Here is a 51,529-nt window from a genome sequence, read left to right as displayed (position 1 = left end):
CGCAGCAGCGCCGCCAGCGCCAGCGCCACCACGAGCGCCGCGCCGGTGCTGAAGCGGCCCTCAGGCCAGAGCACCGGCCCGGCGAAGAACACCGCCAGGCTGGCGATCACGCCCACCACCGCTGCCGTGATCGCGGTGAGCGGGGCGCCGAGACGCAGGTCGCCGCGGCTGGCCTCCACCAGCGGAGCGCCGGCGAGGATGAACCCGAACGACGGCAGGAAGGTGAACCACACCGTGACCAGGGTGGCGGCCACGGCCAGACCCCAGCTGCCGCTGCTGCCGGTCCAGCCGCCCATGAAGCCCACGAAGGCCACCACCATGATCAGCGGCCCGGGCGTGGTCTCCCCCAGGGCCAGGCCATCCACCATCTGGGCGGCCGAGAGCCAGCCGAACTGCTCCACCGCCCCCTGGGCCACATAAGGCAGCACGGCGTAGGCCCCGCCGAAGCTGAGCAGTGCCACGCGGCTGAAGAAGCGGGCCATCAGCGGCAGGATGCCGTTCCAGCCGCCGGCGGCGGTGAGCAGCGCCAGGGGGATCAGCAGGCCCAGTCCCCAGGCGAGCAGGGTGAGCGCCAGGCGGCGCCGCGAGAAGCGGGCGTGCGCCGGGGTGGGGGTCTGATCGCCGTGAATCGGCTCCGCCGCGGCGAGGGGGTCGCTGCCGGCGGCTGCGCCGCTGCCCCGATGACCGGAAGGGGGTGCATGGGCGGGAGCGACCAGCAGCCCGGCGCGCCAGCGGCCCACCACCAGACCGCACAGGGCAGCCCCTGCCACCACGAGCGGATAGGGCAGCCGCAGCACGGCCAGGGCCAGAAACGCCGCGGCGGCGAAGCCGACCAGCAGAGGCGTGTGCAGGGCGCGCCGGCCCAGCCGCCAGGCCGCCACCAGCACGATCGCCAGCACCGCCGGCTTGAGCACCGCAAACACCGACGCCAGCAGCGGCAGCTGCCCCNAGAGGGCATAGCCNGTNGGCCAGGGCGGTGAGCAGGAACACCGAGGGCAGCAGGAACAGCACGCCCGCGATCAGTCCGCCGGGCACGCCATGCATCAGCCAGCCCAGGTAGGTGGCCAGCTGAATCGCTTCCGGCCCCGGCAGCAGCATGCAGTAGTTGAGGGCATGCAGAAAGCGCCGTTCGCTGAGCCAGCGGCGGCGGTCCACCAGCTCGCGGTGCAGCAGGGCGATCTGGCCGGCCGGCCCGCCGAAGCTCACCAGCCCCAGCTGCAGCCAGAAGCGCGAGGCCTCCCGCAGGCTCACCACCCAGGGGGTGGGATCGGGGCCCAGGCCTTCAAGGTCAACGGAAGAGTGGTGATCCATGGAGTCGCGCGTGGCTGACTGCCGGGAAGCCCATCCTTGTCGTCAAAACTGCTGGAGGGTGTGAGTCCACGCACACTGCGCCTCGACAACAGAGGGGAGGATGCAATCCAAACAAGCTCCATGCGTGATGTCGCAACCAGATCTGCCTAACAATCTGGGNCCAACACTACTCATGGCGCTGGGCATCGTGAGTGCACCCGTGGGCCTTGGGGTCGGCATCTTTCTGACCGGCATGGCCATGCTGAGAAAGGCCAATGGCAAGCGCAGCTATCCACGCCTGCACGAACTGATCTCGAGCCTTCAGCGTGGCCAGTTGTTGTGCAGACTCAGACCCGTGGCTCCTGACTAGATCCTGAAGCGCGGAACCAGTCCAACAGCCGCCCCGGCGACAAGCTGCAAAACGTTGCAGCCCTGGATGTGTTTGCGCTTCCGAGAAGCATGGGCCGCCATTCCGCATCTACAACACCGAATGCATGCCAGCAGCAACACAGCTGGCGGATCTGTTAAGCCGCGAGCTGGCACTTGAGCTGGGCCACCGAGAGCCTGATGGGTGCATCGGATAGCCCACGATGCTCGGTTCTCGGCAGGAACTCGGATGGTCGGGGATATGACTCTCGTGGAGAGAAGACGGATGGAGGGCTTGCAGCATTGAGGCCCATGAAGCGCTTCGAAGCCTGGACGAGTGTGGTGGCTGGCAGAGGTTGCTCCCGCCACAACGACAGGGTCAGGTTCAGAAACTGGCTTGCATGGCTACATAGACTTGANCGACCGGAAGAGCACGCCGACCGATCAACTGGTTGACGCTCCCGCAACCATGATGGGTGCCTGACTATACGCCGGCATCACGAACTCTGTGCCAAACTAAGCATAGCTCGAACATTGAGCTACGTGGACTAACGAGGGGATGGTCACGCGGCCATCCCCTTTNCATTGACACAGCATCGCTCAGCGCTCTCAAACATTGACGCCAGAAAAAGGGAGGGGTCCAGCCCCTCCCTTACGTTGCGCCAATGATCAAGAAGCCCTCCCAGGAAAGGGGAGAGAGTTGGCTCAGACCAGTGCGTTGATCGCGTAGTCGATGTAGTTGTTAGCGATCACACCAGGATCACCCTGGATACCATGATTCGCCTTGATGTAGTTCAGGGCCTCGACGTACCAGGAAGGAGACAGTTCGAAGGCACGGTTGATCTCATCCAGACCGGCGATCAGATATTCATCCAGAGGGCCCGTGCCACCAGCCACCAACGAGTAGGTGATATGACGCAGGTAGTAGCCGATGTCGCGGGAGCACTTGGCCTTGCCACGGGCATCCGATGCGTAGTTCGCCCCCTGCAGCTGAGTGGTGTAGGGATACTTCGCATAGACGGCCTGGGCGGCGCCATTGACCAATTCATCCGCCTTGGCTGTGAGGGCTTTGGCGGCAGCCAGAGCGTTGGCAGCCCGCTCGAAACGACCAAAGGCGGCGTTGAGCTCAGTGTTGCTGAGGTAACGACCCTGAGAGTCGGCGGCGGCAACGGCTTCCGTGAGAGGGGTTTTGGACATGGCTCAGATAGGTGAAGGGAAGTGTGAAGTGAAGCGAACGCAGTCGACTCAGCTGACGGCTGCAGCGGCGCGATCGAAATACGTGCCGATCTCGGAAGCGAGCGCAGAGCAGTCGCCAGGGGTGATGCCACTGCGGTCGAGCACCAGCTCGATGGCCGCATCCTTGATCTTCCGGACACCCTCACCCACCGACGCACCAGGCACGCCCAGGGCCAGATACGTTTCCCGCAGGCCGTTGAGGCAGCGATCCTCAAGCACTGAGGCATCGCCCAGATAGACGGCGTAGGTGACGTAGCGAAGGATAATGTCGAGGTCGCGGAGGCAGGCAGCGATGCGGCGATGGGTGTAGGCATTGCCGCCGGGCGCGATCAAAGCCGGCTGCTGATCGAACAGCTCGCGAGCCGCATTGGTGACAAGCTTCGATGCATTGGAGGTGATGCGATTCACTGCATCAAGGCGCTTGAAGCTGTCGCCGACAACGGACGACAGTGCGTCCAGTTGACCGGCATTGAGGAATTCACCGCGGGAGTCAGCTTGTGCAACAACCCTGGTAAAGGCGTCGTAGGTCATGGCAGATACGGACAAGTCTCGGCAGCAGCCGAGTGTGAGGTGGAAGTGGACAAGACCACAAGAGTATTGGTGGCTATTCAGCCGCCAGGCAGCGCGGACATGTGGCCCGGTCACGAATGAATTGTCAGTCAAGCCCTGTTCTCCTACCGGCTTAGGTTACAAAGGGTCATCGTCACGCGGCTCGGGTGTATCCCCAGGCACATCTGTGACGAGGGAGATGAGTCGAGGCCGCCTGAATGACATCGCCAATGGCTGCCCGGAATGGTGAAGTCGGCCTGGCCATAGGCGCACTCAGCACATGGGTGTAGCTCTAACAACAGGGGCCTGTATCGAGACACACCTCAAGCCTGCTTGCCTTGCAGGTGAACAAGCTCAACAGTCTGGAGTCAGCTCACAGATGCGCGTTCCCAGGCTCCACAGGCCATGTCAATACCACCATTCCCGGTCGTTGATAGACGGAATATCCTGGCTCCTCTCGATAGTGTCATAGCCATGGCATCCGACCAGTTCTGTCTGTTCGCCGCACTGGCATAAGTCAGCACCGAGATCCCGGAGGTCAGCTTGTGGGTTCTACATCGAACGGGGGGGGGGGGGGGGNNNGGTCCATGCCGTAGACGAAAACGCTGTATCGAGAGCAGGGCTCGCTCCCGCTGCGCTGCATGTGCATTATCAAGTCGAGTTTTATTTGCTTTTGTTGATCGTCGTCAGCACGCAGGCCTGGGCGGTGTGAGCCGCTTGAACGCGAAGCTCTGGCACGGCGGTCGATTCCCATAGCAGTGGCTTGCGCAGCGTGCCCACGATGAAGAGATCGGGCAAAGGCTGGCCCGCTGCGCTGATCGANCGCCCGGCGGCATCGGTTTGGAGGCCAAGGGAAAGTTCATCCCGTGTTACCCAGCCGTGGATCAGTAGGCTGCCGATCACAGGATTGGCATCAGAACGGTTGGACGGCGCTGGGCCGGTGCAGTTGATGATCCAGTCGAATGTCATGGGTCTGGGCGTGGAATTGCCCCGCTCCAGAATGTCCATGGTTACGTCGTTGGCAGTACCGACGACCCGCTGGACCCTGGCCGTGATCCTCTGGAGCACCCCCCGGCGNATCAACTCGTCGATCCGATCCGCGATATGCGGAGCCATGCGGTGGCGGTGAATTTCCCAGAACGGGCGGAGCCGCGCGATGAACCGCTGCCGGTCACGCAGGGACAGGTGCTGCCACAGAGCCACCGTATGCGGTCTCAGCCCGTCGATGATGGAACGCCAGTCGCCTCCGCGTTGCAGCAAGCGCTTTGCTTCGATGTGGATGGCATGCGACAACTTCGTCAGGGAGACGGGTTGTTGGACGAGCGACGCGACGAACGTAGCGGCATCCCAGCGCACGACGGCACTGCGTTTGTGCGCGTGCGGCATCAGACCGCTTCGGGAGAGAAACGTGATTGGCCCCGTCCGCGCCGTTTCGGTCAGGCTGAGGACCGTGTCGATCGCGGTGAGGCCACTGCCAAGGATACCGACGCGTTCGTGCGGTTCGATAACGTTCAAACCATACGGACGCCACGGATCGGGGATGAACCGCTCGCGTGTACCCTCCCAGATGCTGCTGAGCGGGTCGTTCGGCAGGCGGTGGCCAATCGCCAGCACAACGGCGCGGGCACGCAGCGATGCTCCCCGCCTCAGGTGGACCATCCAGCCCCCAGCCGGATGACGCATGACCCGGCGGACTTCGTCGAGCCGGATGTCGAGCCGGCCGGATGTGTCAGTGGCTTCCCGCTGCACGATCTCACGTAGATATTCTCCGTACTGCATCCGCGGCAGAAAATCGTCGGGGCGGCCCCCNGGATTCCGCGCTCGTGCCCATTCGAGGAAATGGTTCGGTTGGTCCGGCCACGCGCTCATCAGAGCGGCGGGCACATTCAGCAAATGGGCCTCTTCTCGAGTGCCGTAGGCCAGTCCTTCGCCAATGGTGCCGCTCCGTTCGATCAGCACAATGCGGTCCGCCGCCCGCTGCCGCAACAGGTTCGCGGCCGTCATCGTGCCGCAGAATCCGCCTCCGATGACCGCAATCGTATCCGGCGGGGATTCCGCCTGAGGCCGTGGTTCGCTCCGAGTGACGAACTGCCGGACGTCCGCCAGCGGCGGGGAATACACATGAACCGTAACCAGTATCTCCGCATCGGATGGGTTGCTGATCGTGTGAATCCCGGCATCCTGCCCAGCAGACACCTGCCCTGAGTAGATCTTTGTTTCGTATTCCCAGTGGACGCAGCCATCTGCGCCGATGCTATAATCTGTTTCAATTGCCTCGCCTTGAACCACCTGCAGGGCGCACACCGACCNAGTGTGATCGTGCGGCGGGCTGGTCTGACCAGGCAGCCAAGTCATCGCCAGCAATTCGTAGTTTGCCCGGCGCACCAAGTGAGCTCGATGATAGTGCCGTGGGTTCGGATGGACGAATTCGCGGACGTCCTGAATCGTTAGTCTGCATGAACTCAGGATCTCGGCAATGGGTGTCAGCGGCGGGNTCGATCCCAATGAATCGAGTTCACGAATCAGCCGGGCCAACTGCGCGGAGTGCTGCATTCGGGAGGGGATGTGCGTCGTATAAGGGTCGAGATCGGAGCCTATTGCGGCTTCTTGATAACAGACAAATCCACTCAGCTGCAACAGGTTACGGTCCCTAAAGGCAACCAGACTTNCCGAGTGAAGACATGTCGTCGCTCACTAGAGCGGTGGCCGACAGCGCAGGTATCGGAAGCAGCATGATCCGCAACTCTCAATCGAGGAGTTCCTTCCCTCATTTGTCAGAACATTGGACCCAGAGCTGAACGATTCTCTCTCGGCTGATGCTCCGGAAGGTGCCTGAAAACACCTGCGTGTGTAGTCCCATGACGTTGTTCAGCTGACCCGGGGGTGTGAAGCCGCCAGAGACGGGGTGTCACCGCCCATCCCGGCGTTCCTACCGCAAGGCTTGCCTCTGCCGCCGGGATCAGCCTGCGCCCTGCCTACATGTGGCTTTCCCTTTGCACTCATGCCCGGTAACGGCAGTGGCGGATCATGGGCAACCACCGTCAAGGCAGTTCCCGTGGCGCCTGCCACGAGAAGGTGCATGTGGCGATCGACGACGCAATACGCCTGNCCTCCTCCGCCAGCTTGCCACCCTACTGCTGCCGCCAGAGGTGGCAGGTCGGCTGCGTCACCTCGATGACGCGGCGGACGTCGGCGACCGTCCTGCCTTGGGTGATCAGCCGCTCGGAAACAACAGGAGCCTGTATCGAGACACACCTCAGGCCTTCTTACCTTGCAGGAGAACAACCTCAGAAGTCTGGATTCAGATCACAGATGCGTGTTCCCAGGCTCCAAAGGCCAAGTCAATACAACCACTCCAGGTGGTCGATAGACGGAATAATCTTGGCTGCTCACGATAGTTTCACAGCCATGGCATCCGACCAGTTCTATCTGTTCGCCGCACTGGCATCATTCAGCACCGAAATCCAGGAGAAGCTTCGCAGGGTTCAGACACCCGAGGCGATTCTGGAGATTGCGGCGCAGCACGGTTATGAGATCACTTTGGAACAGCTGAGCTACTACGCCGACCGTCTCAATGGCGAGCATTGGATCTGGGTGAATAAGGGTGAGGCCTGGCGGAAGCGGTTCTTCGCAAAGGAGCGCCAGCTCGATCTTCAGTCAGCTTGAGCTGCCTGCCGGTTCAGCATCCGACCCAACTCGCAAGACCCCCACTCACCCTTCACCCCGGTCCCCTCCTGTGAGGGAAGCCGGGGCTGCTCGCTGGATCCGGCAGAGCTGAACACTTGCGTGATCCTGGACGGTGCATCGATGGCTCAGGGCGCCAGGGTCGGACCATGGCCGACGATCGCCCGCAGACCTGCCACCAGCGCATCCACATCACCACGGGTGTTGTAGAGGGCGAGGGTGGCCCGCACCGTGCTCTCCACCCCGAAACGCCGCAGAATCGGCTGGGCGCAATGATGGCCAGCCCGCACGGCGATGCCCAGCCGGTTGAGAGCGGAGCCCACCGCCTCCGGGGGGTGTCCGTCGATGGTGAAGGAGAGCACGCCGGCCTTATGCGCGGCGCAGCCGAACAGCCGAAGTCCAGGAATCTCCAGGAGTCGGGGCGTGGCGTACGCCAGCAGCTCCTGCTCCGCCCTTTCGATCGCAGGCATGCCAATACGGCTGACATACTCGAGCGCAGATGCCAGGCCGACCGCATCGGCGATATTGCCAGTACCAGCCTCAAAACGGTGGGGCGGATCCTGGAACTGCGTGCGCTCGAAGCTCACATCACGGATCATGTTGCCGCCGCCCTGCCAGGGCGGCATGGCTTCCAACAGATCACGCTTGCCGAAGAGCACGCCGATACCCGTGGGCGCATAGATCTTGTGGCCCGAGAACACATAGAAGTCGACATCCAATGCCTGCACATCGAGTGGCATATGGGCGATGCCCTGGGCCCCATCAACGAGCACCCTGGCGCCATGGCGGTGCGCAATCGCGATCATCGGCTCAATCGGTGTGATCGTGCCCAAGGCATTGGAGACCTGGGTGAAAGCGGCCAGCCGAGTGCGGGAGGAAAACAGCCGCTCATACTCCTCGAGGATCACCTGGCCCGAGGCATCCACTGGGGCCACACGCAGTCTGGCGCCCTTCTCCTGGACCAGCTGCTGCCAGGGCACGATGTTGGCGTGGTGCTCCAGCTCGGTGATCACGATCTCATCGCCGGCCTCGATCTGACGCCGCCCCCAGGACTGGGCCACCAGATTGATGGCCTCGGTGGCACCGCGAACAAAAACGATCTCCTCGCTCCGGGAGGCATGCAGAAACCGTGCGACCACGGAGCGGGCCTGTTCGTAGGCATCCGTGGCACGCGCTGCAAGTGTGTGGGCGCCGCGGTGGATGTTGGAGTTTTCGTGCCGGTAGAACTGCTGAAGGCGATCGATCACCACCTGAGGCTTCTGGGTCGTGGCGCCGTTATCCAGCCAGACCAGGGGATGGCCGCTGATGGTCTCCTGCAGGATCGGAAAATGCCGCCGCAGGTAGTCAGGGTCCAGGGGTTGTGGCGCGGCTGGTGGGTCATGCCAAGGCACCCCAGCGCGTGCCTTCTCAGGGCGACCGGGGTCGAGCTGGGCTGCATCGAGCCGCAGCGAAGAGGCGGGATCGAACAGGTGGGGCGCGATGTCCAGGGGGGGGACCACTGGGATGAACCCTTCGGCAGCGGGGAAGGCAGCAGCGGCTGCATCGCCGCTTGCCGGCAGGTGATCAGCACCGAAGTCACCGAACAGTCGCTGCGCCATACCCGTCAGCTCCGCCAGATCGGGGAAACCCAAGGGCAGACCATGGGGAGCGCCCAGGGATGGATCGAGCTGTTCCGGCTCGAGCTCAAGCGCAAACGGATCGCGGGGGTCAACGGTACTCATGGGCATAGTGGTGATACTTCTCAATCTCAACGTCCTCAAGCATGCCGATGGCGTCTTCCGTCAGGACTGCGACTGAGCAGTACAGCGAAATCAGATAAGACGCGATCGCCTTGCGGCTGATTCCCATGAATTTGACAGAGAGCCCCATGCTCTTCTCTCCGGGAAGATTCGGCTGGTAGAGCCCTACAACACCCTGCCTTGCTTCGCCGGTGCGCAGCAGCAGGATGGAAGAGCGGCCGTTAGCAATCTTCAGCTTGTCGCTTGGGATCAGCGGCAACCCTCGCCAGGTCACGAACTGAGAGCCATAGAGGTTGACGGTCGGCGGCGGAACGCCACGGCGTGTGCATTCGCGACCAAAGGCAGCGATCGTGCGGGGATGGGCCAGGAAGAATGAGGGTTGCTTCCAGACCCTGCTGATCAGCTCATCGAGGTCATCCGGGGTTGGTGGACCGCTGATCGACTTGAGACGCTGTCCGCTGGCAACATTATGGACGAGACCGTACTCAGCATTGTTAATCAATTCATTTTCCTGGCGCTCCTTGATTGTCTCAATCGTCAGTCGAAGCTGCTGCTCGATCTGGTCATGAGGGCTGCTGTAGAGATCGGATACTCGGGTGTGAATATCCACAGTCGTGGTGACCGCGCTGAGAAAGTACTCACGTGGTTGTTGCTCGTAGTCGACGAAGGTCTCGGGCAGATCGCGCTCATCACGCTGCGAGCAGGCCGTGAGAACGCGGGATTCATCACGAACCTTGTTGACGCGGTAGATGCCGGCCTCGACCCCCACCCACGACAGCATGGGCACCAGCCAACGCGGTGAGATCGAGGCAAGCTGCGGGACCGTTTTGGTGGCATTCGCCAACTGGCGAGCCGCCCCATCACTGAGGGCCAGATGGGTGGCAGTGGATTCGGTCATGGGTGCAGAAGAGGGAAAACAGGTCGATCGATCAGCTCAAACCATGGGAGGTCACAAGCCATGCGTTCCAACGACTTGGACGGCGAGCCTCGACAACCAGTAACGGGCGGGCAGCATGGAATGGGAGCCGATCAATGGGCAGACACCGAATGGCGCAACTGGGCGATCAGGGTGATCATCACCACGGCAGATGGCGTCATTACGCCCATGCCTTGAGCATCCAGCTGGCGAGAGACTCCGTGCAACTAAATGCATTCTATGCATGACGACTCCGTGCCAATAATCAGATGCCTCCGCCTTCACCAAACGTCTCAGAGATGAGCGCGGCTTGCGTGACCGTGGTTTCCGGAGGGACACTGGTGGTCAGCCAGACATTGCCTCCGATCTGAGCACCCCTGCCGATCGTGACGCGGCCGAGAATCGTGGCACCGGCATAGATCACCACATCATCCTCCACGATCGGATGGCGTGGAACTCCCTTCACCAGGTAGCCCTTCTCATCCTTCGGAAACGATTTCGCACCCAGCGTGACAGCCTGATAAAGGCGAACACGCTTGCCAATCACAGCTGTCCCACCAATGACCACACCGGTGCCATGGTCACAAAAGAAACTCTCACCGATCACCGCACCGGGATGGATATCCACGCCAGTAGCGGAATGGGCACTCTCCGCAATGATCCGTGCCACCAATGGTGCGCCCAATCCATGCAGCGCATGGGCAAAGCGGTGGGAAGTGATCGCTTTCACGCCCGGGTAGCACACCAAGACCTCATCCAGGCTCAGTGCAGCCGGATCTCCCCGGTAAGCCGCATCGATATCTGAATCCAACAATCGACGAATGGCAGGTAGCTGCATGGCGAAAGCTCGCGTGATTCCATAGGCATCACGCTCAATCTCCTGGGGAAGCTGACGCGGGGAAGAGCCTGTGACGGCCGGAATGTCGTTGCTGTGAGCGATCCCTGCCTCCCCACCTGGACTCGCAAGCCGGGTGGCGAGCTCGATCCGGATCTGGTCGCGCAGTCTGCGCAGGCACGTATCGAGGGTGTGTCCCACGAAATAGTCCGTGCTGTCCTGGGGAAGGGCCTGGCCGGGCTGACGGACAGCCTGCAGGGCGAGGCGCTGTGGAAACAGGGCGGCCGCCAGGTCGTCGACGACAGCTGTAAGCACCTGCCGCGATGGCAGCGGCATCGGATGGGGGGAGGTACGGCCATCTCCCCGACAACGATCTCTGAACTCCCGCAACTGGCTGACCACCGCCGCCAGATCCCATCCCTCCTGATTCAAGGGACCAGTCCCTGGTCATTGAACACCCCCTCAAAGAGAGCTGTGCTGAGATACCGCTCACCGGAATCGGGCAAGACCACCACGATCGTCTGACCGGCGAAGGCCTCTTCGCAGGCCAGGCGTGAGGCCACCGCCACCGCAGCGCCGCTGGAAATGCCAGCCAGGATGCCCTCCTGCCGCATCAGGCGGCGGGCAACATCCATGGCTTCGGCGCTATTCACCTGCTCGACCCGATCCACAAGGGAGAGATCGAGGTTGGACGGCACGAAGCCGGCGCCGATGCCCTGAATCCTGTGGGGGGCAGGCTGAACGGGCTGCCCCGCCAGCGTCTGGCTGATCACCGGACTCTCCAGGGGCTCCACCGCCACCGAGACGAGCGGCCGGCCGAGGGTCTGCTTGATGTAGCGGCTCACGCCGGTGATCGTGCCGCCGGTGCCCACACCCGCCACCAGCACATCGAAACGTCCCGCGGTGGAAGCCCAGATTTCAGGACCTGTGGTGTCGTGATGGATGCGGGGATTGGCGGGATTGGCGAACTGCTGCAGCAGCACGTAGCGGTCGGGATCGGAGCCGGCGATTTCCTGAGCCTTGGCGATCGCACCTGGCATCCCCTTGGCACCCTCCGTGAGCACCAGGTGCGCGCCGAAGGCGGCCAGCAGCTTGCGCCGCTCCAGGCTCATCGTCTCAGGCATGGTGAGGGTGAGCGGGATGCCGCGCGACGCCGCCACGAAGGCCAGGGCGATGCCGGTGTTGCCGCTGGTGGGCTCGACAATCTCCTTGCCCGGACCGAGCAGACCGTCCTGCTCGGCCTGCCAGATCATCGCCGCACCGATGCGGCACTTCACCGAATAGGCGGGGTTGCGGCCCTCGACCTTGGCGTAGACCGTGGCGCGTGCCAGGGGGCCCAGCACACGGTTCAGCCGCACCAAGGGGGTATGGCCGATCGCCAGGCTGTTGTCGTCGAAGGGGGGAGCGCCTGATCCAGAGCCGCAGGCCAATGATCCTGAGCAACGACCATGAAGGTGCATGGGGATATTGACCTTGCTAGCTCCAGCTCCAGTGACGGTGGTGTGGTTCAAACCACACAGCCTTCGAGGCCCCCCAGTAGCGGGCGCCACACGGCGGCTGTTCCGTGTGATCGGTGGAATCGCCCCGCTTCCCCATTCCGCGCGGGAGCTCCATGCCAGCCATGCCCAGCGGCGGACAGCGTCGACGCCAAGAGTGCCAGGGTGAGTACTTCTACACGGCTGCCAAACGCGGATCCTTCATTGCATTCAACCACTCACGAGCAGCTGGTTGCAGATCTGCGAACTGCCCAGTCGTTGCAAGACAATCACGCGTGAAGCCTGCACAGGATCAGGCCTTGTGGCCGGAATCAGGATGGCCGTATTGAACAACCTCCTTGATCATCCTTCAGCCAAGCGACTGTCGCAGTATGGGATCCAGCGGACCCTGCTCGAACAGAAAACCATCATGTCCAAGATGCGACTCTATTGATGTAAACGTGACGCCGGCATGGAGGCACTGAGCCAATAGAAGCTGTTGATGGGGAGGGAACAGGCGATCAGAGCTGATCGACACAACCCTTGTTCGGGCTTGGACCCCAGCGAGAGCTTTTGCGATGCCACCCCTGCCGCGGCCAACATCATGATTGCTCATGGCATTGGTGAGGAGAACATAGCTATTAGCATCGAAGCGACAGGTCAAGTGCTCTGCATCCTGCTGAAGAAAAGGCAGATATCGTGAGCGTGTTGTTGTCGGGAGAGACGTTCGAGTTCCCGTTCACAGCCATACGTCAACCTGGCAATCGTTCGTGCAAGCGACAACCCTCGCACTGGCCCACCGCCAGGATCGCCGTAGTAATCACCACCGCAGAAGGCTGGATCGAGCTCAATCGCCTGAATCTGGGTGCTGTGAAAGGCACGGTTCTCCGGCGTGCAGGCGGCGGTGGTGGCAAGGAGCACCAGGCGATCCAAGCGTGTTGGTGCAGCGATGGCCCACTCCATGGCCCGCATCCCGCCCAGCGATCCCCCGATCACCGCATGCCAGTGCTCGATGCCGAGAGCATCGGCCCAGCGTTGTTCGGCCGCCACCAAGTCGCGGATCGACAGGGAGGGGAAGCGGGACCCATAGGGCCTGCCGTCAGGCGCGAGGCTGGAGGGGCCGGTGGATCCCTGGCAACCACCCAGCACATTCGGGCAGAGGACATACAGTCGGTCGGTGTCAATCGCTCGACCTGGACCGATCAGGCCGTTCCACCAGCCCTCCGAGCGATGGCCGGGGCCGGCAGGGCCACTGGCATGGCTATCCCCGGAAAAGCCGTGGAGCAGCAGCACAGCGTTGGATCGCTCGGCGTTGAGAGTGCCCCAGGCTTCGTAGGCCAGGCTCACATCTGGCAGACTCTCGCCGCTCTCAAGCAGCAATGGATCCAGTCCCGCCAGAGCCTGAAAGCGGCGCTGGCCAGCGGGATCGCCCACACGCCAGCCGCCCGGAATCCTTGTGGGCTCAGGCACGGCTCCTGGCCAGGGCCCACGGGCCCAGCAACACCACCAGGCCCAGCCCCAGCAGCCCGAGAGACTGGGTGAGGCCAGCAGCGATCAACAGGGCCGGCCCTCCGAGCAACTGGCGGGGATCAGCAAGGCCCAGGCTCCAGGGCCGGGTCTCTCCAGCGGGGTGGAGGGCTACCCAGGCTGGATAGCCACCATTGAGGTAGCGGATACGGCGGCTGTAGCCCAGCTCGTGGAGACGGGTGATCACCGCCTCCGTCTCGGCGGAATCATCCCCGATCAGCACCAAGTCGCCTTCCGGAAGCTCACCGGCCAGGAGCAGACCTGCAGGGATGGAATGGCTGCCGGGAACATGGCTGCGATGGTAAAGGCGGCGCGGCCGAACATCCACAAGGCAGACTCCCGGCAACACGGAGAGCTGCGCAAGATCCTCCGCGGACACGGACGCAGGCGTCCTCGGTGGAGGGGGTGGGGGTGGGACACGGTCGGAAGCCATGGCAGCGAAGATCTCATCAATCGGCATGGGCCGATCATGACCCGATCGGCCATATAGTACGGTATTCCGAGCGACATACGCATGTATTCAGATCCTGGCTGGCTGACGAGGAGGGGGCCGGTGAGCGGCGGCACAACCATCAATGCCTCTGAGCACATCGAGATCTCAGCCATTCGGCGATGCTTACAGGAACACGAGTTTCAGATCAACGATGAACTTGCCTGAACATGTCTCGCACAACAACGACAGCGATGCCACACGAGTGCTATCTGGGCAGTGCCACAGCGTTGGCGCACTCGAACTGAGACGGCTGGCACTCGAAGGCGCCATCGTGGTGGTAGAAGAATGGGCTACGCCAGTCAGCGCTCAGCTTAGAAATACGCTTCAACTGACCCCCAGTGATACAAGCATGAGCATCAACAACATGATTCCTGATCAAGAAACACCATTGATTTGCCTGGCAGAAGGGTGGATGCCGGCCCAGGACCTTGGCAATCGCCTATGCCAGGCAGGCTATCAATACGTGTTTACGGCAGCGACCTGTTGGGGTGGCTTACTGGCGATCCAGGCCGCGACCTCTCTCGGCAAGCCGTCAACATCGTTGTAAGAATGATGCTCGACTCATACGCTGGGCCAGAAGCTGATGCGCATCGCGACCCTTGTGCCGAGCAGGCTGAACAACTCTCCCGATCGAGTAGTACTGCGGAGACACTCGATCGGGATCGTGATCACCCTGGTGTGCATCGAGCAGGGAATCTGGAAGCTGGGGGGCTGACTGGGTCGTGAGGGTGAACTCCCAAGCACCTGCTCCACAGCCATCCAGGGGGTCTTGGTTCCGTTTGATCTGGCGACAACCTCGGCGGGTCTNCGTCAACGGTTGACTCTGGCCGCGTCACCAGGGGCGTTGGCATTACGCAAGCCTTCCCCTGAAGCCCACCAACGTCTCAGCGTCAAGGTGCAGAGCCAAATCCAGGAAGGCGTGGCCGGGGGCACAAGCCGCTGTAACGCCAGCCACCCCACTAGCCCATCCTGGCTGTCTAGAAATATCAAGAAGCGGCCAGAGATGAAGAGTTGGGCCATTTCAATCGCCTCATCTTCAAGGCCTCATCAGTTGAGCCCACCCATCACGNCGGCATGGATCATCGGAAGGCAAGGGGTCACAACAATCAGCTCCGACACACTTACCCCTTCGATCGCTGGCCTCGCCGGAGCCCCTGGCTGGTTGTCGCCCTGGGAACCTGGTTGGCAGTTATATTGGGCAGTCATCCCTCGCTCTTTGTGGGGGTGGGAGTCATCGCCCTGGTGAGCGGTTTGTTGCTGCACTCCGATCATGGCTGACACTTGATGCAGACCGGCCTCAGTGCTGCCAGTTTGTTCGTGATCAGTGGAGCGGCAATCGCCGCCGGGCTGGTGAATGCGATCGCCGGCGGAGGTTCCCTGATCAGCTTTCCAGTGCTCACCGCCGTGGGCCTGCCTGCAGTCACGGCCAACCTGACCAACACCGTGGCCTTGCTGCCCGGATATGGCGGCGCCGCTCTTGCTCAGCGGCGCGATCTGGCGGGCCAGCGGGGGCGGGCCCTTCTGCTGTTGCCGCCAGCGGCCCTGGGAGGCTTCCTGGGCGCCGTGCTGCTGCTGCGGAGTGGCGAAGCGATCTTCGACATGCTGGTGCCATGGCTGATCCTGCTGGGCACCGGGCTGCTCGCATTGCAGGAGCCGCTGCGCGGATGGCTGCTGGCGAAGCAGAACCCCCTGAACCGGCACGGGCTGGAGAGCGCCGCAACGCTGCCGGTGTTTCTGGTCTCGATCTACGGCGGCTACTTCGGCGCTGGCCTGAGCGTGATCCTGCTTGCGGTGCTAGCCGTGCTGCTCAACGACAGCCTCACCCGCCTGAACGGCCTCAAACAGGGCCTGGCCCTGCAGGTGAACCTGGCGGCGGCACTGCTGTTCGTGGCGTCCGGCAGGCTCGACTGGTCTGCAACCATCGTGATGGCACTGGGGTCTTCACTCGGCGGGCTGCTGGGGGGGCGACTGGCCAGCCGCGTCAGCCCGGCACAGCTTCGGGCTGTGGTCGTCCTGCTGGGCCTGGCGGTAGGGCTGACATTCCTGTTGCGACCGTGATGGCCAGCTCGCCGCGTCGGCGCCGGTGGATTTCCCCATCCACGAGCAGCATCGACTCACCGGGCTCGAAGGCTTGCCAGTGCTCATCGGTGGTGAGCGGTTCGGTGCTGAGGATTGTCACCACGTCTGAAGGGGTGGTGAGCGCGGCGAAATCCACCTGCAACGGCACATCGGCAAGGGTGGCGCTGCGGAACGGCGCCCGGCGCGTGAGCCAATGCAGGCGAGTGGTGGCCGTGGCAAATAACCAGCGACCATTGCTGATCAGGGCATTGAAGGTGCCCCGCCGGGCCAGTTCCCCGGCGCAGTGGTGCAGCAGCGCGAACAGGGCCCCGCGATCCTCGGGATCAGGACTGACTTGATCGAGTTGCTCCAGGATCCAGCAGAAAGCTGCCTCACTGTCGGTGGAGCCGAACGGCCGGTAGCGATCGCCCAGAGGGATGTCTCCACTCAGGTCGCCGTTATGGGCGAACACCCAGGTCTGGTCCTGCCAGGTGCGAGAGAAAGGATGGCAGTTCTCGAGCGCCACAACCCCTTGGGTGGCCTTGCGGATGTGCGCGATCGACACCAGGGCCGTCGGGGAGCGGTGGGCCAGTTGATCGGCCAGAGCTGAAAACGCTGCTGGGGCGTCCTCCCTGACGACAGTTAGACCATGGCCATCGCTGCTGAAGCTGGCCAGCCCCCAGCCATCGGCGTGCTCACCGGTCGCACCGCCACGGCGGCTGAGCCCCNTGAAGGAGAAGCCCATGTCGGTGGGGNTGTTGGCATTGAGGGCGAGCAGTTCACACATAACCTGTTCAGCGGGTCTTGGCAAAGAGGCGGTCCCAGATGCCACCGTCGCCGAAGAAGGTCTTGTTCACAACCTTCCAGCCGCCGAAATCCTCCACCGAGAACAAGCGCTTCACTGGAGCAAAGCGATCCTTCACCCGCTGCCACACAGCAGNNTTGGTGGGCCGGAATCCCTCCTCGGCAAAGATCTCCTGGGCCTCTTCGGTGTAGAGATACTGGGCCAGAGCTTCAGCAGCCTTGCGGGTGCCCTTGCGATCCACCACCTTGTCAACGACGGCAACGGGACCTTCGATGCGGATATTCAATTCAGGCACCACAAATGGGGCTTTTAGATCACCCGTCTTAGTAGCGAGAAGAGCCTCATTCTCGTAGTTGAGTAGCACATCACCCTGGTCGCGCTTGAGGAACACATCCGAGGCCTCGCGAGCATCCTTGGGGAGATTTTCAACGTTCCTGTAGACGCTGGTCACATAGGCCTCCGCCTGCTGCTCACTGCCACCGGTCTGGGTGACCGAGCCCCAGAGCCCCAGGAAGTTCCAGCGGGCACCGCCGGAGGTTTTGGGGTTGGCCGTCACCACCGTGACGCCGGGCTTGGTGAGGTCAGCCCAGGAGCGAATGCCCTTGGGATTACCAGGCCGGGTCAGAAACGCCACTGTGGAGTTGGTGATGATGCTCCTGTTGGGCAGTTCCTGCTCCCAGCCGGCATCCACGAGACCGGCTTCTTCAAGCTTCAGCACGTCAGCCGAGAGCGCAAGGGTCACCACATCGGCGTCAAGGCCATCGATGACGGCACGGGCCTGACTGCCAGATCCGCCGTAACTGGTCTTGATCGTGAGCTCCTGGCCGGTTTTGGCTCTCCAGCTGTCCACAAAGCGGGGCAGAATCCGCGCATAGGCCCCCTTCGTCACGGCGTAGCTCACCAGCAGAAGCTCCTGACGGTCGGCCGCCCCCTTCGGAGCAGAGGACTGGGAGCCTGGCCCCGCGCAGGATGCCAACAGGAGAGCCCCTCCAAGGGCAAGAGGGAAGGCCAGGATGCGATGAGCGTAGATTGTCACAATAGCCGGTCGGAAATAGGTCTTGATCTTAGCATCCTTGATGGGTCGGCCTCTCAGGGGTGGCGAGCGCCATGAAAANGCCCTGGCTGGCGGCCAGGGCCTGGATGCGTGTGAGGCGTTGGCCGTCAGCGGGTCTTGGAGAAGATCTGCTCCCAGACCCCGCCCTTGCCGAAGAACTTCTTGTCGATGCCGGACCAGCCGCCGAAATCACCCACCTTGAAGAATTCGAGATTCTGGAATTTGCCGCGGGCATAGGCCTTTCCCTCTGGCGTCACCGGACGGAAGCNGTTGTCGACAAAAATCTTCTGGGCAGCGGGAGTGTACAGGAACTTGACAAAGGCCTCGGCCACCTTGCGGGTGCCGCGCTTGTCGACCACCTTGTCTACCACCGTGACCGGTTGCTCGGTGAGCACGTTGGGACTGAACAGCTTGTAGGGGGTGGTCCACTCCCCTTTGCGCCTGGCCAGGATCGCCTCGGTCTCCCAGTTCAGAAGGACATCGCCCTGCTTGCGCTTGATGAAGAAGTCGGTGGCTTCGCGGGCGTCCTTGGGCAGCACATCGGCATTCTTGTAGACCCCGGTGATGAAGCTGCGCGCCTGGGCCTCCGATCCACCCGTGCGGGTGATGGCTCCCCAGAGAGCCAGGAAGTTCCAGCGGGCGCCGCCGGATGTCTTGGGATTGGCAAGCACCACATCCACATTCTTGTTGTCGAGATCCTTCCAGCTGTTGATCTTCTTGGGATTGCCCGGCCGCACGAACACGGCAACCGTGGAGTTGATCGGGGTGGAGTTGTTGGGGTTCTCCTTCTCCCAGCCCGGCTTGATCAGGCCCGCCTGCTGGATCTTGCTCACGTCGGCGGCCATGGCCAGGCTCACCACATCGGCCTCGAGACCGTCGATCACCGCACGGGTCTGGGAGCCGGAGCCGCCGTAGCTGCCCTTGAAAGTCACGGTCTGGCCGGTCTTTTTCTTCCAGTCTGCGGCGAACAGGGGAAAGATCTTGTCGTAAGCCGCTTTTGTCACGGCATAGGAGACCAGCGTGATGGTCTGGGGCTGGGGCGGCTGCTGGGCCTGCACCAGGGGCGTGCCAAGGGTTGCGGCCGAAGCGAGCGCCAACGGCACGGCAGCCAGACCCACGAGCACAACCCGGCGGGACCTGGCAGAAGCGAACGAAATAGAATTCACGGTTTCTCGATCGAGAACTGCGTGAAGGTACCGCCGTCTCCGGCCTTGCCGATGTGCTCTCAGGCACATGGGCAGGCCCCATTCCCCGGCAGGGCGCCGTTCTTTGCCTGCAAGAATGGGACGGTTTACCGGTAGGGAGATGGGATTTAGCGCAAAAACGGAGTATGGGCTTGTGGCGTTGCTGGACCTGGCCGCGGCTCATGTCTCCGGGGGCCTGCTGCAGACGCGGGAAATCAGCCGCAACCATGGCATCCCCGAGCGCTACCTCGAGCAGATGCTCACAGCCCTGCGCAAAGGTGGGTTTCTCAAGAGCGTGCGCGGCCCCCACGGAGGGTTCCAGCTCACCCGCTCCCCAGAGCAGATCAGCATCGCCGAGGTAGAGACCTGCCTTGAGGGCGAGAGCACCAGCGAGCACCAGGCAACCGGGAGGACCCAGGCTTTCTGGCCCTGAAGGCCCTGGCTCAGCGGGCAGATCAGGCCCGCAGCGAGGTCCTGGCCCAGACCAGCCTGGCGCAGCTGGTGCAGGAGCGGGAGAACCTCAGGCAACCCCAGCCCATGTTTTACATCTGAGCCCCCCGCCTGGATTCCGACTCCATCAGGCATGGCCGCGCCGCAGGGCCAATGGGAAGCCCTGTTGTGTGCCTGAGAATACCGGTATTCCCATCGGGTAGGTGCATAATCCTGATCAGTTGCTCGCGCCCATGGCCACCTGTTGTCGAATGCCTCGGTTTGTCCTGCTTCCTGCTGCTGCAGATCCGCCCCAACGCCCGCCGACACCATGACCACTTCACTGCTCAAGCGTCCCTTGCGACTCACGCTTCACCCCCAGGATGTGCTTCCTGAGGCGATGAGCTGGCGCCTCCTGGAGGGCTACGTACGCTCTGCGACCTGGGACGCGGAAGGTGAGAGCATCACGCTGGGCCTGTGGGGCCCGAACGATGTGATCAGCTCAGAAGACCCAGCCCTGCAACCGATGGAACTGCAGTGCCTCACCACAGTTGTGGTGGAGCACATCGAGCTCAATCCAGACGATCAGCACCAGCATCTGCGCCGTGAGCGCCAGATGCTGGCAGAGTTGCTCACCATCCAACGCATCCGATCGGCTGAGCATCGGCTGATGTCGCTGCTCACCTGGATCGGCCGCCGACATGGTCAGCTCAGCAGCCGAGGTTGCCGGTTGTCACTGAATGAACTCAATCTCACCCACCGCGCTCTGGCCGAATTGTGCGGTCTCACGCGCGTCACGGTCACCAAGCTGCTCAGCCGGTTCCGACTGGATGGCCAGCTGGTGGCGGTTGGCGGAGGAGATCTCTTGATCCCGAAATTGCCATGAGCTCCTTCTCGCCCCCCTGGTGCCTTCACTGGGAGCTCGACGGCGAGCTGGAGATCAGCGACCGCCAGGATCTCTTCCTCACTCTGACCAGCTCCGAAGCAGGCCGGATTCAACAACTCCTGCTACAGGCCACCCGCGTCACATCGCATCAGCCCAACCCAATGACCAGGCACAGCGCCTGAGCCGTATAGCCCCCGGAGCTTTCTTCGGGGGTTTTTTCCTGCCTTGATTTGCTGATTCCCATGAGCACCATCTTCGCCGACAACAGCCTCACGATCGGCCGGACACCCCTGGTGCAACTCAACCGGGTGACCCAGGGATGCAAGGCGCGGGTGCTGGCCAAGATCGAGGGCCGCAATCCGGCCTTCTCGGTGAAGTGCCGGATCGGAGCGGCAATGATCTGGCAGGCGGAGCAGGACGGCCTGCTCGGCCCCGGCAAGGAACTGGTGGAACCCACCAGCGGCAATACCGGCATCGCCCTGGCCTTCGTGGCGGCGTCGCGCGGCATCCGGCTCACCCTCACCATGCCGGAGACGATGAGCCTGGAACGGCGCAAGCTGCTCACCGCCTACGGCGCCCATCTGGTGCTCACCGAGGGGCGGCTGGGCATGGCGGGAGCGATCGGTGCCGCCAATGAGATGGTGGCCTCCGATCCCGACCGCTACGTGCTGCTGCAGCAGTTCGCCAACCCCGCCAATCCCCGGATCCACCACGACACCACCGGCCCGGAGATCTGGGACGACAGCGAGGGCCAGGTGGATGTGCTGGTGGCGGGGGTGGGCACCGGCGGCACGATCACCGGCGTGAGCCGCTACATCAAGCAGACCCTCGGCCAGCCGCTCGTCTCGGTGGCGGTGGAACCGGCCAGCAGTCCGGTGATCAGCCAGACCCGCGCCGGCGAGGAACTCAGGCCCGGTCCCCACAAGATCCAGGGCATCGGTGCCGGTTTCGTGCCGGCCAATCTCGATCTGGCGCTGGTCGACCGCGTGGAGACTGTGACCGATATCGACGCCATCGCCATGGCGCAACGCCTGGCTCGGGAGGAGGGCATCCTGGCCGGCATCTCCTGCGGCGCCGCCACCACGGCAGCGCTGCGGCTGGCCCGCGAGGAGGCCTATACCGGCAAGACCATCGTGGTCGTGCTGCCTGATTCCGGCGAGTGTTACCTGAGCACCGACCTCTATCGCGACTTCCTATGGGCGATACCAATCCACGAGAGCGTGTTGCAGTAGGCACGGCACTAGGTGTCAAGGGTCACATGGGCAGGGCGGACTGACTCATTAGTTTGTGACATATTCCAATCGGGATAAGCACCAATGGTTCGGATGTCGTTCTCGCGTCGCTGGTTCCTGGCGGGAACCAGCGCCCTGGCCATCACCGTCCTCTCGCCCATCAGCGCTGCCTTGCCGGCCAACGCCAGAACCGAAATCAACCTTCTCTCGCCCGCCGAAGCCTCCTCAGCAGCCCAGAGCGGGCAGTGGAAAATCCTGGATGTGCGCCCCGTGCCGCCGCTCGACTACATCAGTGGCCATCTGCCCAATGCCGTACACCTATCCGAGCAGGCGTTTCGGGGACCGAACGGCAAGCTGCCCTTTCAGATCTGGCCCGCTGGTGATCTGGCCAATCTGCTGAGCAGAGCTGGGATTTCCAACCGTGACAAGGTGCTGGTGTACTCGGACGGCACCAATGTGCTGGGCGCCTCCCTGGTGGCTTACATCCTTGAGAAGAGCGGAGTGAGCAAGGTGGGCATCCTGGATGGGGCTTCAGCGCCTACAAAGCCTCCGGAGCCCCGGTCACGAAGGTCTTCCCCAGCTACAGGTTCGGCACGTTCAAGCCCACCACGACGCCCGGACTCGCGATCGGCCTGCAGGAGTTGCTTCCCCTGGTGGGCCGCCCGGATGTGGTGATCGTGGATCCACGACCGAAAGGGCTGTTTGAAGGCACTGAACAGACCTTCATTCGCAACGGCCACATACCCGGAGCCATCAATATCACCTGGCAATCAGTCACAGAGGCCAACAATCCAGATGAGGCACTCAAGAATCCCCACAAGCTCAAATCAGTGGAAGCATTGCGAAAACTCTTTGCAAGCCACGGTGTCACGCCAGAGAAAACAGTGATCGTGTCGTGCAGCACCGGTCGTGAAGCCAGCCTGCAGTACATCGTGCTCAAGCACCTGCTGGGATATCCAAACGTTCGCATCTATGAGGGATCCTGGACCGAATACAGCGCAACCCAGCACCCTGTGCAGACCGGGCCCGGTGCATCGGCTGTCAAGAACTGATCAGCCATGAGCCGCGCCATGCACGCTGTGCTGCTGTTGCTGACTGGAATGCTGTGCTGGAACGCATGGTGCCCATGGCGGTTCTGGCTTGTGACAGCGGCAGCAGCGATGCACCCAAAGCCAAGGGCAGGCCGTGAAGGTCCGGCGGCTGATCTGGGTGGTGTTCGCCCTGCTGCTGGGCGTGGGCTGGGGGGCTGGCGATCTCAGCACAGGCTTGGTCTGGGTGGTTGGCTGCGGCATCGGGTTCGCTCTGGTGCAGTTCCGCTTCGGATTCACAGAGCCGATTCGAAGGCTGGTCACCCGGGGGGATGCCAGCGGCGTGTATCGCATCGCCATGCTGATGATCATCCTGGTGCTGGGGACTGCCATCCTCCTGGCACTGCCCGAGCCGTTCGCCCTGAGCCTCAAGTTATCGCGGGCACCGCTGCGCTGGAGCCTGGTTGGGGGGGCGTTTGTCTTTGGGGTAGGCATGCAGATGGCCGGTCGCTGCGGCAGTGGCACCCTGGCCTCAGCGGGAGCTCGAAATGGTGGTTTTGCCTGGATCCTTGCGGGCCTGATTGCCGGAGTCTTCGCGGGATCTCTGCAGCGTCCACTCATCGAAGCTGTTACTCCCGAGGGATTGCCACCCCTGGTGCTCACCGATGCTGTTCCGCTCTGGATGGCGGTTGGCATTCAACTTGGTGTGCTGGCGCTGTTGCTGGGGCTTGGCGTGGCCAGTTGGCCGGAAACTCCGAATGAAGCGCCGAGAAGCCAGAATCCTTGGCCAGGTGGTTGGGCCCTCCCTTGTTACTGGGTGTTGGGATGCTTCTGATGCTGATTGTCAGTGGGGAACCCTGGAAAGTGCTCTGGGGGCTGGCTCTGACGGGTGCACACACCGCAAAGATGCTCGGCTGGAATCCCGCCGGCGCAGTGTTCTGGTCAGAGCCAACACGGGCCGCACTCCTGAGCAGTCCCTGGAACTGGATCCGGCACGATGCTGTGGTGGCTGATCTCGCCGTGATCTATGGGGCCATTGCGGCGAGGGCCTCGTATCAGCGGCCGCCCGCGGAGAGCATGCGGATCCAGACCATCCACGCANNCCCCTGGCGAAACGTGCGNCAGATTGGTGGGGGATTGCTGATGGGCTTCGGCGGCTTCATCTCCTACGGCTGCAACATCAGTGCCTTTCTGGGNNNCATCATGAGCTTTAGNCGTCCATGGTTGGATCTGGCTTGCTGCGGCGCTGGCTGGTTCATGGTGTTTTCTATGGCTAGGGAAGGTAGTCAGGCTCACATATCTATGAGCCGAGAGAGCCACATCAATGTGCCTGGTCTGCTTTACGCCATCCAGCCGAAAGGCCAGCATCGATTCAGAGAATGATCAGCCNAGTGCGCGAAGTGATCTTCCAGGTATGTCGAGATGAGCCTGGCTTGCTAGAAGCAACAACTGCAAACTCAACTGTTGTCATCACGGCGGCTTCTCTGGAAGAATTGCGTCACGAAGCACGAGACGCGTTGATCAAGCAGATTGGCCCTGGTCATATTGCCTTCCGGGTGGTGGTTCGCCGTCAGCGCAAACCGATTTGATAGTGCATCATCTGCAGCTTTCTGGATCAGGGGTGCAGTGCAACTCTCACTCCCATCATCTTCAGCTCTCCAGAAAAAAGGGGACAGCGATGGCCATCCCCTTGGGTCCCTACCCTGTTCCGATCAAGGTCCGATCAAGAACAGATTCAGCTTGACAGATACACTTCCTAATGATGGTGCCTGAAATCACAGCACCTGTTAACCACAAAGACAATCTCCTATCGTCGCGGATGATAGCCGGATCAGCGGTTGGGCTGCGGGGTCATGCGCAGATAGGGCTTGATCTCGGTGACGCCCTTGGGGAACTTGCCGCGGNCTTCATCGGTGGGGATCGAGGGAACCACCACACAATCGTCGCCGTCCTTCCAGTTCACCGGAGTGGCCACCTGGTGGTTGTCAGTGAGCTGCAGGGAATCGATCACCCTGAGGATCTCGTCGAAGTTGCGGCCGGTGCTGGCGGGGTAGGTGATCTGCAGGCGCAGCTTCTTGTTGGGGTCGATGATGAACACCGAGCGAACCGTCAGATTGTTGAGCGCATTGGGGTGGATCATCCCGTAGAGATCTGCCACCTTCTTGTCCTCGTCGGCGAGGATCGGATAATCCACGGTCGTGTTCTGCGTCTCGTTGATGTCGCATATCCAGCCCTTGTGGCTTTCAGCGGAATCCACACTCAGGGCGATGGTCTTGACATTGCGCTTCTCCCATTCGGGGCGGAGCCGCGACACCTCACCGAGTTCGGTGGTGCACACAGGGGTGTAGTCGGCTGGGTGGGAGAACAGCACCACCCAGCTGTCGCCGGCGAAGTCGTAGAGATTGATCGGTCCCAGCTGGGAGTTCTGGGTGAAGTCGGGCACGGTGTCGCCCAGTCGAAGCGTCATGGATGTTATCCAAACCTGCCCAGCCATCTTCTCTTCTTCAACGCCCTGTTGTCCACCTTGAATGCCACACGGTGTGACCGTGACAACATCGTCCGGCTGCGCGGTGCCAGCAACGCTGCAGCNGATTCAGATCACATAGTCCGGCACGAAGGTGCGGGATTCCCGGCTGGTGACGTGCAGCGAATCGCCCGCCTTGAGCTGGCGGTAATCGAGCCGCTCCCGAGGCAGCTGGGCCACCACCACTTCGCCGCTGGCGAGAATGAGTTCGGCCTGGATGTCGCGGCCCAGATGGGTCAGGCGACGCAGCACCGCCGGCACGCTGCCGTCCTGGGGATGGCGGTGCAGCTCGAGATCGTGGGGCCGGATGAACACCTCGCCCTGCTGGTCACGGTTCGGGGCAAAAGGAACATGGGAGGGGAGCACGTTCACCGCCCCCACGAAGCCCATCACGAACGGACTGGCGGGCTGGTCGTAAATCTCAGCCGGTGTGCCGATCTGCTCGATCCGACCGTGATTCATCACCACGATCCGGTCGGCCACCTCCATGGCCTCTTCCTGGTCGTGGGTCACGATCACGGTGGTCACGTGCATCTCATCGTGCAGGTTGCGCAGCCAGGCCCGCAGCTCCTTGCGCACCTTGGCATCGAGCGCGCTGAAGGGCTCATCGAGCAGCAGCACCCGCGGCTGCACGGCCAGGGCCCGGGCCAGCGCCACCCGCTGGCGCTGGCCGCCTGAGAGCTGGGAGGGGTAGCGGTTGCCGAAGCCCTGCAGCTGCACCAGCTCCAGCAGTTCATCCACCCGACGGCGGATCGCCTCGTGCTTCCAGCCGCGCAGCTCCAGGCCGAAGCCCACGTTCTGGCGCACGGTGCGGTGCTTGAAGAGGGCGAAGTGCTGGAACACGAAGCCCACTTGCCGCTCCTGCACCGAGCGCCTGGTGGCCTCCTCACCGGTGATCCAGATGCGGCCGACATCAGCCTCCTCCAAGCCGGCGATCAGGCGCAGCAGCGTGCTCTTGCCGGAGCCGGAGGGGCCCAGCAGGGCCACCAGGGAGCCGGAGTCGACATCGAGGCTGACGTTGTCGACCGCACGGAAGGAGCCGAACTGCTTGCTTACACCCGCAACGCGGATACCCATGGCGGCAACGGCCGGAGGCGACCCGACCATCCTACAACAAAGACCTAGTTCTCAACCGGCTTACCGTTGATTACGGCGGGCAGAGGTGGTACGGTCCTCAGGCCGCCCGTGACTTGCCATGTCCTCTGCCGTGTTCTCTGAACGGCAGCGCTGGTCCCTGCCCAGCTGGCTGCAGCTGAGCTGGTCGTGGCGGATCACCTGGCTCTACCTGGCCCTGGTGCTGTTCCTGCCCCTGGGTGCCCTGGCGCTCAAGGCCGCCGCGGTCGGCCCGGCCCAGTTCTGGCAGCTTGCGACCACGGATGAGGCCCTGGCCACCTACCGGGTCAGCTTCGGCCTCTCGTTTCTGGCCGCTCTGCTCAACGGGGTCTTCGGGGTGGTGATCGCCTGGGCCCTGGTGCGCTGCCAGTTCCCCGGCCGGCGGCTGCTGGATTCCCTGATCGATCTTCCCTTTGCCCTGCCCACCGCCGTGGCAGGCCTGGCGCTGGCGGCGCTCTACAGCAGCAACGGCTGGCTGGGCGCACCGCTCCACGCCCTGTTCGGGCTGAAGGTGTCGTTCACCTGGCTGGGGGTGGCCATCGCCATGGTGTTCATCTCGCTGCCGTTCGTGGTGCGCAGCGTGGAACCGGTGCTCGAAGCCCTAGAGCGCGATCAGGAGGAAGCCGCCTGGTGCCTTGGCGCCAGCCCGCGCCAGACCCTGCTCAAGGTGGTGCTGCCCCAGCTGATGCCGGCGATCCTGGCCGGCGTGGCCCAGGGCTACAGCCGCGCTGTGGGCGAATACGGCTCGGTGGTGATGATTTCCTCCAACGTGCCCTTCAAGGACCTGATCACCCCCACCCTGATCATCCAGAAGCTGGAGGAATACGACTTCGCCTCCGCCACGGTGATCGGCATGGTGATGCTGCTGTTTTCGCTGCTGAGCCTCCTGGTGATCAACGGTCTGCAGGTGTGGGGCCGCCAGTGGGAAGCCAATCCCTCCCAGAGCGTCTGAAGCCTTCACACCACCAACTTCTCGCGTTTCTCACCACCATGCGTGCGTTCCTGCGCTCACTGCGGCGAGCCCTGCCCAGGCCCTCCGCATCGGCGATCATTCCAGTGATCGCCGGCCTCTATGTGGGCGTGATCATCCTGCTGCCGGCCCTCGAGGTGGTGGCCGGCGCCTTTGCCAAGGGGATCGAGCCCTTCCTCAGCAACTTCGAGTCGGAGGAGCTGCGCTCGGCGGTGCTGCTCACCCTGCGCTGCACCGCCATCGCCGTGCCCGCCAACACGATCTTCGGGCTGGCGGCGGCAACCGCCATCGCCCGGCGCCAGTTTCCGGGGAAAGCCCTGCTGCTCAGCGTGATCGATCTGCCCTTCTCGATCTCACCGGTGGTGGTGGGCCTGATGCTGGTGCTTGTCTACAGCCCCACACACGGCCTGCTGGGGGGGATCGTAAACAGCCTGGGCTGGCGGATCATCTTCTCCTGGCCCGGCATGGCGCTGGCCACGATCATCGTGACCTTCCCCTTCATGGCCCGCGAAGTGATTCCCCTGCTGGAGGAGGAGGGTTGGGACCAGGAGGAGGCCGCCCGCACGCTCGGGGCCAATAACTGGCAGGTGTTCTGGAAGGTGACCCTGCCCTCGGTGCGCTGGGCGGTGATCTACGGCCTGATCCTCACCACGGCCCGCGCCCTGGGCGAATTCGGAGCCGTGGCCGTGGTGAGCGGCAACATCGCCGGCCAGACCCAGACCCTGCCGTTGTTCGTCGAGGACGCCTACAAGCAGTACGACACCGAACTGGCCTATGGAGCGGCGCTGGTGCTCGGGGGCGTGGGCCTGGTGTCGCTCCTGCTCAAGCTGGTGGTGGAACAGATCCTGGGTGGGGTGAAGGAGAGCGAACCGATGACCTGATCCAGCCTCACGGCCGCGAGATGAAGGCACGCACCTGGCCGGGCCAGTGGCGCGGTTGATCCCCCGCACGCACATGCACACTCAGGATCGAGCGCAGCATCGCCACACCACCGAGCTGCAAGCCGCCCAGCAGGTGGACGATCACCGCCCCCGCCACCAGCAGCCAGGCCAGCAGGTGCAGGCCATAGACCCAGTGGTGCAGCTCACCGCGGCGGAGCCAGTCCTCGTTCATCAGCTTGCCGCTGCCGATCGCCAGGGTCACCGCCCCCAGGGCCAGCGCATTGGAGGGACGCTGCAGCCGTCGGCGGCCCAGGGTGAGGGCATAGGCGGCAAACAGCACGGCCACCGGCAGCAGCAGCACACCTGCCGTGCCGTGCAGATCCACCCAGTCGCCCGTCGGGGTGATGGGCAGGCGGCCCCAGCGGCCGTCGTGGAGGCTGTACACCGCCAGCCCGCTGAGCCAGGCCGCCAGCACCAACAGTGCCGTGGCCCCATGCAGCAGGCGGAGCAGAGAAGGCTGGTAGGGGCGGGGCATTCGAAGCCAGGCGGGGTCCCGGCAGCGGCCAGGCTCAGCCATGCGGCAGGTGGGGGCAGGGGGACTTGAACCCCCACAGCCTTGCGGCCTGCGGATTTTAAGTCCGCTGCGTCTACCGGTTCCGCCATACCCCCGGCTCGCGCACTCTAGATTTGCCCCACCTGCACGGCACGGCCTTGGCACTTCCCGGGTTCCTGAGCGGCGTCTCCACCGACACCCTGCTGCTGCTGGGCCTCTATTCGGCCCTGGGCGGCGCCTACCTCGTGGTGATCCCGCTGCTGCTCTACGCCTGGATGGTGAAACGCTGGACCGTGATGGGCAAGCTCGAGCGGTTCGGGGTGTACGGCCTGGTGTTCCTCTTCTTCCCCGGCCTGGCGCTGTTCGCCCCCTTCATCAACCTGCGCATGGCAGGCCAGGCCAACCCGTGACCAAGGGGCAGGCGATCCTGCTGGGTCTGGCGGTTCTGGGGCTGGGGGGCCTGGGCTACGGCCTCTTCCGGGCGAGCGGCTTCGAGGGCTTCTCGGCCGGGATCGCCGCCTCGGCAGCGCTGATGCTGCTGGTGGTGGGCTGGACCGCCACGTATCTGGTGCGGGCCCTGAGCGGCAACATGACCTACATGCAGCAGCGCCGCGACTACCGCGCCGCCTACGACGCGCTCACCACCGAACAGCTCCAGGCCCGTTTCGACGCCCTCAGCCCCGAGGAGCAGGAGCGGCTGCTGCGCGACATCGGCCAGTTCGAGGAAGCCGGACCCACCGGCGAGGCATAGGCTCACAGGCCGAGAGCCGCTCCGCCTGAGCCCTGCTGTGACCGCCACCGCCACTCCGATCCAGCAGCGCTTCGATCTGCTGCGCAGCCAGCACCGCTGCGCCCTGATGCCCTTTCTGATGGCGGGCGATCCCGATCTGGCCAGCACCCGGGCCGCCCTGCTGGCTCTGCAGGCCAACGGTGCCGACCTGATCGAGCTGGGCATCCCCTACAGCGATCCCCTCGCCGACGGCCCNGTGATCCAGGCCGCCGCCAGTCGCGCCCTGGCGGCGGGCACCACCCCGGCCGCCGTGCTGGAGATGCTCGGCTCGCTCAGGGGTGAGCTCACCATCCCGGTGGTGCTGTTCACCTACAGCAACCCCCTGCTCAACCGCGGCATGGAGCGCTTCTGCGCCGCCGCCGCCGCCGCCGGTGCCGCCGGCTGGTGGTGCCGGATCTGCCGCTGGAGGAGGCCGAGAAGCTCTCCGGCATCGCCGCTGCCGCCGGCCTCGACCTGGTGCTGCTGGTGGCGCCCACCACCCCGGCGGAGCGCATGGCCCGCATCCACCAGGCCAGCCGCGGCTTCACCTACCTGGTGAGCGTTACCGGCGTGACGGGGGTGCGCACCGCCCTGGAATCCCGGGTGGAAGCCTGGTGGGGCAGCTGAAGGGCCTGGGGCCCACCCCGGTGGCCGTGGGCTTCGGCATCGCCGGCCCTGAGCAGGCCCGGCAGGTGCGCCAGTGGGGCGCCGACGGCGCCATCGTGGGCAGTGCCCTGGTGAAGGAGATGGCGGCCGCCAGTGAAACAGGCCAGCCGGTGGCGGAGGCCGCCGGCCGCTTCTGCGCCGCCTTGCGGGCCGGTCTCGACGGCTGAGACTCAGGCCGTGGAGCCGTGCTGGGCTGGCAAGCAGCAGGGGGGCGAGGCGGCCGCCTTCGCGCCATAGACGGGGCCGCAGGCCTGCAAGCCGCTGACCAGCAGCACGGCTGCGGCCAGCGCCAGCGGCCAGCGGCAGGATCGAGCCGAACCGGCGAGAGAACCGCAGAGAGAGAACGAACCCATCGATCCAGGGCAGGCGCCCGGCAGACCGATCCCATGATGGCCGCACCGGACCGCTCTCGACGCGTGCTCTTCTCCGCTGCCTGCGAGCGCAACAAGGCACCGATCCTGGCGGTGCTCCAGCAGTGGCTGGAGCCGCCGGCCCGGGTGCTGGAGGTGGGATCGGGCAGCGGTCAGCATGCCGGGTACTTCTGCCGGCAGATCGCCGGACTCACCTGGCAGCCCAGTGAACGGGCCGAGGCGCTGGTGGATCTGGCCGTCGCCCTGGCGGGCCTGGATCCCACCGGCCTGGCGCGGGGATCCCGGCTGGATGAGCCGCTGGAGCTGGATGTGCGCCGCCCCGAGCAGTGGCCCCGCGGGCCTTTCGATGCCGTGTTCAGCGCCAACACCTGCCACATCCTGCCGGCTGCGGCGCTGCCCGAGCTGCTGGCCGGCAGCAGCCAGGTGCTGCGGCCGGGTGGCCTGCTGCTCCTCTACGGACCGTTCCACGACGGCGGCGTGCACAACGCCCCCAGCAATGCCGCCTTCGACGCCCACCTGCGCAGCATCGATCCCGCCATGGGGGTGCGCGACGCGATCGCCCTGGGGGAGCAGGCCAGGGATCTCGGACTCGAACCGATCGCCGAGGTCGGCATGCCGGCCCACAACCGCATGCTGATCCTGCAGCGCCGGGCCGCCCCCCATGCCTGAAGCCTGCCATGCCTGAAGCCAGCGCCCTGTTCGGCGCCGTGGCCGCGGCCTACGCCCGCCACCGGCTCACCTATCCGGCCGCCTTCTTCGAGGCCTTCCTGCAGCGACTGCCGGCCAACCCGCTGGTGTGGGACTGCGGCTGCGGCAGCGGCCAGGCCTCGTTGGATCTGGCCCGCCGCGGCGTGCGCGTGATCGCCACCGATGCCAGCGCAGCCCAGCTGGCCGCCGCCACGCTCCACCCTCTGATCCACTACCGGCAGGCAGCCGCCGCCGCCAGCGGCCTGGCCGCCGCCAGCGTGGATGGGGTGCTGGTGGCGGCGGCGGTGCACTGGTTCGCCGGTGAAGCCTTCAACGCCGAGGTGCGGCGGGCGTGCCGCCCCGGAGCGACTCTGGCCTGGATCGGCTATCTGCCCCTGCGGATCGAGGCGGAAGCGTTGCAGCGCCGCCTCGACGCCTTCCATCACCACACCCTGGCGCCCTGGTGGCCGGCCGAGCGCCGCTGGGTGGAGCAGAGCTATGCCGGCCTGCCGTTTCCCGGCCAGGAGTGGCCGTTCCCCCGGGATCTGTGGATCGAGCGGCACTGGAGCCTGGCCGAGCTGCTGGCCCACATCGGCACCTGGTCGGCCGTGCAGCGCAGCCGAGAGGCCGGCACCGATCCGCTGCCCGCCCTGGCCGCCGAGCTCACACCCCTCTGGCCCGAGCACGGCTCGGCTGCCCTGCGCGTGCGCTGGCCATTCATGGGGCGCTGGGGTGCGGTGCGCCCAGCAGGGTCCGGATCCCCGTGAACAGCCGCCCGAGGGCATCGTCCAGCTCGGCAGGCCCAGCAGGCCGTAGCTCAGCCGCAGCACCGGTCCCTGGCGCTGCGCATCGAGGCCGAAGCTCTCGCCACACACCGCCGCCACCCGGTGCTCCAGCACCAGCCGCCGCATCAGCGTGTCGCCCGTGAGGCCAGCCGCGGCGTCGGGGCGCAGGCGCAGCAGGGCGTAGAAGGCGCCATCGGGCTCCGCCAGCANCCGCCGGGATCAGCCTGCGCCCTGCCTACATGTGGCTTTCCCTTTGCACTCATGCCCGGTAACGGCAGTGGCGGATCATGGGCAACCACCGTCAAGGCAGTTCCCGTGGCGCCTGCCACGAGAAGGTGCATGTGGCGATCGACGACGCAATACGCCTGGCCTCCTCCGCCAGCTTGCCACCCTACTGCTGCCGCCAGAGGTGGCAGGTCGGCTGCGTCACCTCGATGACGCGGCGGACGTCGGCGACCGTCCTGCCTTGGGTGATCAGCCGCTCGGAAACAACAGGAGCCTGTATCGAGACACACCTCAGGCCTTCTTACCTTGCAGGAGAACAACCTCAGAAGTCTGGATTCAGATCACAGATGCGTGTTCCCAGGCTCCAAAGGCCAAGTCAATACAACCACTCCAGGTGGTCGATAGACGGAATAATCTTGGCTGCTCACGATAGTTTCACAGCCATGGCATCCGACCAGTTCTATCTGTTCGCCGCACTGGCATCATTCAGCACCGAAATCCAGGAGAAGCTTCGCAGGGTTCAGACACCCGAGGCGATTCTGGAGATTGCGGCGCAGCACGGTTATGAGATCACTTTGGAACAGCTGAGCTACTACGCCGACCGTCTCAATGGCGAGCATTGGATCTGGGTGAATAAGGGTGAGGCCTGGCGGAAGCGGTTCTTCGCAAAGGAGCGCCAGCTCGATCTTCAGTCAGCTTGAGCTGCCTGCCGGTTCAGCATCCGACCCAACTCGCAAGACCCCCACTCACCCTTCACCCCGGTCCCCTCCTGTGAGGGAAGCCGGGGCTGCTCGCTGGATCCGGCAGAGCTGAACACTTGCGTGATCCTGGACGGTGCATCGATGGCTCAGGGCGCCAGGGTCGGACCATGGCCGACGATCGCCCGCAGACCTGCCACCAGCGCATCCACATCACCACGGGTGTGTAGAGGGCGAGGGTGGCCCGCACCGTGCTCTCCACCCCGAAACGCCGCAGAATCGGCTGGGCGCAATGATGGCCAGCCCGCACGGCGATGCCCAGCCGGTTGAGAGCGGAGCCCACCGCCTCCGGGGGGTGTCCGTCGATGGTGAAGGAGAGCACGCCGGCCTTATGCGCGGCGCAGCCGAACAGCCGAAGTCCAGGAATCTCCAGGAGTCGGGGCGTGGCGTACGCCAGCAGCTCCTGCTCCGCCCTTTCGATCGCAGGCATGCCAATACGGCTGACATACTCGAGCGCAGATGCCAGGCCGACCGCATCGGCGATATTGCCAGTACCAGCCTCAAAACGGTGGGGCGGATCCTGGAACTGCGTGCGCTCGAAGCTCACATCACGGATCATGTTGCCGCCGCCCTGCCAGGGCGGCATGGCTTCCAACAGATCACGCTTGCCGAAGAGCACGCCGATACCCGTGGGCGCATAGATCTTGTGGCCCGAGAACACATAGAAGTCGACATCCAATGCCTGCACATCGAGTGGCATATGGGCGATGCCCTGGGCCCCATCAACGAGCACCCTGGCGCCATGGCGGTGCGCAATCGCGATCATCGGCTCAATCGGTGTGATCGTGCCCAAGGCATTGGAGACCTGGGTGAAAGCGGCCAGCCGAGTGCGGGAGGAAAACAGCCGCTCATACTCCTCGAGGATCACCTGGCCCGAGGCATCCACTGGGGCCACACGCAGTCTGGCGCCCTTCTCCTGGACCAGCTGCTGCCAGGGCACGATGTTGGCGTGGTGCTCCAGCTCGGTGATCACGATCTCATCGCCGGCCTCGATCTGACGCCGCCCCCAGGACTGGGCCACCAGATTGATGGCCTCGGTGGCACCGCGAACAAAAACGATCTCCTCGCTCCGGGAGGCATGCAGAAACCGTGCGACCACGGAGCGGGCCTGTTCGTAGGCATCCGTGGCACGCGCTGCAAGTGTGTGGGCGCCGCGGTGGATGTTGGAGTTTTCGTGCCGGTAGAACTGCTGAAGGCGATCGATCACCACCTGAGGCTTCTGGGTCGTGGCGCCGTTATCCAGCCAGACCAGGGGATGGCCGCTGATGGTCTCCTGCAGGATCGGAAAATGCCGCCGCAGGTAGTCAGGGTCCAGGGGTTGTGGCGCGGCTGGTGGGTCATGCCAAGGCACCCCAGCGCGTGCCTTCTCAGGGCGACCGGGGTCGAGCTGGGCTGCATCGAGCCGCAGCGAAGAGGCGGGATCGAACAGGTGGGGCGCGATGTCCAGGGGGGGACCACTGGGATGAACCCTTCGGCAGCGGGGAAGGCAGCAGCGGCTGCATCGCCGCTTGCCGGCAGGTGATCAGCACCGAAGTCACCGAACAGTCGCTGCGCCATACCCGTCAGCTCCGCCAGATCGGGGAAACCCAAGGGCAGACCATGGGGAGCGCCCAGGGATGGATCGAGCTGTTCCGGCTCGAGCTCAAGCGCAAACGGATCGCGGGGGTCAACGGTACTCATGGGCATAGTGGTGATACTTCTCAATCTCAACGTCCTCAAGCATGCCGATGGCGTCTTCCGTCAGGACTGCGACTGAGCAGTACAGCGAAATCAGATAAGACGCGATCGCCTTGCGGCTGATTCCCATGAATTTGACAGAGAGCCCCATGCTCTTCTCTCCGGGAAGATTCGGCTGGTAGAGCCCTACAACACCCTGCCTTGCTTCGCCGGTGCGCAGCAGCAGGATGGAAGAGCGGCCGTTAGCAATCTTCAGCTTGTCGCTTGGGATCAGCGGCAACCCTCGCCAGGTCACGAACTGAGAGCCATAGAGGTTGACGGTCGGCGGCGGAACGCCACGGCGTGTGCATTCGCGACCAAAGGCAGCGATCGTGCGGGGATGGGCCAGGAAGAATGAGGGTTGCTTCCAGACCCTGCTGATCAGCTCATCGAGGTCATCCGGGGTTGGTGGACCGCTGATCGACTTGAGACGCTGTCCGCTGGCAACATTATGGACGAGACCGTACTCAGCATTGTTAATCAATTCATTTTCCTGGCGCTCCTTGATTGTCTCAATCGTCAGTCGAAGCTGCTGCTCGATCTGGTCATGAGGGCTGCTGTAGAGATCGGATACTCGGGTGTGAATATCCACAGTCGTGGTGACCGCGCTGAGAAAGTACTCACGTGGTTGTTGCTCGTAGTCGACGAAGGTCTCGGGCAGATCGCGCTCATCACGCTGCGAGCAGGCCGTGAGAACGCGGGATTCATCACGAACCTTGTTGACGCGGTAGATGCCGGCCTCGACCCCCACCCACGACAGCATGGGCACCAGCCAACGCGGTGAGATCGAGGCAAGCTGCGGGACCGTTTTGGTGGCATTCGCCAACTGGCGAGCCGCCCCATCACTGAGGGCCAGATGGGTGGCAGTGGATTCGGTCATGGGTGCAGAAGAGGGAAAACAGGTCGATCGATCAGCTCAAACCATGGGAGGTCACAAGCCATGCGTTCCAACGACTTGGACGGCGAGCCTCGACAACCAGTAACGGGCGGGCAGCATGGAATGGGAGCCGATCAATGGGCAGACACCGAATGGCGCAACTGGGCGATCAGGGTGATCATCACCACGGCAGATGGCGTCATTACGCCCATGCCTTGAGCATCCAGCTGGCGAGAGACTCCGTGCAACTAAATGCATTCTATGCATGACGACTCCGTGCCAATAATCAGATGCCTCCGCCTTCACCAAACGTCTCAGAGATGAGCGCGGCTTGCGTGACCGTGGTTTCCGGAGGGACACTGGTGGTCAGCCAGACATTGCCTCCGATCTGAGCACCCCTGCCGATCGTGACGCGGCCGAGAATCGTGGCACCGGCATAGATCACCACATCATCCTCCACGATCGGATGGCGTGGAACTCCCTTCACCAGGTAGCCCTTCTCATCCTTCGGAAACGATTTCGCACCCAGCGTGACAGCCTGATAAAGGCGAACACGCTTGCCAATCACAGCTGTCCCACCAATGACCACACCGGTGCCATGGTCACAAAAAGAAACTCTCACCGATCACCGCACCGGGATGGATATCCACGCCAGTAGCGGAATGGGCACTCTCCGCAATGATCCGTGCCACCAATGGTGCGCCCAATCCATGCAGCGCATGGGCAAAGCGGTGGGAAGTGATCGCTTTCACGCCCGGGTAGCACACCAAGACCTCATCCAGGCTCAGTGCAGCCGGATCTCCCCGGTAAGCCGCATCGATATCTGAATCCAACAATCGACGAATGGCAGGTAGCTGCATGGCGAAAGCTCGCGTGATTCCATAGGCATCACGCTCAATCTCCTGGGGAAGCTGACGCGGGGAAGAGCCTGTGACGGCCGGAATGTCGTTGCTGTGAGCGATCCCTGCCTCCCCACCTGGACTCGCAAGCCGGGTGGCGAGCTCGATCCGGATCTGGTCGCGCAGTCTGCGCAGGCACGTATCGAGGGTGTGTCCCACGAAATAGTCCGTGCTGTCCTGGGGAAGGGCCTGGCCGGGCTGACGGACAGCCTGCAGGGCGAGGCGCTGTGGAAACAGGGCGGCCGCCAGGTCGTCGACGACAGCTGTAAGCACCTGCCGCGATGGCAGCGGCATCGGATGGGGGGAGGTACGGCCATCTCCCCGACAACGATCTCTGAACTCCCGCAACTGGCTGACCACCGCCGCCAGATCCCATCCCTCCTGATTCAAGGGACCAGTCCCTGGTCATTGAACACCCCCTCAAAGAGAGCTGTGCTGAGATACCGCTCACCGGAATCGGGCAAGACCACCACGATCGTCTGACCGGCGAAGGCCTCTTCGCAGGCCAGGCGTGAGGCCACCGCCACCGCAGCGCCGCTGGAAATGCCAGCCAGGATGCCCTCCTGCCGCATCAGGCGGCGGGCAACATCCATGGCTTCGGCGCTATTCACCTGCTCGACCCGATCCACAAGGGAGAGATCGAGGTTGGACGGCACGAAGCCGGCGCCGATGCCCTGAATCCTGTGGGGGCAGGCTGAACGGGCTGCCCCGCCAGCGTCTGGCTGATCACCGGACTCTCCAGGGGCTCCACCGCCACCGAGACGAGCGGCCGGCCGAGGGTCTGCTTGATGTAGCGGCTCACGCCGGTGATCGTGCCGCCGGTGCCCACACCCGCCACCAGCACATCGAAACGTCCCGCGGTGGAAGCCCAGATTTCAGGACCTGTGGTGTCGTGATGGATGCGGGGATTGGCGGGATTGGCGAACTGCTGCAGCAGCACGTAGCGGTCGGGATCGGAGCCGGCGATTTCCTGAGCTTGGCGATCGCACCTGGCATCCCCTTGGCACCCTCCGTGAGCACCAGGTGCGCGCCGAAGGCGGCCAGCAGCTTGCGCCGCTCCAGGCTCATCGTCTCAGGCATGGTGAGGGTGAGCGGGATGCCGCGCGACGCCGCCACGAAGGCCAGGGCGATGCCGGTGTTGCCGCTGGTGGGCTCGACAATCTCCTTGCCCGGACCGAGCAGACCGTCCTGCTCGGCCTGCCAGATCATCGCCGCACCGATGCGGCACTTCACCGAATAGGCGGGGTTGCGGCCCTCGACCTTGGCGTAGACCGTGGCGCGTGCCAGGGGGCCCAGCACACGGTTCAGCCGCACCAAGGGGGTATGGCCGATCGCCAGGCTGTTGTCGTCGAAGGGGGGGAGCGCCTGATCCAGAGCCGCAGGCCAATGATCCTGAGCAACGACCATGAAGGTGCATGGGGATATTGACCTTGCTAGCTCCAGCTCCAGTGACGGTGGTGTGGTTCAAACCACACAGCCTTCGAGGCCCCCCAGTAGCGGGCGCCACACGGCGGCTGTTCCGTGTGATCGGTGGAATCGCCCCGCTTCCCCATTCCGCGCGGGAGCTCCATGCCAGCCATGCCCAGCGGCGGACAGCGTCGACGCCAAGAGTGCCAGGGTGAGTACTTCTACACGGCTGCCAAACGCGGATCCTTCATTGCATTCAACCACTCACGAGCAGCTGGTTGCAGATCTGCGAACTGCCCAGTCGTTGCAAGACAATCACGCGTGAAGCCTGCACAGGATCAGGCCTTGTGGCCGGAATCAGGATGGCCGTATTGAACAACCTCCTTGATCATCCTTCAGCCAAGCGACTGTCGCAGTATGGGATCCAGCGGACCCTGCTCGAACAGAAAACCATCATGTCCAAGATGCGACTCTATTGATGTAAACGTGACGCCGGCATGGAGGCACTGAGCCAATAGAAGCTGTTGATGGGGAGGGAACAGGCGATCAGAGCTGATCGACACAACCCTTGTTCGGGCTTGGACCCCAGCGAGAGCTTTTGCGATGCCACCCCTGCCGCGGCCAACATCATGATTGCTCATGGCATTGGTGAGGAGAACATAGCTATTAGCATCGAAGCGACAGGTCAAGTGCTCTGCATCCTGCTGAAGAAAAAGGCAGATATCGTGAGCGTGTTGTTGTCGGGAGAGACGTTCGAGTTCCCGTTCACAGCCATACGTCAACCTGGCAATCGTTCGTGCAAGCGACAACCCTCGCACTGGCCCACCGCCAGGATCGCCGTAGTAATCACCACCGCAGAAGGCTGGATCGAGCTCAATCGCCTGAATCTGGGTGCTGTGAAAGGCACGGTTCTCCGGCGTGCAGGCGGCGGTGGTGGCAAGGAGCACCAGGCGATCCAAGCGTGTTGGTGCAGCGATGGCCCACTCCATGGCCCGCATCCCGCCCAGCGATCCCCCGATCACCGCATGCCAGTGCTCGATGCCGAGAGCATCGGCCCAGCGTTGTTCGGCCGCCACCAAGTCGCGGATCGACAGGGAGGGGAAGCGGGACCCATAGGGCCTGCCGTCAGGCGCGAGGCTGGAGGGGCCGGTGGATCCCTGGCAACCACCCAGCACATTCGGGCAGAGGACATACAGTCGGTCGGTGTCAATCGCTCGACCTGGACCGATCAGGCCGTTCCACCAGCCCTCCGAGCGATGGCCGGGGCCGGCAGGGCCACTGGCATGGCTATCCCCGGAAAAGCCGTGGAGCAGCAGCACAGCGTTGGATCGCTCGGCGTTGAGAGTGCCCCAGGCTTCGTAGGCCAGGCTCACATCTGGCAGACTCTCGCCGCTCTCAAGCAGCAATGGATCCAGTCCCGCCAGAGCCTGAAAGCGGCGCTGGCCAGCGGGATCGCCCACACGCCAGCCGCCCGGAATCCTTGTGGGCTCAGGCACGGCTCCTGGCCAGGGCCCACGGGCCCAGCAACACCACCAGGCCCAGCCCCAGCAGCCCGAGAGACTGGGTGAGGCCAGCAGCGATCAACAGGGCCGGCCCTCCGAGCAACTGGCGGGGATCAGCAAGGCCCAGGCTCCAGGGCCGGGTCTCTCCAGCGGGGTGGAGGGCTACCCAGGCTGGATAGCCACCATTGAGGTAGCGGATACGGCGGCTGTAGCCCAGCTCGTGGAGACGGGTGATCACCGCCTCCGTCTCGGCGGAATCATCCCCGATCAGCACCAAGTCGCCTTCCGGAAGCTCACCGGCCAGGAGCAGACCTGCAGGGATGGAATGGCTGCCGGGAACATGGCTGCGATGGTAAAGGCGGCGCGGCCGAACATCCACAAGGCAGACTCCCGGCAACACGGAGAGCTGCGCAAGATCCTCCGCGGACACGGACGCAGGCGTCCTCGGTGGAGGGGGTGGGGGTGGGACACGGTCGGAAGCCATGGCAGCGAAGATCTCATCAATCGGCATGGGCCGATCATGACCCGATCGGCCATATAGTACGGTATTCCGAGCGACATACGCATGTATTCAGATCCTGGCTGGCTGACGAGGAGGGGCCGGTGAGCGGCGGCACAACCATCAATGCCTCTGAGCACATCGAGATCTCAGCCATTCGGCGATGCTTACAGGAACACGAGTTTCAGATCAACGATGAACTTGCCTGAACATGTCTCGCACAACAACGACAGCGATGCCACACGAGTGCTATCTGGGCAGTGCCACAGCGTTGGCGCACTCGAACTGAGACGGCTGGCACTCGAAGGCGCCATCGTGGTGGTAGAAGAATGGCTACGCCAGTCAGCGCTCAGCTTAGAAATACGCTTCAACTGACCCCCAGTGATACAAGCATGAGCATCAACAACATGATTCCTGATCAAGAAACACCATTGATTTGCCTGGCAGAAGGGTGGATGCCGGCCCAGGACCTTGGCAATCGCCTATGCCAGGCAGGCTATCAATACGTGTTTACGGCAGCGACCTGTTGGGGTGGCTTACTGGCGATCCAGGCCGCGACCTCTCTCGGCAAGCCGTCAACATCGTTGTAAGAATGATGCTCGACTCATACGCTGGGCCAGAAGCTGATGCGCATCGCGACCCTTGTGCCGAGCAGGCTGAACAACTCTCCCGATCGAGTAGTACTGCGGAGACACTCGATCGGGATCGTGATCACCCTGGTGTGCATCGAGCAGGGAATCTGGAAGCTGGGGGGCTGACTGGGTCGTGAGGGTGAACTCCCAAGCACCTGCTCCACAGCCATCCAGGGGGTCTTGGTTCCGTTTGATCTGGCGACAACCTCGGCGGGTCTTCGTCAACGGTTGACTCTGGCCGCGTCACCAGGGGCGTTGGCATTACGCAAGCCTTCCCCTGAAGCCCACCAACGTCTCAGCGTCAAGGTGCAGAGCCAAATCCAGGAAGGCGTGGCCGGGGCACAAGCCGCTGTAACGCCAGCCACCCCACTAGCCCATCCTGGCTGTCTAGAAATATCAAGAAGCGGCCAGAGATGAAGAGTTGGGCCATTTCAATCGCCTCATCTTCAAGGCTCATCAGTTGAGCCCACCCATCACGGCGGCATGGATCATCGGAAGGCAAGGGGTCACAACAATCAGCTCCGACACACTTACCCCTTCGATCGCTGGCCTCGCCGGAGCCCCTGGCTGGTTGTCGCCCTGGGAACCTGGTTGGCAGTTATATTGGGCAGTCATCCCTCGCTCTTTGTGGGGGTGGGAGTCATCGCCCTGGTGAGCGGTTTGTTGCTGCACTCCGATCATGGCTGACACTTGATGCAGACCGGCCTCAGTGCTGCCAGTTTGTTCGTGATCAGTGGAGCGGCAATCGCCGCCGGGCTGGTGAATGCGATCGCCGGCGGAGGTTCCCTGATCAGCTTTCCAGTGCTCACCGCCGTGGGCCTGCCTGCAGTCACGGCCAACCTGACCAACACCGTGGCCTTGCTGCCCGGATATGGCGGCGCCGCTCTTGCTCAGCGGCGCGATCTGGCGGGCCAGCGGGGGCGGGCCCTTCTGCTGTTGCCGCCAGCGGCCCTGGGAGCTCCTGGGCGCCGTGCTGCTGCTGCGGAGTGGCGAAGCGATCTTCGACATGCTGGTGCCATGGCTGATCCTGCTGGGCACCGGGCTGCTCGCATTGCAGGAGCCGCTGCGCGGATGGCTGCTGGCGAAGCAGAACCCCCTGAACCGGCACGGGCTGGAGAGCGCCGCAACGCTGCCGGTGTTTCTGGTCTCGATCTACGGCGGCTACTTCGGCGCTGGCCTGAGCGTGATCCTGCTTGCGGTGCTAGCCGTGCTGCTCAACGACAGCCTCACCCGCCTGAACGGCCTCAAACAGGGCCTGGCCCTGCAGGTGAACCTGGCGGCGGCACTGCTGTTCGTGGCGTCCGGCAGGCTCGACTGGTCTGCAACCATCGTGATGGCACTGGGGTCTTCACTCGGCGGGCTGCTGGGGGGCGACTGGCCAGCCGCGTCAGCCCGGCACAGCTTCGGGCTGTGGTCGTCCTGCTGGGCCTGGCGGTAGGGCTGACATTCCTGTTGCGACCGTGATGGCCAGCTCGCCGCGTCGGCGCCGGTGGATTTCCCCATCCACGAGCAGCATCGACTCACCGGGCTCGAAGGCTTGCCAGTGCTCATCGGTGGTGAGCGGTTCGGTGCTGAGGATTGTCACCACGTCTGAAGGGGTGGTGAGCGCGGCGAAATCCACCTGCAACGGCACATCGGCAAGGGTGGCGCTGCGGAACGGCGCCCGGCGCGTGAGCCAATGCAGGCGAGTGGTGGCCGTGGCAAATAACCAGCGACCATTGCTGATCAGGGCATTGAAGGTGCCCCGCCGGGCCAGTTCCCCGGCGCAGTGGTGCAGCAGCGCGAACAGGGCCCCGCGATCCTCGGGATCAGGACTGACTTGATCGAGTTGCTCCAGGATCCAGCAGAAAGCTGCCTCACTGTCGGTGGAGCCGAACGGCCGGTAGCGATCGCCCAGAGGGATGTCTCCACTCAGGTCGCCGTTATGGGCGAACACCCAGGTCTGGTCCTGCCAGGTGCGAGAGAAAGGATGGCAGTTCTCGAGCGCCACAACCCCTTGGGTGGCCTTGCGGATGTGCGCGATCGACACCAGGGCCGTCGGGGAGCGGTGGGCCAGTTGATCGGCCAGAGCTGAAAACGCTGCTGGGGCGTCCTCCCTGACGACAGTTAGACCATGGCCATCGCTGCTGAAGCTGGCCAGCCCCCAGCCATCGGCGTGCTCACCGGTCGCACCGCCACGGCGGCTGAGCCCCCTGAAGGAGAAGCCCATGTCGGTGGGGGTGTTGGCATTGAGGGCGAGCAGTTCACACATAACCTGTTCAGCGGGTCTTGGCAAAGAGGCGGTCCCAGATGCCACCGTCGCCGAAGAAGGTCTTGTTCACAACCTTCCAGCCGCCGAAATCCTCCACCGAGAACAAGCGCTTCACTGGAGCAAAGCGATCCTTCACCCGCTGCCACACAGCAGGGTTGGTGGGCCGGAATCCCTCCTCGGCAAAGATCTCCTGGGCCTCTTCGGTGTAGAGATACTGGGCCAGAGCTTCAGCAGCCTTGCGGGTGCCTTGCGATCCACCACCTTGTCAACGACGGCAACGGGACCTTCGATGCGGATATTCAATTCAGGCACCACAAATGGGGCTTTTAGATCACCCGTCTTAGTAGCGAGAAGAGCCTCATTCTCGTAGTTGAGTAGCACATCACCCTGGTCGCGCTTGAGGAACACATCCGAGGCCTCGCGAGCATCCTTGGGGAGATTTTCAACGTTCCTGTAGACGCTGGTCACATAGGCCTCCGCCTGCTGCTCACTGCCACCGGTCTGGGTGACCGAGCCCCAGAGCCCCAGGAAGTTCCAGCGGGCACCGCCGGAGGTTTTGGGGTTGGCCGTCACCACCGTGACGCCGGGCTTGGTGAGGTCAGCCCAGGAGCGAATGCCCTTGGGATTACCAGGCCGGGTCAGAAACGCCACTGTGGAGTTGGTGATGATGCTCCTGTTGGGCAGTTCCTGCTCCCAGCCGGCATCCACGAGACCGGCTTCTTCAAGCTTCAGCACGTCAGCCGAGAGCGCAAGGGTCACCACATCGGCGTCAAGGCCATCGATGACGGCACGGGCCTGACTGCCAGATCCGCCGTAACTGGTCTTGATCGTGAGCTCCTGGCCGGTTTTGGCTCTCCAGCTGTCCACAAAGCGGGGCAGAATCCGCGCATAGGCCCCCTTCGTCACGGCGTAGCTCACCAGCAGAAGCTCCTGACGGTCGGCCGCCCCCTTCGGAGCAGAGGACTGGGAGCCTGGCCCCGCGCAGGATGCCAACAGGAGAGCCCCTCCAAGGGCAAGAGGGAAGGCCAGGATGCGATGAGCGTAGATTGTCACAATAGCCGGTCGGAAATAGGTCTTGATCTTAGCATCCTTGATGGGTCGGCCTCTCAGGGGTGGCGAGCGCCATGAAAAAGCCCTGGCTGGCGGCCAGGGCCTGGATGCGTGTGAGGCGTTGGCCGTCAGCGGGTCTTGGAGAAGATCTGCTCCCAGACCCGCCCTTGCCGAAGAACTTCTTGTCGATGCCGGACCAGCCGCCGAAATCACCCACCTTGAAGAATTCGAGATTCTGGAATTTGCCGCGGGCATAGGCCTTTCCCTCTGGCGTCACCGGACGGAAGCCGTTGTCGACAAAATCTTCTGGGCAGCGGGAGTGTACAGGAACTTGACAAAGGCCTCGGCCACCTTGCGGGTGCCGCGCTTGTCGACCACCTTGTCTACCACCGTGACCGGTTGCTCGGTGAGCACGTTGGGACTGAACAGCTTGTAGGGGGTGGTCCACTCCCCTTTGCGCCTGGCCAGGATCGCCTCGGTCTCCCAGTTCAGAAGGACATCGCCCTGCTTGCGCTTGATGAAGAAGTCGGTGGCTTCGCGGGCGTCCTTGGGCAGCACATCGGCATTCTTGTAGACCCCGGTGATGAAGCTGCGCGCCTGGGCCTCCGATCCACCCGTGCGGGTGATGGCTCCCCAGAGAGCCAGGAAGTTCCAGCGGGCGCCGCCGGATGTCTTGGGATTGGCAAGCACCACATCCACATTCTTGTTGTCGAGATCCTTCCAGCTGTTGATCTTCTTGGGATTGCCCGGCCGCACGAACACGGCAACCGTGGAGTTGATCGGGGTGGAGTTGTTGGGGTTCTCCTTCTCCCAGCCCGGCTTGATCAGGCCCGCCTGCTGGATCTTGCTCACGTCGGCGGCCATGGCCAGGCTCACCACATCGGCCTCGAGACCGTCGATCACCGCACGGGTCTGGGAGCCGGAGCCGCCGTAGCTGCCCTTGAAAGTCACGGTCTGGCCGGTCTTTTTCTTCCAGTCTGCGGCGAACAGGGGAAAGATCTTGTCGTAAGCCGCTTTTGTCACGGCATAGGAGACCAGCGTGATGGTCTGGGGCTGGGGCGGCTGCTGGGCCTGCACCAGGGGCGTGCCAAGGGTTGCGGCCGAAGCGAGCGCCAACGGCACGGCAGCCAGACCCACGAGCACAACCCGGCGGGACCTGGCAGAAGCGAACGAAATAGAATTCACGGTTTCTCGATCGAGAACTGCGTGAAGGTACCGCGTCTCCGGCCTTGCCGATGTGCTCTCAGGCACATGGGCAGGCCCCATTCCCCGGCAGGCGCCGTTCTTTGCCTGCAAGAATGGGACGGTTTACCGGTAGGGAGATGGGATTTAGCGCAAAAACGGAGTATGGGCTTGTGGCGTTGCTGGACCTGGCCGCGGCTCATGTCTCCGGGGGCCTGCTGCAGACGCGGGAAATCAGCCGCAACCATGGCATCCCCGAGCGCTACCTCGAGCAGATGCTCACAGCCCTGCGCAAAGGTGGGTTTCTCAAGAGCGTGCGCGGCCCCCACGGAGGGTTCCAGCTCACCCGCTCCCCAGAGCAGATCAGCATCGCCGAGGTAGAGACCTGCCTTGAGGGCGAGAGCACCAGCGAGCACCAGGCAACCGGGAGGACCCAGGCTTTCTGGCCCTGAAGGCCCTGGCTCAGCGGGCAGATCAGGCCCGCAGCGAGGTCCTGGCCCAGACCAGCCTGGCGCAGCTGGTGCAGGAGCGGGAGAACCTCAGGCAACCCCAGCCCATGTTTTACATCTGAGCCCCCCGCCTGGATTCCGACTCCATCAGGCATGGCCGCGCCGCAGGGCCAATGGGAAGCCCTGTTGTGTGCCTGAGAATACCGGTATTCCCATCGGTAGGTGCATAATCCTGATCAGTTGCTCGCGCCCCATGGCCACCTGTTGTCGAATGCCTCGGTTTGTCCTGCTTCCTGCTGCTGCAGATCCGCCCCACGCCCGCCGACACCATGACCACTTCACTGCTCAAGCGTCCCTTGCGACTCACGCTTCACCCCCAGGATGTGCTTCCTGAGGCGATGAGCTGGCGCCTCCTGGAGGGCTACGTACGCTCTGCGACCTGGGACGCGGAAGGTGAGAGCATCACGCTGGGCCTGTGGGGCCCGAACGATGTGATCAGCTCAGAAGACCCAGCCCTGCAACCGATGGAACTGCAGTGCCTCACCACAGTTGTGGTGGAGCACATCGAGCTCAATCCAGACGATCAGCACCAGCATCTGCGCCGTGAGCGCCAGATGCTGGCAGAGTTGCTCACCATCCAACGCATCCGATCGCTGAGCATCGGCTGATGTCGCTGCTCACCTGGATCGCCGCCGACATGGTCAGCTCAGCAGCCGAGGTTGCCGGTTGTCACTGAATGAACTCAATCTCACCCACCGCGCTCTGGCCGAATTGTGCGGTCTCACGCGCGTCACGGTCACCAAGCTGCTCAGCCGGTTCCGACTGGATGGCCAGCTGGTGGCGGTTGGCGGAGGAGATCTCTTGATCCCGAAATTGCCATGAGCTCCTTCTCGCCCCCCTGGTGCCTTCACTGGGAGCTCGACGGCGAGCTGGAGATCAGCGACCGCCAGGATCTCTTCCTCACTCTGACCAGCTCCGAAGCAGGCCGGATTCAACAACTCCTGCTACAGGCCACCCGCGTCACATCGCATCAGCCCAACCCAATGACCAGGCACAGCGCCTGAGCCGTATAGCCCCCGGAGCTTTCTTCGGGGGTTTTTTCCTGCCTTGATTTGCTGATTCCCATGAGCACCATCTTCGCCGACAACAGCCTCACGATCGGCCGGACACCCCTGGTGCAACTCAACCGGGTGACCCAGGGATGCAAGGCGCGGGTGCTGGCCAAGATCGAGGGCCGCAATCCGGCCTTCTCGGTGAAGTGCCGGATCGGAGCGGCAATGATCTGGCAGGCGGAGCAGGACGGCCTGCTCGGCCCCGGCAAGGAACTGGTGGAACCCACCAGCGGCAATACCGGCATCGCCCTGGCCTTCGTGGCGGCGTCGCGCGGCATCCCGCTCACCCTCACCATGCCGGAGACGATGAGCCTGGAACGGCGCAAGCTGCTCACCGCCTACGGCGCCCATCTGGTGCTCACCGAGGGGCGGCTGGGCATGGCGGGAGCGATCGGTGCCGCCAATGAGATGGTGGCCTCCGATCCCGACCGCTACGTGCTGCTGCAGCAGTTCGCCAACCCCGCCAATCCCCGGATCCACCACGACACCACCGGCCCGGAGATCTGGGACGACAGCGAGGGCCAGGTGGATGTGCTGGTGGCGGGGGTGGGCACCGGCGGCACGATCACCGGCGTGAGCCGCTACATCAAGCAGACCCTCGGCCAGCCGCTCGTCTCGGTGGCGGTGGAACCGGCCAGCAGTCCGGTGATCAGCCAGACCCGCGCCGGCGAGGAACTCAGGCCCGGTCCCCACAAGATCCAGGGCATCGGTGCCGGTTTCGTGCCGGCCAATCTCGATCTGGCGCTGGTCGACCGCGTGGAGACTGTGACCGATATCGACGCCATCGCCATGGCGCAACGCCTGGCTCGGGAGGAGGGCATCCTGGCCGGCATCTCCTGCGGCGCCGCCACCACGGCAGCGCTGCGGCTGGCCCGCGAGGAGGCCTATACCGGCAAGACCATCGTGGTCGTGCTGCCTGATTCCGGCGAGTGTTACCTGAGCACCGACCTCTATCGCGACTTCCTATGGGCGATACCAATCCACGAGAGCGTGTTGCAGTAGGCACGGCACTAGGTGTCAAGGGTCACATGGGCAGGGCGGACTGACTCATTAGTTTTGTGACATATTCCAATCGGGATAAGCACCAATGGTTCGGATGTCGTTCTCGCGTCGCTGGTTCCTGGCGGGAACCAGCGCCCTGGCCATCACCGTCCTCTCGCCCATCAGCGCTGCCTTGCCGGCCAACGCCAGAACCGAAATCAACCTTCTCTCGCCCGCCGAAGCCTCCTCAGCAGCCCAGAGCGGGCAGTGGAAAATCCTGGATGTGCGCCCCGTGCCGCCGCTCGACTACATCAGTGGCCATCTGCCCAATGCCGTACACCTATCCGAGCAGGCGTTTCGGGGACCGAACGGCAAGCTGCCCTTTCAGATCTGGCCCGCTGGTGATCTGGCCAATCTGCTGAGCAGAGCTGGGATTTCCAACCGTGACAAGGTGCTGGTGTACTCGGACGGCACCAATGTGCTGGGCGCCTCCCTGGTGGCTTACATCCTTGAGAAGAGCGGAGTGAGCAAGGTGGGCATCCTGGATGGGGGCTTCAGCGCCTACAAAGCCTCCGGAGCCCCGGTCACGAAGGTCTTCCCCAGCTACAGGTTCGGCACGTTCAAGCCCACCACGACGCCCGGACTCGCGATCGGCCTGCAGGAGTTGCTTCCCCTGGTGGGCCGCCCGGATGTGGTGATCGTGGATCCACGACCGAAAGGGCTGTTTGAAGGCACTGAACAGACCTTCATTCGCAACGGCCACATACCCGGAGCCATCAATATCACCTGGCAATCAGTCACAGAGGCCAACAATCCAGATGAGGCACTCAAGAATCCCCACAAGCTCAAATCAGTGGAAGCATTGCGAAAACTCTTTGCAAGCCACGGTGTCACGCCAGAGAAAACAGTGATCGTGTCGTGCAGCACCGGTCGTGAAGCCAGCCTGCAGTACATCGTGCTCAAGCACCTGCTGGGATATCCAAACGTTCGCATCTATGAGGGATCCTGGACCGAATACAGCGCAACCCAGCACCCTGTGCAGACCGGGCCCGGTGCATCGGCTGTCAAGAACTGATCAGCCATGAGCCGCGCCATGCACGCTGTGCTGCTGTTGCTGACTGGAATGCTGTGCTGGAACGNCATGGTGCCCATGGCGGTTCTGGCTTGTGACAGCGGCAGCAGCGATGCACCCAAAGCCAAGGGCAGGCCGTGAAGGTCCGGCGGCTGATCTGGGTGGTGTTCGCCCTGCTGCTGGGCGTGGGCTNGGGGGCTGGCGATCTCAGCACAGGCTTGGTCTGGGTGGTTGGCTGCGGCATCGGGTTCGCTCTGGTGCAGTTCCGCTTCGGATTCACAGAGCCGATTCGAAGGCTGGTCACCCGGGGGGATGCCAGCGGCGTGTATCGCATCGCCATGCTGATGATCATCCTGGTGCTGGGGACTGCCATCCTCCTGGCACTGCCCGAGCCGTTCGCCCTGAGCCTCAAGTTATCGCGGGCACCGCTGCGCTGGAGCCTGGTTGGGGGGGCGTTTGTCTTTGGGGTAGGCATGCAGATGGCCGGTCGCTGCGGCAGTGGCACCCTGGCCTCAGCGGGAGCTCGAAATGGTGGTTTTGCCTGGATCCTTGCGGGCCTGATTGCCGGAGTCTTCGCGGGATCTCTGCAGCGTCCACTCATCGAAGCTGTTACTCCCGAGGGATTGCCACCCCTGGTGCTCACCGATGCTGTTCCGCTCTGGATGGCGGTTGGCATTCAACTTGGTGTGCTGGCGCTGTTGCTGGGGCTTGGCGTGGCCAGTTGGCCGGAAACTCCGAATGAAGCGCCGAGAAGCCCAGAATCCTTGGCCAGGTGGTTGGGCCCTCCCTTGTTACTGGGTGTTGGGATGCTTCTGATGCTGATTGTCAGTGGGGAACCCTGGAAAGTGCTCTGGGGGCTGGCTCTGACGGGTGCACACACCGCAAAGATGCTCGGCTGGAATCCCGCCGGCGCAGTGTTCTGGTCAGAGCCAACACGGGCCGCACTCCTGAGCAGTCCCTGGAACTGGATCCGGCACGATGCTGTGGTGGCTGATCTCGCCGTGATCTATGGGGCCATTGCGGCGAGGGCCTCGTATCAGCGGCCGCCCGCGGAGAGCATGCGGATCCAGACCATCCACGCAAACCCCTGGCGAAACGTGCGGCAGATTGGTGGGGGATTGCTGATGGGCTTCGGCGGCTTCATCTCCTACGGCTGCAACATCAGTGCCTTTCTNNGGGGCATCATGAGCTTTAGCGTCCATGGTTGGATCTGGCTTGCTGCGGCGCTGGCTGGTTCATGGTGTTTTCTATGGCTAGGGAAGGTAGTCAGGCTCACATATCTATGAGCCGAGAGAGCCACATCAATGTGCCTGGTCTGCTTTACGCCATCCAGCCGAAAGGCCAGCATCGATTCAGAGAATGATCAGNCCAGTGCGCGAAGTGATCTTCCAGGTATGTCGAGATGAGCCTGGCTTGCTAGAAGCAACAACTGCAAACTCAACTGTTGTCATCACGGCGGCTTCTCTGGAAGAATTGCGTCACGAAGCACGAGACGCGTTGATCAAGCAGATTGGCCCTGGTCATATTGCCTTCCGGGTGGTGGTTCGCCGTCAGCGCAAACCGATTTGATAGTGCATCATCTGCAGCTTTCTGGATCAGGGGTGCAGTGCAACTCTCACTCCCATCATCTTCAGCTCTCCAGNNAAAAAGGGGACAGCGATGGCCATCCCCTTGGGTCCCTACCCTGTTCCGATCAAGGTCCGATCAAGAACAGATTCAGCTTGACAGATACACTTCCTAATGATGGTGCCTGAAATCACAGCACCTGTTAACCACAAAGACAATCTCCTATCGTCGCGGATGATAGCCGGATCAGCGGTTGGGCTGCGGGGTCATGCGCAGATAGGGCTTGATCTCGGTGACGCCCTTGGGGAACTTGCCGCGGGCTTCATCGGTGGGGATCGAGGGAACCACCACACAATCGTCGCCGTCCTTCCAGTTCACCGGAGTGGCCACCTGGTGGTTGTCAGTGAGCTGCAGGGAATCGATCACCCTGAGGATCTCGTCGAAGTTGCGGCCGGTGCTGGCNGGGTAGGTGATCTGCAGGCGCAGCTTCTTGTTNGGGTCGATGATGAACACCGAGCGAACCGTCAGATTGTTGAGCGCATTGGGGTGGATCATCCCGTAGAGATCTGCCACCTTCTTGTCCTCGTCGGCGAGGATCGGATAATCCACGGTCGTGTTCTGCGTCTCGTTGATGTCGCATATCCAGCCCTTGTGGCTTTCAGCGGAATCCACACTCAGGGCGATGGTCTTGACATTGCGCTTCTCCCATTCGGGGCGGAGCCGCGACACCTCACCGAGTTCGGTGGTGCACACAGGGGTGTAGTCGGCTGGGTGGGAGAACAGCACCACCCAGCTGTCGCCGGCGAAGTCGTAGAGATTGATCGGTCCCAGCTGGGAGTTCTGGGTGAAGTCGGGCACGGTGTCGCCGAGTTGCAGGGTCATGGCGGAAGACGAGGGAAACGGTTGAGGGAAGGGTTAGCCGCAGGAGGCTGAATCGGGCCGCGTCGATCGGTGGATCCGATTCGGCAGCGCCGATGCTGGCACGGCAGCTTCAGAGATTGAAGTGCCGGCAGATCAGCAGAGGAACGAGCAGGGTCATGATCACGGTGAGCGGCAGTCCATAACGGGGGGATGTCGAGAAAGCGGTAGCGGCCTGGCCCGAACACCATCAGGTTGGTCTGGTAACCGACGGGGCTCAGGAAGCTCTGGCTGGCGCCGAACAAAACGGCATAGATGAAGGCCAGTGGGGCTGATCCAGGCCGAGGGCGAGCTGGCCGGCGATCGGGATCACCATCGCCACCGTGGC

The 51,529-nt window shown here is 63.4% G+C and carries 53 protein-coding genes, 1 tRNA gene and 8 pseudogenes; 30 read left to right on the top strand and 32 right to left on the bottom strand.

What is annotated here, in order from left to right; translation table 11 throughout:
* From SYNGFB01_RS03540 to SYNGFB01_RS03525, 5 genes and pseudogenes are all read right to left on the bottom strand, one after another.
* The coding region (locus tag SYNGFB01_RS03540; protein ID WP_235299907.1) for a chromate transporter at positions 1 to 923 on the bottom strand (923 nt) is incomplete at its 3' end.
* A gap of 97 nt (positions 924 to 1,020) precedes the next feature.
* A pseudogene (locus SYNGFB01_RS15235) lies at positions 1,021 to 1,311 on the bottom strand (chromate transporter); the annotation flags it as partial.
* Positions 1,312 to 2,361: 1,050 nt separating this feature from the next.
* The gene (gene cpcA, locus SYNGFB01_RS03535; RefSeq protein ID WP_048016942.1) at positions 2,362 to 2,853 is read right to left on the bottom strand and encodes a phycocyanin subunit alpha; all 492 of its coding nucleotides are present in this window, start codon (positions 2,851 to 2,853) and stop codon (positions 2,362 to 2,364) included.
* Positions 2,854 to 2,901: 48 nt separating this feature from the next.
* Positions 2,902 to 3,423, bottom strand: a complete 522-nt coding sequence (locus SYNGFB01_RS03530; protein WP_048016941.1) for a phycocyanin subunit beta — start codon at positions 3,421 to 3,423, stop codon at positions 2,902 to 2,904.
* A gap of 681 nt (positions 3,424 to 4,104) precedes the next feature.
* Positions 4,105 to 5,976 (bottom strand): FAD/NAD(P)-binding protein, encoded by a 1,872-nt coding sequence (locus tag SYNGFB01_RS03525; RefSeq protein WP_161795840.1) that lies wholly within the window; start codon positions 5,974 to 5,976, stop codon positions 4,105 to 4,107.
* 873 nt (positions 5,977 to 6,849) lie between these two features.
* Between SYNGFB01_RS03525 and SYNGFB01_RS14500 the strand changes: the two genes are divergently transcribed.
* The gene (locus SYNGFB01_RS14500; RefSeq protein ID WP_048016927.1) at positions 6,850 to 7,107 is read left to right on the top strand and encodes a Nif11-like leader peptide family natural product precursor; all 258 of its coding nucleotides are present in this window, start codon (positions 6,850 to 6,852) and stop codon (positions 7,105 to 7,107) included.
* Between the two features lie 146 nt (positions 7,108 to 7,253).
* On the opposite strand, the gene SYNGFB01_RS03515 is transcribed toward SYNGFB01_RS14500, so the two are convergent.
* Both SYNGFB01_RS03515 and SYNGFB01_RS03510 read right to left on the bottom strand, forming a co-directional pair.
* Entirely contained in the window at positions 7,254 to 8,846 is a 1,593-nt protein-coding gene (locus SYNGFB01_RS03515) for a cysteine desulfurase (protein ID WP_235299906.1), read from the bottom strand.
* Positions 8,833 to 9,762 carry a family 2A encapsulin nanocompartment shell protein gene (locus tag SYNGFB01_RS03510; protein ID WP_048016926.1) on the bottom strand — a complete coding sequence of 310 codons (930 nt, stop codon included), beginning with the start codon at positions 9,760 to 9,762 and terminating at the stop codon, positions 8,833 to 8,835. Before SYNGFB01_RS03510 ends, SYNGFB01_RS03515 begins: the two co-directional genes overlap by 14 nt.
* Before the next feature lie 60 nt (positions 9,763 to 9,822).
* On the opposite strand from SYNGFB01_RS03510, the gene SYNGFB01_RS14495 reads away from it, so the two are divergent.
* Entirely contained in the window at positions 9,823 to 9,978 is a 156-nt protein-coding gene (locus SYNGFB01_RS14495) for a hypothetical protein (RefSeq protein ID WP_161795838.1), read from the top strand.
* A gap of 67 nt (positions 9,979 to 10,045) precedes the next feature.
* Here the strand turns inward: SYNGFB01_RS14495 and epsC (SYNGFB01_RS03505) are convergent, their stop codons facing one another.
* The 4 genes from epsC (SYNGFB01_RS03505) to SYNGFB01_RS03490 all read right to left on the bottom strand — a co-directional run bounded on the left by epsC (SYNGFB01_RS03505) (position 10,046) and on the right by SYNGFB01_RS03490 (position 14,050).
* Positions 10,046 to 11,047, bottom strand: coding sequence for a serine O-acetyltransferase EpsC (gene epsC, locus SYNGFB01_RS03505; protein WP_048016940.1), 1,002 nt, complete (start codon positions 11,045 to 11,047; stop codon positions 10,046 to 10,048).
* Entirely contained in the window at positions 11,044 to 12,075 is a 1,032-nt protein-coding gene (gene cysK, locus SYNGFB01_RS03500) for a cysteine synthase A (protein ID WP_082325844.1), read from the bottom strand. The genes epsC (SYNGFB01_RS03505) and cysK (SYNGFB01_RS03500) overlap by 4 nt, the downstream gene beginning before the upstream one ends.
* Before the next feature lie 675 nt (positions 12,076 to 12,750).
* A complete protein-coding gene (metX, locus tag SYNGFB01_RS03495) occupies positions 12,751 to 13,560 on the bottom strand; it encodes a homoserine O-acetyltransferase (protein ID WP_200900049.1) in 810 nt (269 codons plus the stop codon).
* Entirely contained in the window at positions 13,553 to 14,050 is a 498-nt protein-coding gene (locus SYNGFB01_RS03490) for a rhodanese-like domain-containing protein (protein WP_235299896.1), read from the bottom strand. The genes metX and SYNGFB01_RS03490 overlap by 8 nt, the downstream gene beginning before the upstream one ends.
* A 211-nt stretch (positions 14,051 to 14,261) precedes the next feature.
* Here SYNGFB01_RS03490 and SYNGFB01_RS14045 point away from each other — a divergent pair, with 211 nt between their 5' ends.
* Both SYNGFB01_RS14045 and SYNGFB01_RS03485 read left to right on the top strand, forming a co-directional pair.
* Positions 14,262 to 14,657: a hypothetical protein gene (locus SYNGFB01_RS14045; protein ID WP_152669495.1), complete on the top strand. Its 396-nt coding sequence runs from the start codon at positions 14,262 to 14,264 to the stop codon at positions 14,655 to 14,657.
* 737 nt (positions 14,658 to 15,394) lie between these two features.
* Positions 15,395 to 16,168 carry a sulfite exporter TauE/SafE family protein gene (locus SYNGFB01_RS03485; RefSeq protein ID WP_048016938.1) on the top strand — a complete coding sequence of 258 codons (774 nt, stop codon included), beginning with the start codon at positions 15,395 to 15,397 and terminating at the stop codon, positions 16,166 to 16,168.
* Here the strand turns inward: SYNGFB01_RS03485 and SYNGFB01_RS03480 are convergent.
* The 3 genes from SYNGFB01_RS03480 to SYNGFB01_RS03470 form a co-directional block, all read right to left on the bottom strand.
* Positions 16,092 to 16,955 carry a class II glutamine amidotransferase gene (locus tag SYNGFB01_RS03480; protein ID WP_053068303.1) on the bottom strand — a complete coding sequence of 288 codons (864 nt, stop codon included), beginning with the start codon at positions 16,953 to 16,955 and terminating at the stop codon, positions 16,092 to 16,094. The two genes, SYNGFB01_RS03485 and SYNGFB01_RS03480, sit on opposite strands and share 77 nt — an antisense overlap.
* A gap of 7 nt (positions 16,956 to 16,962) precedes the next feature.
* Positions 16,963 to 18,009: a sulfate ABC transporter substrate-binding protein gene (locus SYNGFB01_RS03475; RefSeq protein ID WP_235299905.1), complete on the bottom strand. Its 1,047-nt coding sequence runs from the start codon at positions 18,007 to 18,009 to the stop codon at positions 16,963 to 16,965.
* Positions 18,010 to 18,134: 125 nt separating this feature from the next.
* On the bottom strand, positions 18,135 to 19,151 hold the full coding sequence (locus tag SYNGFB01_RS03470; RefSeq protein WP_235299904.1) for a sulfate ABC transporter substrate-binding protein: 1,017 nt from the start codon (positions 19,149 to 19,151) through the stop codon (positions 18,135 to 18,137).
* A gap of 214 nt (positions 19,152 to 19,365) precedes the next feature.
* Here SYNGFB01_RS03470 and SYNGFB01_RS03465 point away from each other — a divergent pair, with 214 nt between their 5' ends.
* The 8 genes and pseudogenes from SYNGFB01_RS03465 (at position 19,366) to SYNGFB01_RS14040 (ending at position 24,375) form a co-directional block, all read left to right on the top strand.
* On the top strand, positions 19,366 to 19,644 hold the full coding sequence (locus SYNGFB01_RS03465; RefSeq protein ID WP_161795836.1) for an Rrf2 family transcriptional regulator: 279 nt from the start codon (positions 19,366 to 19,368) through the stop codon (positions 19,642 to 19,644).
* Between the two features lie 396 nt (positions 19,645 to 20,040).
* The gene (locus SYNGFB01_RS03460) at positions 20,041 to 20,526 is read left to right on the top strand and encodes a Crp/Fnr family transcriptional regulator (protein WP_053068302.1); all 486 of its coding nucleotides are present in this window, start codon (positions 20,041 to 20,043) and stop codon (positions 20,524 to 20,526) included.
* A complete protein-coding gene (locus tag SYNGFB01_RS03455) occupies positions 20,523 to 20,708 on the top strand; it encodes a hypothetical protein (RefSeq protein ID WP_048016924.1) in 186 nt (61 codons plus the stop codon). The genes SYNGFB01_RS03460 and SYNGFB01_RS03455 overlap by 4 nt, the downstream gene beginning before the upstream one ends.
* A gap of 60 nt (positions 20,709 to 20,768) precedes the next feature.
* Positions 20,769 to 21,758, top strand: coding sequence for a cysteine synthase A (cysK, locus tag SYNGFB01_RS03450; RefSeq protein ID WP_048016948.1), 990 nt, complete (start codon positions 20,769 to 20,771; stop codon positions 21,756 to 21,758).
* Positions 21,759 to 21,851: 93 nt separating this feature from the next.
* Positions 21,852 to 22,810 (top strand): annotated as a pseudogene (locus SYNGFB01_RS16195) (sulfurtransferase).
* Positions 22,811 to 22,967: 157 nt separating this feature from the next.
* Positions 22,968 to 23,621 carry a YeeE/YedE thiosulfate transporter family protein gene (locus tag SYNGFB01_RS12355; protein WP_161795839.1) on the top strand — a complete coding sequence of 218 codons (654 nt, stop codon included), beginning with the start codon at positions 22,968 to 22,970 and terminating at the stop codon, positions 23,619 to 23,621.
* The gene (locus SYNGFB01_RS16190) at positions 23,612 to 24,169 is read left to right on the top strand and encodes a YeeE/YedE thiosulfate transporter family protein (protein ID WP_072061536.1); all 558 of its coding nucleotides are present in this window, start codon (positions 23,612 to 23,614) and stop codon (positions 24,167 to 24,169) included. The genes SYNGFB01_RS12355 and SYNGFB01_RS16190 overlap by 10 nt, the downstream gene beginning before the upstream one ends.
* Positions 24,170 to 24,177: 8 nt before the next feature.
* The gene (locus tag SYNGFB01_RS14040; protein WP_072061538.1) at positions 24,178 to 24,375 is read left to right on the top strand and encodes a hypothetical protein; all 198 of its coding nucleotides are present in this window, start codon (positions 24,178 to 24,180) and stop codon (positions 24,373 to 24,375) included.
* Positions 24,376 to 24,617: 242 nt separating this feature from the next.
* Here the strand turns inward: SYNGFB01_RS14040 and SYNGFB01_RS03430 are convergent, their stop codons facing one another.
* Both SYNGFB01_RS03430 and SYNGFB01_RS03425 read right to left on the bottom strand, forming a co-directional pair.
* The gene (locus SYNGFB01_RS03430) at positions 24,618 to 25,253 is read right to left on the bottom strand and encodes a peroxiredoxin (protein ID WP_048016935.1); all 636 of its coding nucleotides are present in this window, start codon (positions 25,251 to 25,253) and stop codon (positions 24,618 to 24,620) included.
* A gap of 126 nt (positions 25,254 to 25,379) precedes the next feature.
* Positions 25,380 to 26,387, bottom strand: coding sequence for a sulfate/molybdate ABC transporter ATP-binding protein (locus SYNGFB01_RS03425; protein ID WP_048016934.1), 1,008 nt, complete (start codon positions 26,385 to 26,387; stop codon positions 25,380 to 25,382).
* Between the two features lie 118 nt (positions 26,388 to 26,505).
* Here SYNGFB01_RS03425 and cysT point away from each other — a divergent pair, with 118 nt between their 5' ends.
* Both cysT and SYNGFB01_RS03415 read left to right on the top strand, forming a co-directional pair.
* Positions 26,506 to 27,375 carry a sulfate ABC transporter permease subunit CysT gene (cysT, locus tag SYNGFB01_RS03420; RefSeq protein WP_048016933.1) on the top strand — a complete coding sequence of 290 codons (870 nt, stop codon included), beginning with the start codon at positions 26,506 to 26,508 and terminating at the stop codon, positions 27,373 to 27,375.
* 38 nt (positions 27,376 to 27,413) lie between these two features.
* Positions 27,414 to 28,274: a sulfate ABC transporter permease gene (locus tag SYNGFB01_RS03415; protein ID WP_048016932.1), complete on the top strand. Its 861-nt coding sequence runs from the start codon at positions 27,414 to 27,416 to the stop codon at positions 28,272 to 28,274.
* 7 nt (positions 28,275 to 28,281) lie between these two features.
* On the opposite strand, the gene SYNGFB01_RS03410 is transcribed toward SYNGFB01_RS03415, so the two are convergent.
* A complete protein-coding gene (locus tag SYNGFB01_RS03410; protein ID WP_235299901.1) occupies positions 28,282 to 28,851 on the bottom strand; it encodes a cytochrome b/b6 domain-containing protein in 570 nt (189 codons plus the stop codon).
* An 8-nt stretch (positions 28,852 to 28,859) separates the two neighbouring features.
* Positions 28,860 to 28,943 (bottom strand) — tRNA-Leu (locus SYNGFB01_RS03405).
* A gap of 42 nt (positions 28,944 to 28,985) precedes the next feature.
* Between SYNGFB01_RS03405 and ndhL the strand changes: the two genes are divergently transcribed.
* From ndhL to trpA, 3 genes and pseudogenes are all read left to right on the top strand, one after another.
* A complete protein-coding gene (gene ndhL, locus SYNGFB01_RS03400) occupies positions 28,986 to 29,237 on the top strand; it encodes an NAD(P)H-quinone oxidoreductase subunit L (RefSeq protein ID WP_048016946.1) in 252 nt (83 codons plus the stop codon).
* The gene (locus SYNGFB01_RS03395; RefSeq protein ID WP_048016930.1) at positions 29,234 to 29,578 is read left to right on the top strand and encodes a DUF3007 family protein; all 345 of its coding nucleotides are present in this window, start codon (positions 29,234 to 29,236) and stop codon (positions 29,576 to 29,578) included. The genes ndhL and SYNGFB01_RS03395 overlap by 4 nt, the downstream gene beginning before the upstream one ends.
* Before the next feature lie 106 nt (positions 29,579 to 29,684).
* Positions 29,685 to 30,429, top strand: a pseudogene (gene trpA / locus SYNGFB01_RS03390) (tryptophan synthase subunit alpha).
* Between the two features lie 3 nt (positions 30,430 to 30,432).
* Here trpA and SYNGFB01_RS03385 read toward each other — a convergent pair.
* Positions 30,433 to 30,615 carry a hypothetical protein gene (locus SYNGFB01_RS03385; RefSeq protein ID WP_048016929.1) on the bottom strand — a complete coding sequence of 61 codons (183 nt, stop codon included), beginning with the start codon at positions 30,613 to 30,615 and terminating at the stop codon, positions 30,433 to 30,435.
* 63 nt (positions 30,616 to 30,678) lie between these two features.
* On the opposite strand from SYNGFB01_RS03385, the gene SYNGFB01_RS03380 reads away from it, so the two are divergent.
* The 3 genes from SYNGFB01_RS03380 (at position 30,679) to SYNGFB01_RS14490 (ending at position 33,031) form a co-directional block, all read left to right on the top strand.
* Positions 30,679 to 31,302: a DUF938 domain-containing protein gene (locus tag SYNGFB01_RS03380; RefSeq protein ID WP_235299900.1), complete on the top strand. Its 624-nt coding sequence runs from the start codon at positions 30,679 to 30,681 to the stop codon at positions 31,300 to 31,302.
* Between the two features lie 8 nt (positions 31,303 to 31,310).
* Complete coding sequence (locus SYNGFB01_RS03375; protein ID WP_048016928.1) at positions 31,311 to 32,087, top strand: class I SAM-dependent methyltransferase; 777 nt, start codon at positions 31,311 to 31,313, stop codon at positions 32,085 to 32,087.
* A gap of 686 nt (positions 32,088 to 32,773) precedes the next feature.
* Positions 32,774 to 33,031 carry a Nif11-like leader peptide family natural product precursor gene (locus tag SYNGFB01_RS14490; protein ID WP_048016927.1) on the top strand — a complete coding sequence of 86 codons (258 nt, stop codon included), beginning with the start codon at positions 32,774 to 32,776 and terminating at the stop codon, positions 33,029 to 33,031.
* Between the two features lie 52 nt (positions 33,032 to 33,083).
* Here the strand turns inward: SYNGFB01_RS14490 and SYNGFB01_RS03365 are convergent, their stop codons facing one another.
* Positions 33,084 to 34,439: a cysteine desulfurase gene (locus SYNGFB01_RS03365; RefSeq protein WP_235299899.1), complete on the bottom strand. Its 1,356-nt coding sequence runs from the start codon at positions 34,437 to 34,439 to the stop codon at positions 33,084 to 33,086.
* Between the two features lie 315 nt (positions 34,440 to 34,754).
* Complete coding sequence (locus tag SYNGFB01_RS03360; RefSeq protein WP_048016926.1) at positions 34,755 to 35,684, bottom strand: family 2A encapsulin nanocompartment shell protein; 930 nt, start codon at positions 35,682 to 35,684, stop codon at positions 34,755 to 34,757.
* Positions 35,685 to 35,744: 60 nt separating this feature from the next.
* Here SYNGFB01_RS03360 and SYNGFB01_RS14485 point away from each other — a divergent pair, with 60 nt between their 5' ends.
* The gene (locus SYNGFB01_RS14485; protein ID WP_161795838.1) at positions 35,745 to 35,900 is read left to right on the top strand and encodes a hypothetical protein; all 156 of its coding nucleotides are present in this window, start codon (positions 35,745 to 35,747) and stop codon (positions 35,898 to 35,900) included.
* A 67-nt stretch (positions 35,901 to 35,967) separates the two neighbouring features.
* On the opposite strand, the pseudogene epsC (SYNGFB01_RS16185) reads toward SYNGFB01_RS14485, so the two are convergent.
* From epsC (SYNGFB01_RS16185) to SYNGFB01_RS03345, 5 genes and pseudogenes are all read right to left on the bottom strand, one after another.
* A pseudogene (gene epsC / locus SYNGFB01_RS16185) lies at positions 35,968 to 36,970 on the bottom strand (serine O-acetyltransferase EpsC).
* Positions 36,967 to 37,520, bottom strand: a pseudogene (locus SYNGFB01_RS15855) (pyridoxal-phosphate dependent enzyme). The pseudogenes epsC (SYNGFB01_RS16185) and SYNGFB01_RS15855 overlap by 4 nt, the downstream one beginning before the upstream one ends.
* Positions 37,521 to 37,633: 113 nt before the next feature.
* A pseudogene (locus SYNGFB01_RS15850) lies at positions 37,634 to 37,987 on the bottom strand (pyridoxal-phosphate dependent enzyme); the annotation flags it as partial.
* Positions 37,988 to 38,382: 395 nt separating this feature from the next.
* Positions 38,383 to 39,483 carry a homoserine O-acetyltransferase gene (locus SYNGFB01_RS12925; protein WP_072061535.1) on the bottom strand — a complete coding sequence of 367 codons (1,101 nt, stop codon included), beginning with the start codon at positions 39,481 to 39,483 and terminating at the stop codon, positions 38,383 to 38,385.
* Positions 39,476 to 39,973, bottom strand: a complete 498-nt coding sequence (locus SYNGFB01_RS03345) for a rhodanese-like domain-containing protein (protein WP_235299896.1) — start codon at positions 39,971 to 39,973, stop codon at positions 39,476 to 39,478. The genes SYNGFB01_RS12925 and SYNGFB01_RS03345 overlap by 8 nt, the downstream gene beginning before the upstream one ends.
* A 1,340-nt stretch (positions 39,974 to 41,313) precedes the next feature.
* Between SYNGFB01_RS03345 and SYNGFB01_RS16180 the strand changes: the two are divergent.
* Positions 41,314 to 42,058 (top strand): annotated as a pseudogene (locus tag SYNGFB01_RS16180) (sulfite exporter TauE/SafE family protein).
* Here the strand turns inward: SYNGFB01_RS16180 and SYNGFB01_RS03335 are convergent.
* From SYNGFB01_RS03335 to SYNGFB01_RS03325, 4 genes are all read right to left on the bottom strand, one after another.
* Positions 42,008 to 42,871: a class II glutamine amidotransferase gene (locus tag SYNGFB01_RS03335; RefSeq protein WP_053068300.1), complete on the bottom strand. Its 864-nt coding sequence runs from the start codon at positions 42,869 to 42,871 to the stop codon at positions 42,008 to 42,010. The pseudogene SYNGFB01_RS16180 and the gene SYNGFB01_RS03335 sit on opposite strands and share 51 nt — an antisense overlap.
* Before the next feature lie 7 nt (positions 42,872 to 42,878).
* Entirely contained in the window at positions 42,879 to 43,007 is a 129-nt protein-coding gene (locus SYNGFB01_RS15845; RefSeq protein WP_255347524.1) for a hypothetical protein, read from the bottom strand.
* Entirely contained in the window at positions 43,004 to 43,924 is a 921-nt protein-coding gene (locus tag SYNGFB01_RS03330; RefSeq protein ID WP_235299895.1) for a sulfate ABC transporter substrate-binding protein, read from the bottom strand. The genes SYNGFB01_RS15845 and SYNGFB01_RS03330 overlap by 4 nt, the downstream gene beginning before the upstream one ends.
* 270 nt (positions 43,925 to 44,194) lie before the next feature.
* Positions 44,195 to 45,064 carry a sulfate ABC transporter substrate-binding protein gene (locus SYNGFB01_RS03325; protein ID WP_072061533.1) on the bottom strand — a complete coding sequence of 290 codons (870 nt, stop codon included), beginning with the start codon at positions 45,062 to 45,064 and terminating at the stop codon, positions 44,195 to 44,197.
* Positions 45,065 to 45,276: 212 nt separating this feature from the next.
* Here SYNGFB01_RS03325 and SYNGFB01_RS03320 point away from each other — a divergent pair, with 212 nt between their 5' ends.
* The 8 genes from SYNGFB01_RS03320 to SYNGFB01_RS14035 all read left to right on the top strand — a co-directional run bounded on the left by SYNGFB01_RS03320 (position 45,277) and on the right by SYNGFB01_RS14035 (position 50,286).
* Positions 45,277 to 45,555, top strand: coding sequence for an Rrf2 family transcriptional regulator (locus SYNGFB01_RS03320; protein ID WP_161795836.1), 279 nt, complete (start codon positions 45,277 to 45,279; stop codon positions 45,553 to 45,555).
* Positions 45,556 to 45,833: 278 nt separating this feature from the next.
* Complete coding sequence (locus tag SYNGFB01_RS12350) at positions 45,834 to 46,220, top strand: hypothetical protein (RefSeq protein ID WP_053068298.1); 387 nt, start codon at positions 45,834 to 45,836, stop codon at positions 46,218 to 46,220.
* A 58-nt stretch (positions 46,221 to 46,278) separates the two neighbouring features.
* Positions 46,279 to 46,434: a helix-turn-helix domain-containing protein gene (locus SYNGFB01_RS16175; protein WP_161795835.1), complete on the top strand. Its 156-nt coding sequence runs from the start codon at positions 46,279 to 46,281 to the stop codon at positions 46,432 to 46,434.
* Positions 46,431 to 46,616 carry a hypothetical protein gene (locus SYNGFB01_RS03310; RefSeq protein WP_048016924.1) on the top strand — a complete coding sequence of 62 codons (186 nt, stop codon included), beginning with the start codon at positions 46,431 to 46,433 and terminating at the stop codon, positions 46,614 to 46,616. The genes SYNGFB01_RS16175 and SYNGFB01_RS03310 overlap by 4 nt, the downstream gene beginning before the upstream one ends.
* 60 nt (positions 46,617 to 46,676) lie before the next feature.
* On the top strand, positions 46,677 to 47,666 hold the full coding sequence (gene cysK / locus SYNGFB01_RS03305) for a cysteine synthase A (protein WP_048016943.1): 990 nt from the start codon (positions 46,677 to 46,679) through the stop codon (positions 47,664 to 47,666).
* Between the two features lie 94 nt (positions 47,667 to 47,760).
* Positions 47,761 to 48,720, top strand: coding sequence for a sulfurtransferase (locus SYNGFB01_RS03300; RefSeq protein WP_048016923.1), 960 nt, complete (start codon positions 47,761 to 47,763; stop codon positions 48,718 to 48,720).
* A gap of 158 nt (positions 48,721 to 48,878) precedes the next feature.
* A complete protein-coding gene (locus SYNGFB01_RS03295) occupies positions 48,879 to 50,003 on the top strand; it encodes a YeeE/YedE thiosulfate transporter family protein (protein ID WP_235299893.1) in 1,125 nt (374 codons plus the stop codon).
* A gap of 85 nt (positions 50,004 to 50,088) precedes the next feature.
* Positions 50,089 to 50,286, top strand: a complete 198-nt coding sequence (locus SYNGFB01_RS14035) for a hypothetical protein (RefSeq protein WP_072061538.1) — start codon at positions 50,089 to 50,091, stop codon at positions 50,284 to 50,286.
* 243 nt (positions 50,287 to 50,529) lie between these two features.
* Here SYNGFB01_RS14035 and SYNGFB01_RS03290 read toward each other — a convergent pair whose 3' ends face one another.
* Together SYNGFB01_RS03290 and SYNGFB01_RS15205 are read right to left on the bottom strand one after the other, a co-directional pair.
* Positions 50,530 to 51,165, bottom strand: coding sequence for a peroxiredoxin (locus SYNGFB01_RS03290; protein WP_048016921.1), 636 nt, complete (start codon positions 51,163 to 51,165; stop codon positions 50,530 to 50,532).
* 109 nt (positions 51,166 to 51,274) lie between these two features.
* Positions 51,275 to 51,529 (bottom strand): annotated as a pseudogene (locus SYNGFB01_RS15205) (SLC13 family permease); the annotation flags it as partial.

The organism is Synechococcus sp. GFB01 (assembly GCF_001039265.1).
Taxonomy (GTDB): domain Bacteria; phylum Cyanobacteriota; class Cyanobacteriia; order PCC-6307; family Cyanobiaceae; genus NIES-981.
This window is presented reverse-complemented; position numbering and strand designations above follow the sequence as displayed.

Excerpts from the sequence above, each read along its gene's own strand:
- SYNGFB01_RS14485 (WP_161795838.1), top strand. The coding sequence starts at position 35,745 with ATGCGTTCCAACGACTTGGACGGCGAGCCTCGACAACCAGTAACGGGC.
- SYNGFB01_RS03385 (WP_048016929.1), bottom strand. The coding sequence starts at position 30,615 with ATGGGTTCGTTCTCTCTCTGCGGTTCTCTCGCCGGTTCGGCTCGATCC.
- cysT (WP_048016933.1), top strand. The coding sequence starts at position 26,506 with ATGTCCTCTGCCGTGTTCTCTGAACGGCAGCGCTGGTCCCTGCCCAGC.
- cysK (WP_048016948.1), top strand. The coding sequence starts at position 20,769 with ATGAGCACCATCTTCGCCGACAACAGCCTCACGATCGGCCGGACACCC.
- SYNGFB01_RS14490 (WP_048016927.1), top strand. The coding sequence starts at position 32,774 with ATGGCATCCGACCAGTTCTATCTGTTCGCCGCACTGGCATCATTCAGC.
- SYNGFB01_RS03375 (WP_048016928.1), top strand. The coding sequence starts at position 31,311 with ATGCCTGAAGCCAGCGCCCTGTTCGGCGCCGTGGCCGCGGCCTACGCC.
- SYNGFB01_RS03300 (WP_048016923.1), top strand. The coding sequence starts at position 47,761 with ATGTCGTTCTCGCGTCGCTGGTTCCTGGCGGGAACCAGCGCCCTGGCC.
- SYNGFB01_RS03530 (WP_048016941.1), bottom strand. The coding sequence starts at position 3,423 with ATGACCTACGACGCCTTTACCAGGGTTGTTGCACAAGCTGACTCCCGC.
- SYNGFB01_RS03460 (WP_053068302.1), top strand. The coding sequence starts at position 20,041 with ATGAGCTGGCGCCTCCTGGAGGGCTACGTACGCTCTGCGACCTGGGAC.
- SYNGFB01_RS03510 (WP_048016926.1), bottom strand. The coding sequence starts at position 9,762 with ATGACCGAATCCACTGCCACCCATCTGGCCCTCAGTGATGGGGCGGCT.
- SYNGFB01_RS03455 (WP_048016924.1), top strand. The coding sequence starts at position 20,523 with ATGAGCTCCTTCTCGCCCCCCTGGTGCCTTCACTGGGAGCTCGACGGC.
- SYNGFB01_RS03415 (WP_048016932.1), top strand. The coding sequence starts at position 27,414 with ATGCGTGCGTTCCTGCGCTCACTGCGGCGAGCCCTGCCCAGGCCCTCC.
- SYNGFB01_RS03310 (WP_048016924.1), top strand. The coding sequence starts at position 46,431 with ATGAGCTCCTTCTCGCCCCCCTGGTGCCTTCACTGGGAGCTCGACGGC.
- SYNGFB01_RS14045 (WP_152669495.1), top strand. The coding sequence starts at position 14,262 with ATGAACTTGCCTGAACATGTCTCGCACAACAACGACAGCGATGCCACA.
- SYNGFB01_RS03425 (WP_048016934.1), bottom strand. The coding sequence starts at position 26,387 with ATGGGTATCCGCGTTGCGGGTGTAAGCAAGCAGTTCGGCTCCTTCCGT.
- SYNGFB01_RS03360 (WP_048016926.1), bottom strand. The coding sequence starts at position 35,684 with ATGACCGAATCCACTGCCACCCATCTGGCCCTCAGTGATGGGGCGGCT.
- SYNGFB01_RS14500 (WP_048016927.1), top strand. The coding sequence starts at position 6,850 with ATGGCATCCGACCAGTTCTATCTGTTCGCCGCACTGGCATCATTCAGC.
- SYNGFB01_RS03490 (WP_235299896.1), bottom strand. The coding sequence starts at position 14,050 with ATGGCTTCCGACCGTGTCCCACCCCCACCCCCTCCACCGAGGACGCCT.
- SYNGFB01_RS03485 (WP_048016938.1), top strand. The coding sequence starts at position 15,395 with ATGCAGACCGGCCTCAGTGCTGCCAGTTTGTTCGTGATCAGTGGAGCG.
- SYNGFB01_RS03410 (WP_235299901.1), bottom strand. The coding sequence starts at position 28,851 with ATGGCTGAGCCTGGCCGCTGCCGGGACCCCGCCTGGCTTCGAATGCCC.
- cysK (WP_082325844.1), bottom strand. The coding sequence starts at position 12,075 with ATGCACCTTCATGGTCGTTGCTCAGGATCATTGGCCTGCGGCTCTGGA.
- SYNGFB01_RS14495 (WP_161795838.1), top strand. The coding sequence starts at position 9,823 with ATGCGTTCCAACGACTTGGACGGCGAGCCTCGACAACCAGTAACGGGC.
- cysK (WP_048016943.1), top strand. The coding sequence starts at position 46,677 with ATGAGCACCATCTTCGCCGACAACAGCCTCACGATCGGCCGGACACCC.
- cpcA (WP_048016942.1), bottom strand. The coding sequence starts at position 2,853 with ATGTCCAAAACCCCTCTCACGGAAGCCGTTGCCGCCGCCGACTCTCAG.
- SYNGFB01_RS03515 (WP_235299906.1), bottom strand. The coding sequence starts at position 8,846 with ATGAGTACCGTTGACCCCCGCGATCCGTTTGCGCTTGAGCTCGAGCCG.
- SYNGFB01_RS03345 (WP_235299896.1), bottom strand. The coding sequence starts at position 39,973 with ATGGCTTCCGACCGTGTCCCACCCCCACCCCCTCCACCGAGGACGCCT.
- SYNGFB01_RS03335 (WP_053068300.1), bottom strand. The coding sequence starts at position 42,871 with ATGTGTGAACTGCTCGCCCTCAATGCCAACACCCCCACCGACATGGGC.